50 protein-coding genes (2 of these 50 cut by a window edge) are annotated in these 57,174 nt (G+C 61.3%); 11 read left to right on the top strand and 39 right to left on the bottom strand.

Annotated elements, in window-relative coordinates; translation table 11 throughout:
* The 4 genes from scpA to tauA form a co-directional block, all read right to left on the bottom strand.
* Window positions 1-1,676, bottom strand: partial view of a methylmalonyl-CoA mutase gene (gene scpA, locus ACR9ZQ_RS32260; RefSeq protein WP_481429687.1) — the 5' portion only. The gene continues 460 nt to the left of window position 1, outside the view; 1,676 of the gene's 2,136 nt are visible here — the first part of the coding sequence; the start codon lies at window positions 1,674-1,676; its stop codon lies beyond the left edge, outside the window.
* A gap of 99 nt (window positions 1,677-1,775) precedes the next feature.
* Window positions 1,776-2,606: an ABC transporter permease subunit gene (locus tag ACR9ZQ_RS32255; RefSeq protein WP_481429686.1), complete on the bottom strand. Its 831-nt coding sequence runs from the start codon at window positions 2,604-2,606 to the stop codon at window positions 1,776-1,778.
* Complete coding sequence (locus ACR9ZQ_RS32250; protein ID WP_481429685.1) at window positions 2,603-3,397, bottom strand: taurine ABC transporter ATP-binding protein; 795 nt, start codon at window positions 3,395-3,397, stop codon at window positions 2,603-2,605. Before ACR9ZQ_RS32250 ends, ACR9ZQ_RS32255 begins: the two co-directional genes overlap by 4 nt.
* A gap of 63 nt (window positions 3,398-3,460) precedes the next feature.
* Window positions 3,461-4,465, bottom strand: a complete 1,005-nt coding sequence (tauA, locus tag ACR9ZQ_RS32245) for a taurine ABC transporter substrate-binding protein (protein WP_481429684.1) — start codon at window positions 4,463-4,465, stop codon at window positions 3,461-3,463.
* Window positions 4,466-4,669: 204 nt separating this feature from the next.
* Here tauA and ACR9ZQ_RS32240 point away from each other — a divergent pair, with 204 nt between their 5' ends.
* Window positions 4,670-6,025: an LLM class flavin-dependent oxidoreductase gene (locus ACR9ZQ_RS32240; protein WP_481429683.1), complete on the top strand. Its 1,356-nt coding sequence runs from the start codon at window positions 4,670-4,672 to the stop codon at window positions 6,023-6,025.
* A 3-nt stretch (window positions 6,026-6,028) separates the two neighbouring features.
* Here ACR9ZQ_RS32240 and ACR9ZQ_RS32235 read toward each other — a convergent pair whose 3' ends face one another.
* The 18 genes from ACR9ZQ_RS32235 to ACR9ZQ_RS32150 form a co-directional block, all read right to left on the bottom strand.
* Entirely contained in the window at window positions 6,029-6,682 is a 654-nt protein-coding gene (locus ACR9ZQ_RS32235; RefSeq protein ID WP_037098446.1) for a methionine ABC transporter permease, read from the bottom strand.
* Window positions 6,663-7,745 (bottom strand): methionine ABC transporter ATP-binding protein, encoded by a 1,083-nt coding sequence (locus ACR9ZQ_RS32230; RefSeq protein WP_481429682.1) that lies wholly within the window; start codon window positions 7,743-7,745, stop codon window positions 6,663-6,665. The genes ACR9ZQ_RS32235 and ACR9ZQ_RS32230 overlap by 20 nt, the downstream gene beginning before the upstream one ends.
* A gap of 86 nt (window positions 7,746-7,831) precedes the next feature.
* Window positions 7,832-8,668, bottom strand: coding sequence for a MetQ/NlpA family lipoprotein (locus ACR9ZQ_RS32225; RefSeq protein WP_481429681.1), 837 nt, complete (start codon window positions 8,666-8,668; stop codon window positions 7,832-7,834).
* 240 nt (window positions 8,669-8,908) lie between these two features.
* Window positions 8,909-9,469 (bottom strand): FMN reductase, encoded by a 561-nt coding sequence (gene msuE / locus ACR9ZQ_RS32220; protein WP_481429680.1) that lies wholly within the window; start codon window positions 9,467-9,469, stop codon window positions 8,909-8,911.
* A gap of 207 nt (window positions 9,470-9,676) precedes the next feature.
* Window positions 9,677-10,879 carry an MFS transporter gene (locus tag ACR9ZQ_RS32215; RefSeq protein ID WP_481429679.1) on the bottom strand — a complete coding sequence of 401 codons (1,203 nt, stop codon included), beginning with the start codon at window positions 10,877-10,879 and terminating at the stop codon, window positions 9,677-9,679.
* Between the two features lie 299 nt (window positions 10,880-11,178).
* Entirely contained in the window at window positions 11,179-12,000 is an 822-nt protein-coding gene (gene panB, locus ACR9ZQ_RS32210) for a 3-methyl-2-oxobutanoate hydroxymethyltransferase (protein ID WP_310381877.1), read from the bottom strand.
* Window positions 11,997-12,872, bottom strand: a complete 876-nt coding sequence (panC, locus tag ACR9ZQ_RS32205) for a pantoate--beta-alanine ligase (protein WP_481429678.1) — start codon at window positions 12,870-12,872, stop codon at window positions 11,997-11,999. Before panC ends, panB begins: the two co-directional genes overlap by 4 nt.
* Window positions 12,873-13,164: 292 nt before the next feature.
* Entirely contained in the window at window positions 13,165-13,758 is a 594-nt protein-coding gene (locus ACR9ZQ_RS32200) for a transglutaminase-like cysteine peptidase (protein ID WP_310381873.1), read from the bottom strand.
* A gap of 674 nt (window positions 13,759-14,432) precedes the next feature.
* On the bottom strand, window positions 14,433-15,029 hold the full coding sequence (locus ACR9ZQ_RS32195) for a 2-hydroxychromene-2-carboxylate isomerase (RefSeq protein ID WP_113319621.1): 597 nt from the start codon (window positions 15,027-15,029) through the stop codon (window positions 14,433-14,435).
* A 38-nt stretch (window positions 15,030-15,067) separates the two neighbouring features.
* Window positions 15,068-16,105 (bottom strand): LLM class flavin-dependent oxidoreductase, encoded by a 1,038-nt coding sequence (locus ACR9ZQ_RS32190; protein ID WP_481429677.1) that lies wholly within the window; start codon window positions 16,103-16,105, stop codon window positions 15,068-15,070.
* Between the two features lie 11 nt (window positions 16,106-16,116).
* Complete coding sequence (locus ACR9ZQ_RS32185) at window positions 16,117-17,070, bottom strand: ABC transporter substrate-binding protein (RefSeq protein WP_405049696.1); 954 nt, start codon at window positions 17,068-17,070, stop codon at window positions 16,117-16,119.
* 63 nt (window positions 17,071-17,133) lie between these two features.
* Window positions 17,134-18,078: an ABC transporter substrate-binding protein gene (locus ACR9ZQ_RS32180; protein ID WP_113319623.1), complete on the bottom strand. Its 945-nt coding sequence runs from the start codon at window positions 18,076-18,078 to the stop codon at window positions 17,134-17,136.
* Between the two features lie 92 nt (window positions 18,079-18,170).
* Window positions 18,171-19,949: an amino acid ABC transporter permease/ATP-binding protein gene (locus tag ACR9ZQ_RS32175; RefSeq protein WP_481429676.1), complete on the bottom strand. Its 1,779-nt coding sequence runs from the start codon at window positions 19,947-19,949 to the stop codon at window positions 18,171-18,173.
* A gap of 38 nt (window positions 19,950-19,987) precedes the next feature.
* Window positions 19,988-20,545, bottom strand: a complete 558-nt coding sequence (locus ACR9ZQ_RS32170) for a GNAT family N-acetyltransferase (protein WP_481429675.1) — start codon at window positions 20,543-20,545, stop codon at window positions 19,988-19,990.
* Complete coding sequence (locus ACR9ZQ_RS32165) at window positions 20,542-21,741, bottom strand: M20 aminoacylase family protein (protein ID WP_481429674.1); 1,200 nt, start codon at window positions 21,739-21,741, stop codon at window positions 20,542-20,544. Before ACR9ZQ_RS32165 ends, ACR9ZQ_RS32170 begins: the two co-directional genes overlap by 4 nt.
* A gap of 18 nt (window positions 21,742-21,759) precedes the next feature.
* Window positions 21,760-23,109 (bottom strand): LLM class flavin-dependent oxidoreductase, encoded by a 1,350-nt coding sequence (locus ACR9ZQ_RS32160; protein WP_113319627.1) that lies wholly within the window; start codon window positions 23,107-23,109, stop codon window positions 21,760-21,762.
* Window positions 23,110-23,132: 23 nt separating this feature from the next.
* The gene (locus tag ACR9ZQ_RS32155; protein WP_310381860.1) at window positions 23,133-24,125 is read right to left on the bottom strand and encodes an LLM class flavin-dependent oxidoreductase; all 993 of its coding nucleotides are present in this window, start codon (window positions 24,123-24,125) and stop codon (window positions 23,133-23,135) included.
* A 443-nt stretch (window positions 24,126-24,568) separates the two neighbouring features.
* Complete coding sequence (locus tag ACR9ZQ_RS32150; RefSeq protein ID WP_481429673.1) at window positions 24,569-26,353, bottom strand: trimethylamine N-oxide permease; 1,785 nt, start codon at window positions 26,351-26,353, stop codon at window positions 24,569-24,571.
* Window positions 26,354-26,600: 247 nt separating this feature from the next.
* On the opposite strand from ACR9ZQ_RS32150, the gene ACR9ZQ_RS32145 reads away from it, so the two are divergent.
* Entirely contained in the window at window positions 26,601-28,970 is a 2,370-nt protein-coding gene (locus tag ACR9ZQ_RS32145; protein WP_481429672.1) for a trimethylamine N-oxide demethylase, read from the top strand.
* Between the two features lie 6 nt (window positions 28,971-28,976).
* Here ACR9ZQ_RS32145 and ACR9ZQ_RS32140 read toward each other — a convergent pair whose 3' ends face one another.
* The 14 genes from ACR9ZQ_RS32140 to ACR9ZQ_RS32075 form a co-directional block, all read right to left on the bottom strand.
* On the bottom strand, window positions 28,977-29,576 hold the full coding sequence (locus ACR9ZQ_RS32140; RefSeq protein ID WP_310381855.1) for a methyl-accepting chemotaxis protein: 600 nt from the start codon (window positions 29,574-29,576) through the stop codon (window positions 28,977-28,979).
* A gap of 118 nt (window positions 29,577-29,694) precedes the next feature.
* On the bottom strand, window positions 29,695-31,032 hold the full coding sequence (locus ACR9ZQ_RS32135) for an NAD(P)-binding domain-containing protein (protein WP_481429671.1): 1,338 nt from the start codon (window positions 31,030-31,032) through the stop codon (window positions 29,695-29,697).
* 84 nt (window positions 31,033-31,116) lie between these two features.
* On the bottom strand, window positions 31,117-32,157 hold the full coding sequence (locus tag ACR9ZQ_RS32130) for a heme-dependent oxidative N-demethylase family protein (protein WP_310381850.1): 1,041 nt from the start codon (window positions 32,155-32,157) through the stop codon (window positions 31,117-31,119).
* 20 nt (window positions 32,158-32,177) lie between these two features.
* Window positions 32,178-33,143: a PDR/VanB family oxidoreductase gene (locus tag ACR9ZQ_RS32125; RefSeq protein ID WP_126824410.1), complete on the bottom strand. Its 966-nt coding sequence runs from the start codon at window positions 33,141-33,143 to the stop codon at window positions 32,178-32,180.
* Complete coding sequence (locus tag ACR9ZQ_RS32120) at window positions 33,140-33,745, bottom strand: dimethylamine monooxygenase subunit DmmA family protein (RefSeq protein ID WP_481429670.1); 606 nt, start codon at window positions 33,743-33,745, stop codon at window positions 33,140-33,142. The genes ACR9ZQ_RS32125 and ACR9ZQ_RS32120 overlap by 4 nt, the downstream gene beginning before the upstream one ends.
* An 11-nt stretch (window positions 33,746-33,756) precedes the next feature.
* The gene (locus ACR9ZQ_RS32115; RefSeq protein ID WP_481429669.1) at window positions 33,757-34,890 is read right to left on the bottom strand and encodes an aminomethyl transferase family protein; all 1,134 of its coding nucleotides are present in this window, start codon (window positions 34,888-34,890) and stop codon (window positions 33,757-33,759) included.
* A gap of 114 nt (window positions 34,891-35,004) precedes the next feature.
* A complete protein-coding gene (gene folD / locus ACR9ZQ_RS32110; RefSeq protein ID WP_310381841.1) occupies window positions 35,005-35,904 on the bottom strand; it encodes a bifunctional methylenetetrahydrofolate dehydrogenase/methenyltetrahydrofolate cyclohydrolase FolD in 900 nt (299 codons plus the stop codon).
* 3 nt (window positions 35,905-35,907) lie between these two features.
* Window positions 35,908-36,792 carry a formyltetrahydrofolate deformylase gene (purU, locus tag ACR9ZQ_RS32105; RefSeq protein WP_481429668.1) on the bottom strand — a complete coding sequence of 295 codons (885 nt, stop codon included), beginning with the start codon at window positions 36,790-36,792 and terminating at the stop codon, window positions 35,908-35,910.
* A 102-nt stretch (window positions 36,793-36,894) separates the two neighbouring features.
* Window positions 36,895-38,202 (bottom strand): type III glutamate--ammonia ligase, encoded by a 1,308-nt coding sequence (gene glnT, locus ACR9ZQ_RS32100; RefSeq protein WP_481429667.1) that lies wholly within the window; start codon window positions 38,200-38,202, stop codon window positions 36,895-36,897.
* 80 nt (window positions 38,203-38,282) lie between these two features.
* A complete protein-coding gene (locus ACR9ZQ_RS32095) occupies window positions 38,283-39,611 on the bottom strand; it encodes an FMN-binding glutamate synthase family protein (RefSeq protein WP_025668620.1) in 1,329 nt (442 codons plus the stop codon).
* 18 nt (window positions 39,612-39,629) lie between these two features.
* Window positions 39,630-40,316, bottom strand: coding sequence for a protein GlxC (locus ACR9ZQ_RS32090; protein ID WP_481429666.1), 687 nt, complete (start codon window positions 40,314-40,316; stop codon window positions 39,630-39,632).
* A gap of 54 nt (window positions 40,317-40,370) precedes the next feature.
* A complete protein-coding gene (locus tag ACR9ZQ_RS32085; protein WP_481429665.1) occupies window positions 40,371-41,267 on the bottom strand; it encodes a class II glutamine amidotransferase in 897 nt (298 codons plus the stop codon).
* A gap of 90 nt (window positions 41,268-41,357) precedes the next feature.
* Complete coding sequence (locus ACR9ZQ_RS32080; RefSeq protein ID WP_481429664.1) at window positions 41,358-42,041, bottom strand: helix-turn-helix domain-containing protein; 684 nt, start codon at window positions 42,039-42,041, stop codon at window positions 41,358-41,360.
* Between the two features lie 74 nt (window positions 42,042-42,115).
* Window positions 42,116-43,075, bottom strand: a complete 960-nt coding sequence (locus ACR9ZQ_RS32075; protein ID WP_481429663.1) for a GlxA family transcriptional regulator — start codon at window positions 43,073-43,075, stop codon at window positions 42,116-42,118.
* An 88-nt stretch (window positions 43,076-43,163) separates the two neighbouring features.
* Between ACR9ZQ_RS32075 and ACR9ZQ_RS32070 the strand changes: the two genes are divergently transcribed.
* From ACR9ZQ_RS32070 to ACR9ZQ_RS32055, 4 genes are read left to right on the top strand one after another with little or no spacing between them, the layout of a single operon-like run.
* Entirely contained in the window at window positions 43,164-44,414 is a 1,251-nt protein-coding gene (locus ACR9ZQ_RS32070) for a sarcosine oxidase subunit beta family protein (protein WP_481429662.1), read from the top strand.
* 12 nt (window positions 44,415-44,426) lie between these two features.
* Window positions 44,427-44,705, top strand: coding sequence for a sarcosine oxidase subunit delta (locus tag ACR9ZQ_RS32065; RefSeq protein WP_481429661.1), 279 nt, complete (start codon window positions 44,427-44,429; stop codon window positions 44,703-44,705).
* On the top strand, window positions 44,702-47,635 hold the full coding sequence (locus ACR9ZQ_RS32060; protein WP_481429660.1) for a sarcosine oxidase subunit alpha family protein: 2,934 nt from the start codon (window positions 44,702-44,704) through the stop codon (window positions 47,633-47,635). Before ACR9ZQ_RS32065 ends, ACR9ZQ_RS32060 begins: the two co-directional genes overlap by 4 nt.
* On the top strand, window positions 47,628-48,149 hold the full coding sequence (locus ACR9ZQ_RS32055) for a sarcosine oxidase subunit gamma (RefSeq protein WP_481429659.1): 522 nt from the start codon (window positions 47,628-47,630) through the stop codon (window positions 48,147-48,149). The genes ACR9ZQ_RS32060 and ACR9ZQ_RS32055 overlap by 8 nt, the downstream gene beginning before the upstream one ends.
* A 54-nt stretch (window positions 48,150-48,203) precedes the next feature.
* Here ACR9ZQ_RS32055 and ACR9ZQ_RS32050 read toward each other — a convergent pair whose 3' ends face one another.
* Together ACR9ZQ_RS32050 and ACR9ZQ_RS32045 are read right to left on the bottom strand one after the other, a co-directional pair.
* Complete coding sequence (locus ACR9ZQ_RS32050) at window positions 48,204-50,246, bottom strand: oxidoreductase (protein WP_481429658.1); 2,043 nt, start codon at window positions 50,244-50,246, stop codon at window positions 48,204-48,206.
* An 89-nt stretch (window positions 50,247-50,335) separates the two neighbouring features.
* Window positions 50,336-51,241, bottom strand: a complete 906-nt coding sequence (locus tag ACR9ZQ_RS32045; protein ID WP_481429657.1) for a DMT family transporter — start codon at window positions 51,239-51,241, stop codon at window positions 50,336-50,338.
* Between the two features lie 113 nt (window positions 51,242-51,354).
* Here ACR9ZQ_RS32045 and ACR9ZQ_RS32040 point away from each other — a divergent pair, with 113 nt between their 5' ends.
* The gene (locus ACR9ZQ_RS32040) at window positions 51,355-52,230 is read left to right on the top strand and encodes a LysR family transcriptional regulator (RefSeq protein WP_310381809.1); all 876 of its coding nucleotides are present in this window, start codon (window positions 51,355-51,357) and stop codon (window positions 52,228-52,230) included.
* On the opposite strand, the gene ACR9ZQ_RS32035 is transcribed toward ACR9ZQ_RS32040, so the two are convergent.
* Window positions 52,205-53,254 carry a GlxA family transcriptional regulator gene (locus ACR9ZQ_RS32035; RefSeq protein WP_481430958.1) on the bottom strand — a complete coding sequence of 350 codons (1,050 nt, stop codon included), beginning with the start codon at window positions 53,252-53,254 and terminating at the stop codon, window positions 52,205-52,207. The genes ACR9ZQ_RS32040 and ACR9ZQ_RS32035 overlap by 26 nt on opposite strands.
* A 41-nt stretch (window positions 53,255-53,295) precedes the next feature.
* Between ACR9ZQ_RS32035 and bcoG the strand changes: the two genes are divergently transcribed.
* The 4 genes in view from bcoG to ACR9ZQ_RS32015 are tightly spaced (at most 10 nt apart) and all read left to right on the top strand, a layout consistent with a single transcriptional unit that may run on beyond the window.
* Window positions 53,296-54,198, top strand: a complete 903-nt coding sequence (gene bcoG / locus ACR9ZQ_RS32030) for a 3-dehydrocarnitine:acetyl-CoA trimethylamine transferase BcoG (RefSeq protein WP_481429656.1) — start codon at window positions 53,296-53,298, stop codon at window positions 54,196-54,198.
* A 7-nt stretch (window positions 54,199-54,205) separates the two neighbouring features.
* Window positions 54,206-55,696 carry a carnitine 3-dehydrogenase gene (locus ACR9ZQ_RS32025; protein WP_481429655.1) on the top strand — a complete coding sequence of 497 codons (1,491 nt, stop codon included), beginning with the start codon at window positions 54,206-54,208 and terminating at the stop codon, window positions 55,694-55,696.
* Between the two features lie 10 nt (window positions 55,697-55,706).
* A complete protein-coding gene (locus ACR9ZQ_RS32020) occupies window positions 55,707-56,867 on the top strand; it encodes an acyl-CoA dehydrogenase family protein (protein WP_481430957.1) in 1,161 nt (386 codons plus the stop codon).
* A gap of 3 nt (window positions 56,868-56,870) precedes the next feature.
* Window positions 56,871-57,174: the beginning of an acetate--CoA ligase family protein gene (locus tag ACR9ZQ_RS32015; protein ID WP_481429654.1), read on the top strand. Its footprint extends 1,751 nt past the window's final position; the window shows 304 of its 2,055 coding nt (coding positions 1-304); its start codon is at window positions 56,871-56,873; its stop codon lies off the right edge, out of view.

Below are 57,174 nucleotides of genomic sequence, written 5' to 3'. Positions count from 1 at the left end.
TCGTCCCGGTAGGCCGCACCATAGATGCCGCGGATGACCTTGGGCGTCGCAAAATGATCGCCGAAGACCTCGCGCATCGCATCGGAGATTTCGCCGACCGTGGCGCGCGCCCGCGCCGCTTCAACGGCGGCCGCAAGCAGATTGCCATTGCCGCTGCGGGCAATCTCCAGAAGCGCTTCCAGTGTTTCCTTGACCTTCACGCCGTCGCGCCGCCGCTTGGTTTCCTCGATGCGGCGGATCTGAGCGGTGCGTACCGCGCTGTTGTCGATTTCAAGAATGTCGATCGTCTGTTCGGTCTCCAGCCGGTATTTGTTGACGCCGACAATGACCTCGTCGCCCTTGTCGACCGCGGCCTGGCGACGGGCGGCGGCTTCCTCGATCAGCCGCTTCGGCAAGCCTTCATTGACGGCCTTCGTCATGCCACCGAGCGCCTCGACCTCTTCGATCAACGCCCAGGCCTTGTCAGCCAGTTCCTTCGTCAAGCTCTCCACGTAGTACGAGCCGGCGAGCGGGTCGACGACGTTGGTAACGCCGGTCTCGTGCTGCAGAATGAGCTGCGTATTGCGGGCAATACGCGCGGAAAACTCCGTCGGGAGCGCGATCGCCTCATCGAAGGAATTCGTGTGCAGCGACTGCGTGCCGCCGAGCACGGCGGACATGGCTTCAAAAGCAGTGCGGATGATGTTGTTGTAGGGATCCTGCTCCTGCAGCGACACACCCGATGTCTGGCAGTGGGTGCGCAGCATCAGCGAAGACGCTTTCTTCGGCTGGAACTCCTCCATGACGCGGGTCCAGAGCAGGCGGGCAGCGCGAAGCTTGGCCGCCTCCATGAAAAAATTCATGCCGATCGCGAAGAAGAAGGAGAGCCGGCCGGCGAAATCATCAACATTCAGCCCCTTGGCGATCGCCGCACGCACATATTCGCGCCCGTCGGCGAGGGTGAAGGCAAGCTCCTGCACCAACGTCGCGCCAGCCTCCTGCATGTGATAGCCGGAGATCGAAATGGAATTGAATTTCGGCATCTCCTTCGCCGTATATTCGATGATATCGGCGACGATGCGCATCGAGGGTTCCGGTGGGTAAATATAGGTGTTGCGGACCATGAACTCCTTGAGGATATCGTTCTGGATGGTCCCGGAAAGCTCCGCCTTCGAAACGCCCTGCTCCTCGCCGGCAACGATGAAATTCGCAAGAATCGGGATGACCGCGCCATTCATGGTCATGGACACGGACATATCCTGCAGCGGAATGCCGTCGAAGAGGATCTTCATGTCCTCGACGCTGTCGATCGCAACACCCGCCTTGCCGACATCGCCGACGACGCGGGGATGATCGCTGTCATAGCCGCGATGGGTGGCAAGATCGAAGGCGACGGAGAGACCCTTCTGGCCCGCAGCAAGGTTACGACGATAGAAGGCGTTGGATGCCTCGGCGGTCGAAAAGCCGGCATATTGCCGGATCGTCCAGGGCCGGCCGGCATACATGGTGGCGCGCGGACCGCGCGTGAAAGGCGCAAAGCCCGGTAGGCTGTCCGCATCCGTGCCGTTCAGATCGGCGGCCGTGTAGAGCGGTTTGACGTCGATGCCTTCGGGCGTGTGCCAGGTCAGCGTATCCGGTGCTGCGCGCAACTCCTTTTCCGCCAGCGCCTCCCAGTCCGACAGCGTCTTCTTCGTCATATCATCCTCCGCATCGTCTGCGCACCACGCTACCACCATGCGGTGACGCGGCGCGATACAGCCTTAGGATAATTTCATCGGCAAGGCGATGATAGACGTTCAGCGATGCGCGGCCCAGGGCACGAACAACCGCTCGATCAGCCGTGCCAGGATCTCGAGCAGGAAGGCAATCGCGGCAATGACGATGATCCCGCCGATGACGATATCGGTCACCAGGAACTGCGCCGCAGACTGGATCATAAAGCCGAGGCCTTGGCTTGCCGCAACGAGTTCGGCTGCGACCAGCGTCGACCAGCCGGCACCGAGCGCAATGCGCGTCCCCGTCAGGATCGACGGAATGGCGCCCGGAAGAATGACGTGCAACAGCGCCTGCAGCCGGTTCGCCCCGAAGGAGCGGGCGGCGTTGACGAAATCGCCTGGCGCGGATTTGACGCCTGATGCCGTCGACAGGATGATCGGCGGCAGCATTGCGAGGGAGATGACGGTGACCTTCGACGCCTCGCCGATGCCGACCCAGATGATGATCAGCGGTAGATAGGCAAGCGGCGGCAGGGGCCGCAGGAATTCGACAATCGGATCAAGGATGCCCTTGCCGATGCGGCTGGTTGCGATGGCAAGACCTGCCGGCACACCGATGATGAGCGAGACGGCAAGCGCTGAAAAGATGCGCAGCAGGCTTGCGAGCGTATGTTCGGCAAGCGTGGAATCGACGAAGCCGTTGACCGCGACATTGGCAAGCGATTTCGCCACGACAAGCGGCGACGGCAGGAAGACCGGAGAAACCGCGCCATAGGCTGAAGCAAGGCTCCAGCCGGCGATGATAACGGCAATCGTCGCGAGCGAGATCGGCAGCGTGCCGCGGCGTTTCGGCCGCGCCTCTACCGGTCGATCCGACACCGCGGTTGTGAGTGCTTCCGCCTCGACGCTCATGCGGCAATCTCCTCTTCATCCGCGTGGATGAGTGCGGTCAGTTCGTCATGCAGATGTTTGAACGCAGTAAGCGCCTTGATCTCCTTGACGCTTCTGCCTTCGAGCAACGCCTTGCCAAACTCGGTCTTGATGTCGGCGACGATACGGCCGGGATTGGGCGCCAGCACGATGATGCGTGTTGCAAGCAACAGAGCCTCGTCAATGCTGTGGGTGATCAGCAGGGCACCCGTTTTGCTTTCTGCCCAGACATCCAGCAGGAATTTCTGCATGCGGCTGCGTGTCAGCGCGTCGAGCGCACCGAGCGGCTCATCAAGCAACAGGAAGCGAGGGCCGGAGGCGAGCGCGCGGGCGATGCCGACGCGCTGGCGCATGCCGCCTGAGAGTTCCCAGATATTCTTGTGACCCGCGCCATCGAGCCCGACTTTCACCAGCAGTTCTTCCGCGCGGCGCTGTCTCTCCCCTTTCGAGATGCCTTGAAGCCTCAGTGGAAAGGCCACGTTGCCGCCGGCGGTCAGCCAGGGATAGAGCGCGTCATCCTGAAACACGACAGCCCGGTCTACGCCCGGCCCGTCTATCTCTTTGCCGTCGACCAGCACGCGTCCCTCGCTCGGCTCAATGAAACCTGCAGCAATATTGAGAAGACTAGTCTTGCCGGAACCGGAACGGCCAATGACAACCACGAATTCGTCCGAAGTGATATGTAGGTTGACGCCATCGAGCACACGTCTCTTCCGACGACTACCTGCCTCGGCATAATCGAGCGACAGGGACTGTAGTGAAAGTATGCTCATATGGGCATCACCTGTTTGAGAAAAACCGGCGCAGCCGAAGCCACGCCGGGACCCTTGGGAGGATCAAAGACCTGCCTTGGCTGCTTGCTTGACCCAGCGGTCGGAAACATAGGGGCTGTAGTCCTTCAAAACGCCGGGGATCTTGCCCTGATCGAGGAGGAAGGCCGAGGTTTCAGCAACGGCCTTCGTCGTACCGCCACCGAGGAGATCGGCGCTGGCCTGCTCCTTCAGGCTCGGGAAAGTGTAGCCCTTGAGAAGAGCCGGCACTTCATCGGTCTTGGCGCCGGTGAGCTTGGCAATCTTTTCGGCTTCCGGTGATTTCGCATTCCAGCTATCTGGATTGGCGAGGTAGGAAGCATAAGCCGCACCCGTGACCTTCACGAAGCCGGTGACGACTTCAGGATGGGCCTCGGCAAATTTCTTGCTGACGATCCAGGCATCGAAGGTCGGGCCGCCCCACTTGGCGACATCGGCGGACGTGGCGAGCACGCTGCCGCTCTTCTTAAGCTGCGCCAGGACCGGATCCCAGACATAGGCGCCATCGATGTCACCGCGTTCCCAGGCGGCGGCGATTTCCGGCGGACGCAGGTTGAGGATCTGCACCGACTTCGGATCGACCTTCCAATGCTTCAGCGCCGTCAGCAGGCTATAATGCGCGGTCGAAACGAAGGGCGTGGCGATCTTCTTGCCCTTCAAATCTTCGGGCTTGGTGATACCCTTGACGGCGAGCGCTTCGGCGTCGCTTATGAGACCGACGACATAGATCGTCTCGATCGGCAGTTCGCGGCTGGCGGCAGCGGCAAGCGGCGATGAGCCGACATAACCGATATCGATGGAACCGGAAGCGATGGCGGTGATGACATCGGCGCCGCTATCGAATTTCTGCCAGTTGATCTTGGCCTTGGTCTCCTTTTCATAGGTACCGTCGGCCTGCGGTACGCGGGACGGCTCGACGATCGGCTGGTAGCCGATATTCAGCGTGACGTCGGCAGCGTGGGCCGCATAGGTGGTCAAGGTGAGGACAGCGGCAGCGGCCGTACCCAGAAGGTTGCGTCGGTTGATTTTCATATCCCTCTCCCGCAATGTTCAAAATCATTCCACCCCGGAATGTGGTTAGATCATTGTAAAATTCATAGATTTTATAGAGATAGAAAATTCCCGGAATCGGGCATGCGAGATAATTTGCTTCTAAATAGTGAGAGAGAACCGGTGGTTTCCCGATCTGCCCGATAATTCCACCAAATGACCGACTGACATCTCAGGACAGTATTGATGAAGAAAATGCAGATCTACGCCTTCGATATGAACTGCGCCGGGCACATAAATCACGGCATGTGGACGCATCCGCGGGATCGTTCGGTCAACTATACCGATCTCGATTATTGGGCAGATTTTGCGCGCACGGCCGAACGCGGCAAGCTGGACGGCATATTTCTCGCCGATATTGTTGGCGTCTACGATATCTATAAGAACAGCCCGGGCCCGGTCATCGAGACGGGCGCGCATATCCCGGTCAACGATCCGCTAATGCCGATTTCGGCAATGGCTTACGTGACGAAGCATCTCGGCTTCGGCGTCACCGTCAATACGACCTATGAGCCGCCCTTCCTGCTGGCGCGGCGCATGTCGACCCTCGATCACCTGACCAAGGGACGCATCGGCTGGAACATCGTCACCGGCTATCTCGATAGCGCTGCCCGCAGCATGGGTTTCGACAAGCTGCCGGAGCATGATGCGCGTTACGACGCCGCCGAGGAATATCTCGAAATCCTTTACAAGCTCTGGGAGGGAAGCTGGGACGATGGTGCGGTGCTGCGCGACAGGGAAAGCGGCGTCTTTGCGGATGCCGCTAAAGTGCGGGCGGTCAGCCATCAGGGCCAGTATTACAAGATGGAGGGCATCCATCTCTCGGAGCCCTCGCCGCAGCGCACTCCGCTGCTCTTCCAGGCCGGCGCATCCGCACGCGGACAGGATTTTGCCGCCCGCCATGCCGAATGTGTCTTTATCGCCGGGCCGAGCCCGCAGGCGGCGCGCCCGACCGTCGATGCGCTTCGCGCCAAGACGCTTGCCAATGGCCGCGGCGCGGATGCGATCAAGATCCTGAGCCTGATTACCGTCGTTGTCGGCAAGACCGAAGCCCAAGCGCAGGAGAAGCTCGAGGACTATCGCCGGCACGCAAGCATCGAAGCGTCGCTTGCGCATTATTCGGCCTCCGTCGGCATCGATTTTTCGAAATACGGGCTCGATGACGTGATCGACCAGAACTCGACCAACGCCAATCAGTCGGCACTAGCGGCAATCACCAAGCAGGCGGCAAAGCCGGTGACGAAGCGGCAGATCATAGACCAGATGGTGCTCGGCAGCCGCATGAAGCCGATTGTCGGATCGCCGGAACAGATTGCCGATACCCTGCAGCGCTGGATCGAGGAAGGCGGCATCGACGGCTTCAATCTCGCACGCACTGTGGCACCTGAGAGCCTTCATGATTTCGTCGATTTCGTCGTGCCTGTGCTGCAGGAGCGCGGCCTGTTCAAGGCCGACTATGTGGAAGGGCCGCTGCGCCAGAAGCTGTTCGGCGGCAATGGCCGGCTGCCGGCCAGCCACCCCGCCGCACAGTTCAGGCGATAATTTCTAGCGATGATCCATGCGGGCGACCAGCCGGTCGCCCAGCCACTGGATGCCGCAGACGAGAACGATGAGCACGACCACGACCGCAATCATCACATTGGTCTCGAAGCGCTGGTAGCCATAACGAATGGCGAGGTCACCGAGACCGCCGGCACCGATGGCGCCGGCCATCGCCGAAGCACCGATCAGCGTCACCAGCGTGACGGTAAAGCCGGCGACGATTCCGGGCAGGGCTTCGGGCACCAGAACCTCGCGGATGATCGTCCAGCGATTGCCGCCCATGGCACGCACCGCATCGATCAGGCCACGATCGACCTCGCGCAACGAGACTTCTGCGATACGGGCATAGTATGGCGTCGCGGCAATGGCGAGTGGAACGATGGCCGCCCAGGTGCCAATCGCCGTGCCGACGATAAGGCGCGTCAGCGGGATCAGTGCCACCAACAGGATGATGAAAGGCACGGAACGGAAGCCGTTGATGACGGCGCCGAGGATGCGGTTGATCCAGAGATTTTCGGCAATGCCGCCGCGGTTCGTCAGCACCAGCGCCAGGCCGAGCGGCAAGCCTGCTACCAGCGAAATCAAGCCGGATGCTGCCGTCATCAGCACCGTCTCCCAGAGGGAGCGCAGCAGCAGATTAATCATGATCGGTGACATAACCAAGCACCTCCACCCGGGCCGACCGGGCCTTCAGAAACTGTTCGACCGTCCCGGCAAGCGCGGGATCGCGCGCAGGAACGGCAATGAAGAACCGCGCCACGGGCTGGTTCTGGATGTGATCGATACCACCGTGCACGAGGCGGAAGGAATGCGGCAGCGCTGCCGAGAGATCGGCAAAAAGCGCGCCTTGCGCTTCCGGTCCAGCAAGATCGACACTGAGGATAGCTTCCGTGCCGCCGGTCTGCGACAGGCGTGCAGCAATGTGTTCCGGAAGCTGCGGGCGGATGCCGCCGAGCAGGCTTTTTGTGATCGCCGCCTGCGGATCGCCGAAGATCGACCAGACTTGGCCTTCTTCCACGATGCGCCCCGCATCGATGACGGCGACGCGATGGGCAATGCCGCGCACCACCTCCATCTCATGGGTAATCAGAAGAATGGTAAGACCAAGCTTACGGTTGATGTCCTTCAACAGCGCAAGGATCGAACGCGTCGTTTCCGGATCGAGGGCCGAGGTCGCTTCGTCGGACAGCAACAGGGCCGGCCGGGCGGCCAGTGCGCGGGCGATGCCGACACGCTGCTTCTGGCCACCTGAGAGCGACGACGGATAAGCCCTAGCCTTATCGGAAAGACCGACGAGGTCCAGAAGCTCCTGCGCCCGCTTCAGCCGTTCGGCCTTGGCGACACCCTCGATCTTCAGCGGCAGGGCGACATTCTCCTCGACCGTCTTGGCCGACAGCAGATTGAAATGCTGAAAGATCATGCCAATGCGGCGGCGCAAGGGCTGCAGCTCCTGCTCGGCAAGGCCTGCAATATTGCGGCCCTCGATGACGATCTCGCCACTATCGGCCCTTTCGAGACCGTTGAGGCAGCGGATCAGCGTCGATTTGCCGGCGCCGCTGCGGCCGATGATGCCGAGGATTTCGCCCTTCTTCACGCTGAGTGAAACGCCGTCGAGCGCTGCCGTCACACCGAACTTGCGCCTGACATCCATCAGGCGCACGACCTCTTCGGCATCGACTGGCCGCGTCTCGATCCCTAAGGCGGAGACAATTGAATTCATGCTCGTTCCTTCACAAACGCTGAAGGCGGCCCTGGCAAAAGGCCAGGGCCGCCTCAGTTGCTGACGCCCTTTTAAGGGCGTCGAAATCAATAGGCGCTGAGGCCCGTACCCTTATAGACCTTATCGAATTCGGCCTTCACCGTCTCGTTCTGATAGGAGGAGACGAGCGTCTTTACCCAATCGGCATCCTTGTTCTCTTCCTTGACGGCAATGAAGTTGCGATAGGGATTGTCGGCGATCGGCTCCTGCGCGATGCGCTCCTTCGGGGACAGACGGCTCTTCAGCGCCCAGTCGGTATTGACGATACCGGCATCAAGGTCATCAATGGAACGCCCGACGATACCGGCGTCGAGTTCGCGGATCTCGATGTTCTTCGGGTTTTCCGACACGTCGACGATCGTCGCCAGAATGCCGGTGCCGTCCTTGAGCTTGATCAGACCCTCATTCTGCAAAACGCGAAGCGCACGGCCTTCATTGGACGGATCGTTCGGGACACCGATTACGGCGCCCGCTGGCAGTTCGGCAACGGACTTGTGCTTCTTGCTATAGAGACCGATCGGCCAGACGCCCGTGTAGCCGACGGATACGATATGGTAGCCGTGCTGCTTGACCTGATTGTCCAGATAGGGCTGGTGCTGGAAGGCGTTCGCGTCGATTTCGCCGCGTTCCAGAGCCTCGTTCGGCTGGGTATAGTCGTTGAAGGTGATCGTCTCGATCTTGAGGCCCTTCTTGGCGGCTTCGCTGGTGACGACGCGCCAGACATCCTCGTCCTCGCCGCTCATGATACCGACCTTGATCGACTTGTCTTCGGCGAAGGAAGGAGCCGGCGCAGCAAAGGCGATGAGTGCGGCCGCAGAGGCGGCAACAGTAAGAGCCGCGCGGCGCGAAAGCGAAATGGCGCCGAAATTCTTGTTCTTGGTCATTTTTTTATCCCGTCTGACTGAATGAGGCCGAGCCCCGAGCAGGCGGATAATTGCAAATACGGGCATGGCGAGCGAAGCACGAACGTCTGATGTCTTCTCACCACCGGAAAAACTCTTGCCGCGTCTTCGAGAGCGGCAGGATAAAATTCCATCAAATTTATGGATTAAATGCCAGCTGCTGGCACGCTCCAAACAAAACGGCGCCCGAAGGCGCCGCTGAAATCCGTCTTTGGATATTGTTTATTCCGCTGCGATCAGCCTTGAGCTTCTGCCCGGAAAGAAGGCTGCGAGTTCGACGATCACCTCCCCGATGCGCTTGGAAAGCTGTTCGGAGGAAACGCGATAGTCGGTGAAATCGCGGTCCGAGGCGTAGACGGCAGTCGGCAGCGTGTGGGCCATGAAGAAGCCGAAGAGCGGGCGCAGCTGATGCTCGACCATCAGCGCATGACGATCGCCGCCGCCAGTCGCAGTGATGACGATCGGCTTGGCACGCAGCTCATGCGGGTCGATGAGATCGATCAGATGTTTGAAGAGACCCGGATAGCTGCCCTTGAAGGTCGGCGCACCGATGACAAGGACGTCGGCATTGGCGATGTCGGCGATGATTTCCCTGGCGCGATTGTCGAGATCGTCGCGGCGCAACGCCTGGCCGAGCGAAGGGCCGACGTCCGTCAGGTCGTAAATCGTATTGTCGAAGCCATATTTTTCGGCGGCGAGGCCGGCGATATTCTCGACCAGCGCAAAGGTCTTCGAGGGACGATTGAAGCTGCCGGCAAGACCGACCAGTTTGGGTGCAGACATATCATTTCCTTCCACTATCGCGCCGTCGATGGCTGCATCATATGACGGATATTATCCATCAAAATAGTAGATTAAAGAAATGACGATCCGTCTTCTCCGAGGGCCGGGGAAAAAATGTTCGTTCGAACGCAACACCGCGCCGCGCGCTTGCCCTGACGCAAAAGCGGCACCGAAACACGTTTCGGTGCCTCTTTCTGAGTGCGAAACTTAAACTGCTCGATGCTTCGGGATGCACGGCAGGAAGATGGTGAACAGGCCGAGCAGCGGCAGGTAGGAGCAGATACGATATACGAAGGCGATACCGTGCGAGTCGGCAAAACCGCCGAGCAAGGCCGCACCGAGACCGCCCGCACCGAAGGCGAAGCCGAAGAAGACGCCGGCTATCAGGCCGACGCGACCCGGCACCAGTTCCTGCGCGAAGACGACGATGGCCGAAAAGGCCGACGCAAAGATCAGGCCGATGACGACGCTGAGCACGCCCGTCCAGAAAAGGTTCGCATAGGGCAGCAGCAGCGCGAAGGGGATCACGCCGAGGATCGAGAACCAGATCACGAAACGGGCGCCGAAACGATCGCCGATCGGGCCGCCGAGGAAGGTGCCGGTGGCAACGGAACCCAAGAACAGGAAAAGCATGAGCTGCGCCTGCTGCACGTCGAGCTGGAAACGGTCGATGACGTAGAAGGTGAAGTAGCTCGAGACGCTTGCCATGTAGACATTCTTCGTCGCCGTCAGCAACACGAGGATGAGTAGCGCCCAGACGACCTTGCTCTGAGGCAGCGGCAGCGTGCGGCTCGCGGCCGCCTTGCTGGCGTTTTGGCGACGGTGACTCATGTACCAGTTGCCGACCCAGCTCAGGACCACTATGCCGACCATGGCGATGCCGGAAAGCCAGGACACGCTGTGCTGACCGTTCGGCAACACGATGAAGGCGGCCAGCAGCGGACCGATCGCCTGACCGGCATTGCCGCCCACCTGGAAAAAGGACTGGGCGAAGCCGTGGCGACCGCCGGAAGCAAGACGCGCGACGCGCGAGGATTCCGGATGGAAGACCGCCGAACCGAAGCCGATGAGGCTTGCCGCAACCAGCAGCAGCTCGAAGCTGCCGGCATTGCCGAGCAGGATCAGGCCGCAGAAGGTGCTCGCCATACCAACCGGCAGCGAATAGGGCATCGGCCAGCGGTCGGTGACGATGCCGACGAGCGGCTGGAGCAGCGAGGCCGTGACCTGGAAGGTCATGGTCAGAAGGCCGATCTGCACGAAATCGAGGTTGTAATTGGCCTTGAAGAGCGGATAGAGCGAGGCAAGCAGCGACTGCATGATGTCATTGAGCATGTGGCAGAAGCTGACTGCCACCAGGATGGACATTGCGGTCTTTTCAAAGCGGGGGGCGCTCTCGGCAACGGATGCCATGGGTCTTCCTCCTGCGCGGCCGGAATCATGCCGGTCCGTCGTCGGTTTTCGTGCGTGCTGTTCTTAAGGCGATCGGCGCTTGGGAAGTGAATTTCAGCGGCGGTCGCTGAAAAAGCATTTATCGTATGAAGTGGAACGATTACAGCCCAGTTTTACGCGGATCGGTACGCAGTTTTTAAGATATTTGCTCTCGATCCTGCATTCGGCACCTCACGCGCCAATCCCGCCCTGGCGACTGCTCCAGGGGTTGGAGCCGATATGGCTTATCGCCGGACTCTCCAACGCAATAGGTCGCGCGATCAAGACCTGCGCTTGAATGTATGTTTCTCCGTGGGGAATGCGCGGGAGCGCACCTCCTCTGCATAGGCGGCAGCCGCCACCCCGACCCTCTTTCCAAGTTCGTCGTATCGTTTGACGAAGCGCGGCGTGAAGTCATTGAACAGTCCGAGTATGTCGTCCGAAACCAGGATCTGACCGTCACAGGCAGCCGAGGCACCGATCCCGATTGTCGGAACAGGAATTGCCCTCGTCACCTCGCGGGCAAATGTCTCGACGGTGCCCTCGATGACCACCGCAAAGGCTCCCGAGTTGCCGACCGCGTCGGCATCACGCCGGATCTTGGCAACCTCCTCCTCGGAATGTCCAACAGATCGGTAGCCGCCTGCGGTATGAACCTGCTGAGGCATGAGCCCGATATGCCCGAGGACCGGAATGCCGCGCGCGGTGAGAAAGGAAATTGTCTCGGCCATCTCCTCGCCACCTTCGAGCTTGACCGCGTCGCACCCTGTTTCCTGCAGAATGCGCACAGCATTGCGATAGGCCAGCTCCTTCGACTCCTGGTAGCTGCCGAAGGGCATGTCGACGACCACGCAGGATTTAGCGACGCCACGCATCACCGCCTTGCCATGGGCGATCATCATGTCGAGCGTCACCGACACGGTGCTCTCCATGCCGTAAAGAACCATGCCGAGCGAATCCCCAACGAGCAGGAGATCGCAGTGTTCGTCCAGGAGCCGCGCCATCGGTGTAGTGTAGGCCGTCAAACACACAATCGGCGTTCCGCCCTTCATCGCCCGGATTCGCGTTGGCGTCAGGCGTTTTGCGGAGCTGACAGCGCTCATTGTGCTTCTCCTGTTCCAGACGAACCTTTTCTCGCGATCACCCGATTGTCGAGGAGCTTGGTCGTGCCAATCCGCACGAACAGTGCGACAACCACCGGGTCCTCGATTTTCGCCACATGCTTCAAGGTCGAGGCGTCCCTCACAGCGACGACTTCCGGCTTTGCCAGGCGCTCACGGCCGATGAAGCCGACTAGCTTCGCTTCAAGGACCTGCGGGTCGGAGAGGCCTTGAGCGACAAGGCGCTCCGCCTCGTCCAATGCGCGCGGGATGATGACCGCTGCGCGTCGTTCCTCCTCGCTGAGATAGACGTTACGAGAAGATAGAGCGAGACCATCCGCATCCCGGACCGTCGGCACCGAAACGATACGCACTGGCAGAGCCAGATCGTCGGCCATCCGTTTGATGATGACGACCTGCTGGTAATCCTTCTCGCCGAAATAGGCGTTGTTTGGCTGGACGATATTGAAGAGCTTGCTGACGACGGTGGCGACACCCGCGAAATGCCCCGGTCGAACGGCGCCTTCGAGCTCGCAGCCAAGCTCCGGCACATCAACCACAGTTTTCATCGGGTGCGGGTACATATCTCCGACACCGGGCGCAAAGAGAATATCGACGCCAGCCTTTTCCAGCATCGTTCTGTCGCGTTCCAGATCGCGCGGGTATCGGGTCAGGTCCTCCGTCGGCCCGAACTGGAGCGGATTGACGAAGATCGAAGCAACGACGATTTCGTTCTCAGCGCGGGCTCGCGCAACAAGTTCCATGTGCCCCGCGTGAAGATAACCCATCGTCGGCACGAAACCGATGCCTCCGCCATTTGTTCTCACCGCTGCAAGCGCTGCGCGCACCGCCTCAATGCTCGATAGGACCTGCATGTGCCCTCCCTGGCCGCCTTCCTGACGTTGGGGGCGGATAGAAGATGTAAGCAGGGTCGCAGGTCAATGGATTCTTTTCGATAAGACCGATTAGATGAAGAAGCTTCCATCAGGGCGTGTTCAAATATTGCGGACCGCAACCGAGGCGGCGGATTTCTCACTGGGCAACAAGGGGCGGCGGCTGAGTTGATGGTGTTTCCACGCGCGTGACTTCCGCGCATCTGCTTACAGATAGCGGCACAAAAGATCTCCACGCCCCACATCCGCCCGAACTCGTATCATGCCCGTGCATCTAAAGTTCGTACCATATTCGCGGATTGTCGCCCGACTGGATCATCAGCCAGCGAAGATCCGTATCCTTCCAGCCCTTGATCGCATTCGTGCGGTTGTCGAGCACCAGATCGCCCTGATCGGTTCTGACGACCAGAACCGCGTGGCCCTTGCCGGAGGGCGTCTTGGTCACGGCGATCCGCAATGCCTTCGTCGACCAGCCCATGGCAATGAGGTGGTCGCGCTTCGTCAACGCAAAATCCTCGCAATCGCCCGCCGTGACGTTCACCTGCCAGACATCACCTTGATCGGGCCGGTCGTCGAGCGAGCGGATCGAGCGGTTGACCGAGGTGTTGACAGTGCGAAGCTGCTCGTCCGCTAAGGGGCCCAAGGAGACTTCCGAAGCATCGCCGCGAGCAGTGCACTCATCGGGATTTCGAGCGCAGAACATCACATGCGCGAAAGGTGCTGTAGTCCGGCGCTTTTCAGAAATATAGCTGAATACAGGCGCCGCCTTCAGGCCACGGGCTGCACCGGCAGGCCCGTCCGCGTGAGCAGTCTGAACCGAGAAAAGAGATGCAAGCGTCATCACGATAACCAGTTCATGCTTGCGCATCTTATACCTCCGTGTGGTGGTTGATCGAACGATGATGAGGTTCGCCCAGCGGTGATGAAGCTCTTTCAGGCGCGTCATTCGGACGGCTGGGCGCTTGGTCGCGATCCTTTATTTCCGGGATGTTTCCGGAGACGATCACCTTTCAAATGCAAACGCTGTACGTGTGTCTCACTTTGCGAACCAGACACATCCAAGTTGTGGGCATGTCCGATCCTTTCAGTCACAGCGCAACTGGCGGTATGCGCATCGCAACCAGACGCATGCAGCCAATGACTTGACAATTTAAACTAGTGCGGCGGACGGCCGTGTCAATTGCCGTGATAGGTGCTGATTTGGAAAGACAAGCACTGGGCAACAGGAGATATCGCACTATGTGCGGGCGACGGCGGGCCGGGATCCAATGCCCGTCGCGGACCGGATTCTGGTCGCCCTTCAAGTCGTCGCGGCATCGACGACCGAGTGTTACTATCAAGGACGCCAAGCCTCGGTTCCGTCAGGCAGGGCGGTGTCGCCCTGACGAAGAAGCCGCCGGTATTGTCGTCGCTGTCAGTATGCCCCTTTCGCCGTTGCAGCTCTACCGGAGAGCAAGCCCGCCAGCTTCGGCATTTGCGACGCACCGGAGGATGCTTTTCAGCCCGCCACCGGCTTTTGGCAGAACGCGCTGCGTCAGCCCTTTACGGCTTGTCGCCATAAAGATGGCGTTCGAGGAAGGGGAGATTGTCTTGCCCCCAGTAGAGCTCATCCTCATAGGCAAAAGTTGGGAAACCGAAGACGCCTCTTTCGCGTGCATGAACGCGATCGGCTGCCCATTTCTGCTGGACATCGTCATCGGCCTGCCGTCGCAGCAAGGCCGCGCCATCGAGACCAGCAGCGTTGACGATCGCTTCGCGGATATCAGGCCTGCCGATATCTTTCGCCTCACTCCAGAAGGCATGCTGCAGGGCACGCGTCACGCCGATCCAATCCTGGCCATCGAGATAGGCAGCAATGACGAAGAAGGAGGCCGGTGTCGGATCACTGAGCTCGGGACGATTTTCGAGGATGAGGGTCTTGCCGCGCACCCTCGCCCAGCGCTTGAGATCGCGGATCCAGTAGGCGCGGCGAATTTCCGGGCGATTGCGCGAGAAAATCCCGCCATTCTCTTCGACGACCGTCGTCAGATACGGCTTGATGATGATGTCGTTGTTTACGGCAAGCTCGGCGAAAGCATCCAGACCGATATAGGACCAGGGCGAACTGATGGAGAAAAAGTATTCAACTGATTTCGTCACGGAGAGATTTCCTACAATTCCGGCGTTTGTCGCGCCGCTCACGACGCCGCCCGGAGGGCAATCTTCGTGTTCCAGCCGAGCTCGGGAGCAATGTGGGTGACGAAGTCGTGTAGAATCTGGCGATATTCATCATGCTCGAACTCGTAGGGCAACTCCAGCCTGAGCTCGCTCACATGCGGCAAAATGGGATCGGCAAGAAGGCGCTCGAGGATCTGCTCTGACGGACCAACGAGATCACGGGCAAACAGCGTGCGTCGTTCACCCTGCGGAGATAGCGTGCGCTCATATCGTCCGGCGGCATAGTCTGAGTATCGCTGGCGGGTGGCCGCATCCGCACTGTCAAAGGGCACGATGACCCGACCGAGCGCCACGCGCCGTTCCGCTCCGCCGGAAGCCCGATAGGCTTCGAGCTGACGGGACTGGGCGACGAAAAAGTCATCGGTCTCTTCGCTGGACGTGACATTGCCGATCAGCAGGTTGAAGCCGTTCCGGCCGGCCCATGAGGCCGACCGCAATGAGCCACCGCCATACCAGATGCGATCGATCAGGCCTTTAGCGTAGGGCTGCAGTCTCGGGCGCTGGGGTCCAAAGGGCGTCTTGATGAAGGTGTTCTCGTCACCGAGATAGGTCCCCTTCAGATTGTCGGCAAAGCGCAGCACGCGCGCATGCGAGAAATCATGGTTCTGCCAGTCGCCGTCGAAGGCAAGCGGACCGATGAGATCGGCATGCAGCGGCCGGCCGGCGCTCAGGCCCACATTCAGCCTTCCCTTCGATAGAACATCCACGGTAGAGAGATCTTCGGCGAGCCGATAGGGACTTTCGTAACCGATCGGAATGACCGCGGTGCCGAGTTCGATACGGCTGGTGCGTTGAGTAGCGGCCGCCAGGAAGGCGGTCGCCGAGGAAATCCCAGGCTCCAGATGCCGCTGGCGGGCCCAGGCACTGTTAAAGCCCTGCTCTTCACCGAAGTCCAGAAGCTGCAATGTCTTTTCGAGGCCGGAGAGCGGGTCGTCATCCGGGTAGTTGCCGGGTGTCAGGAAGCCGATGTGGCCGATCGAAAGCGCGTTGCCGCTCATCTTGTCCTCACTCAGAATTTCGGCAGGCCGGGCGGGTTCGTCTCGGAGGCAGGCAGTGCCTCCTCCGAAAGCTGCCAGTGCGCAAGGATTTTTGCGTAGGTCCCGTCCTTGATCAGGTCGTTTGTGGCGAGCGTCAGCGTATCGGCAATGCCGCTTCCCGTGCGGGTCGTGATCGCCACGTCCGACCGGTCGGGCCAACCAGCGCTCAGCGTTCCGACCCGTTTGAGGTTCTTGTCGCGGGCGGCGATATAGACGAGTTGGGCATGCGGCTGGACGATGACATCGGCACGGCCTGAGCGTAGCGCCAGAAGGCTCGCTGCCTCGTCGTCATAATATTGCAGCTCGAGCGGCTTGAGACCGGCAGCGACATCCTCATCGCTCCATTTCAGCAGGATGCGTTCCTGATTGGTGCCGGCGCCGACGATGAAGCGCAGTCCTGCCGCATCCTTCGGCTCCTTGATCGAGGTGATCGCACTATCAGCCTTGACGAAGAAGCCATGCAGACCTTTGCGGTAGGTCGAGAAATCGAACTTTTCCTTGCGCTGTTCGGTAACACCGACGTTGGAAATAACAGCATCATATTTGCCTGACGTCAGGCCAAGTGGCCAATCGATCCAGGCAACCGGGACGAGTTCAAGCTGTAGCCCGAGGCTTTCGGCAATGGCGTTCGCGTACTCGGGATCGGCTCCGACGACGGTCTTGGCGTCCGTCGCATAAGTGGCAAGCGGCGGTCCCCCCGGGCTTACGGCAACCGTGAATTTGCCTGATGTGACGAACTTGAAACCCTTCGGAATGGACGCGATCGCCGCCTCGTTGCGCTGAGCGTGCACGCGGTTGGGCTGCTCGGGGCTCAGGTCGAATTCATCAGCCGCGGCCATGCCTGAATAGCAGGTTGTCAGAGATGCGATGGCGGCAATCGATGCGATGCGCAGCCTGGAAAATATCGTCACGAGAGGACTCTCCATAAGAATATATGAACACGGGGACGGACCGGCGCGACCTCCAACGCCGGTCCGTCAGACCATCCTTTACGAACCGCTCTTCGGCAGCCCCGGCGGGTTGGTCTTGGCTTCGTCGATGGCTTCAGCGTTCAGGCTCCAGTGCTTCAGCACTTCGCCGTATCTGCCGTTCTTGATAAGGTCGTTGAGCGCCACGGTGACACCATCGGCAAGGCCGGCGCCCTTCTTCGTCGTAACAGCGATTTCAGCCGTCAGCGGCCAGCCGCCGGAGACGATACCGACGAGCTTGGTGTGCCCCTTGATTGAGGAGCTGTAGGCCTGCGTCGCATTCGGATTGAACTCGACATCCGCACGGCCGGACTGCAGCGCCAGATCAGCTGCGGCACGGTCGTCATAATATTGAACTTCAATCGGCTTCAGGCCGGCGGCGACATTCTGGCGATCCCATTCCAGGATGATCTTCTCCTGATTGGTGCCGGCACCGGTAATCACCTTGAGCCCGGCGACATCCTTCGGTTCTTTGATCTCGCTGATTTTGCTGTCGGACTTGACGTAGAAGCCGAGCACATCCTTGCGATAGGTGGAGAAATCGAACTTCTCCTTGCGCTCCTCCGTCACCGTGACGTTGGAGATGACGGCGTCATACTTGCCGGAGGAGACGCCGAGCGGCCAGTCCGCCCAGGCGACAGAAACGAGGTTCAGCTCAAGGCCGAAGGAATCGGCGAGCAGTTGCGCGAGATCCGGGTCTGCCCCGACCACGGTCGCAGCGTCGGAGGCATAGGTGGCGATCGGCGGATCCCAGGCGTTGACGGCAACGGTAAGCTTGCCCGGCTCAACGAACTTGAAGTTGGGTGCGATGGCCTTGATCGCGGCCTCATCTTTTTCGGCCCGCACGCGGTTCGACGTGTCGGGGCTGAGATTGAATTTCTCGGCTGCCTGCGCCGTGCCGAGGCCGATTGCCGCCAGGGCGACGACTCCGGCAAACAGGTAGTTGGCGCTATTTCTGAATGCCATTTCCCTTCTCCATTTCACCTTAGGGTTGTTGTTCTTTTCATGCCCTCCGGACGCCCGTCGCGGCCGGGATCTGCTGCTGCCTCGCTGCTTTTTCAGAGAACCTTGGCGAGGAATTCGCGTGTGCGGGGGTGTTCCGCGCCATTGAAGATGCGGGCTGGCGAGCCGGCCTCGAGGATATGGCCGCCATCCATGAAGACGACAGTATCGGCAACTTCGCGGGCAAAGCCGATTTCGTGGGTGACGATGATAAGCGTCGTACCCGTGCGCGCCAGTTCCTTGATCACATCAAGGACTTCGCCGACCAGTTCAGGGTCGAGCGCTGATGTCGGCTCATCGAACAAAAGCACCTTCGGACGCAACGCCAGGGCACGGGCAATGGCGACGCGCTGCTGCTGGCCGCCGGAGAGCTGGCGCGGATAGGTATTGATCTTGTCGCCGAGGCCGACGCGGGCAAGCAGCTCCTGCGCAAGTTGCACGGCCTCTTCACGGCTCACGCCACGCACCTGGATCGGCGCTTCGATCAGGTTTTCAAGCACTGTCAGGTGCGGAAAGAGATTGAAGCTTTGGAAGACCATACCGATATCGGCACGCCGCTTGAGGATTTCCTTTTCCTTGAGCTGGTAGAGCACATCACCTTTCTGCTCATATCCGACGAGATCCCCGTCGACCGAGATGAAGCCGGCATCGACGCGCTCCAAGTGGTTGATGGCGCGCAGCAGGGTGGACTTTCCGGAGCCCGAGGGACCGAGAATGGCGGTGACGCTGCCGGCAGGCAGATTGAGGTCGATACCATCGAGCACTTTCAGAGAGCCGAAGCTCTTGGAAATGCCGTGGATGCGCACCGTCCCGCCGGTGCGAAGAACCGCTGCGTCACGGAAGCCGGAGGTACGGGTAAAGTCGCCAGAGATCGCTGCCGTAGGCAAAGGGCGGGCAAAACGCTTGAGGAAAGACTGGAAGGGCAAGGGCTTCGGGTTGCGCAATGCGCCCTTGGCAAAATAGCGCTCGATATAATGCTGGGCGATCGACAGCACCGTCATGATGACGAGGTACCAGACGGTCGCTACCATCAGCAGCGGAATGACTTCGAGGTTACGGCGATAGATGACCTGGACCGTGTAGAACAGTTCCGGCAAGGCAAGCACGTAGACCATGGAGGTCGCCTTGGCGAGACCGATGATCTCATTGAACCCGGTCGGCAGGATCGAACGCATCGCCTGCGGCAGCACGATACGGAATGCCTGACGACGGCGCGAGAGACCGAGCGCCGAAGCGGCTTCAAGTTGCCCCTGATCGACGGACAGAATGCCGCCGCGGACGATCTCGGCGAAGAAGGCCGACTGATTGAGCGTGAGACCGAGGAACGCGGCAGCAAAGGGCGTCAGCAATTGTGTCGTCGGATATTCGAAGAGGACAGTGCCAGTGAACGGCACCCCGAGCTTCACCGTCTCATAGAGATAGCCGAGATTGTTCAGCACCAGCAGCAGAACGATCACGGGGATCGATCGCAGCAGCCAGATGTAGCCCCAGGATAGGCCCGAAAGCAGCGGCGATCTCGAGACACGGGCAAGCGCCAGTGCCGTGCCGAGGAGCGAACCGGAGATCGTTGCCAACAGTGTCAGGAGCAGCGTGCGCCCGAGGCCGGCAAGAACGGGCGCCGCAAAGAACCATTCGGCAAAAACATCCCAGCCCCAGCGCGGATTGGTGAAGGTCGAATAGAGGACGGCGGCAATGACCAGAGCAGCGAACATGGTGCCGGCAACCCGGCCGGGATGCCGCGCCGGGACGATCCTCAGTCGGGAATAATCCTGAAGCGTTCGGTCCCCTGCCCTGCTGCCGGTATCGATGCCGGCATAGTCACTCGTCAGTGCCATCGTATATCCCCTTTTTATGGAGCGTTCTTTGCCTGGATTCAGCGACCTGCTGCTGCCTGTAGTGGCGGGCGATCGGCGTTGGCCGACAGCTGCGGTGCGAGGTGGCGGATATCCTTCTCGAAGGGCAGCGTCTTATAGATTTCCGGGTCGACCTTGGGGTCGAAGAGCGCCGTATAGCCGTAGTTGAGATAGAGGCCGACCGCCTCCGGCTGGCGAAAGCCGGTCGTCAGGTAGACCCGCGAATAGCCTTGGCGGGCGGCCTGCGCTTCCAGTTCCACGAGAACCTTGCGGGCAAGGCCCTGCCGACGTAGGTCAGAGCGTGTCCAGATGCGTTTGAACTCGGCGGTCTGCTCATCATAATATTTGAAAGCGCCGCCGCCGATCGTCTCGCCGCCGCGTACCAGCAGCACGAAACTGCCGACGGGCGGCGCGAAAGCCTCGGGCGGATAGCGGTTGAGCTCTGCCACGGCACCCTCATCGCTGAAATAGTTCCCGTAGCGGCTGTCATATTCGTGGATAAGTTCGTCGATCAGCGGCTTGGCGCGGGGGTCGAGGGGGGAAGTGTAGAGAAACGTGTCGCTCATGTCGTTCGTCACCCGTTGTCGTCAGTGAGGAAGGTCTCGGCAAGCCGCACCCAGTAGCGGGCGGCGGGCGCAATGATCGCGTCGTTGAAATCATAGTGAGCGCTGTGAAGAGGCGCGCTGTCGCCATTGCCGACGAAGAGATAGCTGCCCGGCTTCTCCTGCAGCATGAAGGCGAAATCCTCGCTTGCCGTGCGCGGGCGGAACCCAGCCTCGATCCTTTCCGGCTCGAAAGAGGAGAGCGCGACATCGCGGGCAAAGGCCGTCTCGGTCCGATGGTTGATGAGCGCCGGAAAGCCAAGCCGGTAATCGACCTCGGCCGTTGCCCCGAAGCTCTCAGCTTGGGCTAGGGCAAGCGCCGGCACGCGTTCCTGGAGTTTGTCGCGCACCGCCTGGTTGAAGGCACGCATGGTGAGCTTTAGCTCGACGCTCTCCGGAATGACATTCGACGCTGACCCGGCATGGATGGAGCCGACGGTGACGACGGCCATATCCTGCGGATCGACATTGCGTGAGACGATGCTTTGCAACGCCGTGATGAAGGAAGCCGATGCCAGCACCGGATCGACGGCGCGATGCGGCTCGGCGCCATGTCCACCCTTACCGACGATGCGGATGACCGCCTGGTCGACGGACGCCATGGCGGCATCGGCAACGAAACCGAACTTACCGGCCGGCACGGCCGGCCAATTGTGCAGCCCAAAGACCGCATCGACCGGAAACCGTTCGAACAGGCCTTCCGAGATCATCTTGCGGGCACCGGCGCCGATTTCCTCGGCCGGCTGGAAGATCAGCCGCAACGTACCGCTGAAATTGCCGGCCTCGGCCAGATAGCGCGCAGCGGCAAGCAGGATCGTCGTATGGCCATCGTGGCCGCAGGCATGCATGACACCGGGATTGCTGCTTGCATAGGAAAGGCTTGTCGCCTCCTCGATCGGCAGGGCATCCATATCGGCTCGGATGGCAATGGAGCGCTTGCCGTTTCCGCGGGCCAGGGTGGCGACGATGCCGGTGCCGGCAATGCCCGTCGCCACCTCATAGCCCCAGGAGGAAAGGTGTGATGCCACGAGCTTGCTCGTGCGGCGCTCCTGAAAAGCAAGCTCCGGATATTGGTGAAGGTCGTGGCGCAGCGCGATGAATTCATCGAGATAGGCGGCAATTCCCGTCTCGACCGGATCGTGGCTGCGCGAAGGTTTTGCAATGACGTTCATGGAATTGTCCGCCGCGCCTCAGGCGCTGGCAGCCTTTCCCTGTTCGACCTCACCGGCATCTGTCGCATAGCGGCTCTCGCGGAAAGGCAGCCCCAGATGATCGCGGAGCGTCTCACCCTTCAGTACGGGATCGAAATAGCCGCGCCTTTCGAGGATCGGCAGCACATGGCGGGAAAAATCATCGAAGCCTTCGGCGATGACGGGGAACCCAAGGATGAAACCATCGGCAGCCTCGCCGTCGATCCAGCGGATGATCTCGTTGGCGATATGATCTGCAGTACCGATGAACGCCGTGCGCGGCGTTGCCGCGTCGAGCGCGACATCCCGGAGGGTGAGTCCCTTTTCGCGCGCCGTCTTCTTGATCCGATCCGTCGTGGCACGGAAATTGTTGCGGCCGATGTCGCCGATATCAGGGAAAGGTTCGTCGAGCGGATAGGCGCTGAAATCGTGATGGTCGAAGAAGCGGCCGAGATAGAGCAGCGCCTCTTCAATGGTGACGAGATTGCGGATCGCCTGATACTTGGCCTCCGCTTCCTCTGCCGTCGCGCCGACGATCGGGCCGATACCGGGATAGACGCCGATCTCTGCGGTCCGTCGCCCTTGCGCGATCGCGCTCTGCTTGAGTTGCTTGTAGAAAGCCTGCGCTTCCTCGATCGGTCCGCCGTTGGTGAAGACCGCGTCGGCATGTTTGCCGGCGAGCCGGATACCGGAATCGGAGGCGCCCGCCTGGAAAACCACCGGCTGGCCCTGTTTCGAGCGGCCGATATTGAGCGGCCCTTCGATGCGGAAGAAGCGCCCCTTGTGGTTCAGCCGGTGCAGTTTGGTCTTGTCGGCGTAGACGCCGCTCTGACGGTCGCGCACGAAGGCATCGTCATCCCAAGAGTCCCAGAGACCCCTGATGGCGTCGATATATTCCTCAGCGATCTCGTAACGCAGCTCGTGCTCGGGATGCTCGCGCCCATAGTTGCGGCCCGAGCCTTCGAGTGGCGAGGTCACGGCATTCCAGCCGGCACGGCCGCCGCTGACGAGGTCGATGGAGGCGAACTGCCGGGCAATCGTGAAGGGATCGCTGTAGGAAGTGGAGACGGTGCCGACTAAGCCGATCTTCGAGGTCGAGGCCGCAAGCGCAGCAAGGATCGTCAGCGGCTCGAACCGGTTGAGGAAGTGCGGGATCGATTGTTCGTTGATATAGAGGCCGTCGGCAACGAAGGCGAAGGCGATGCCTGCTTCTTCGGCCTTGCGCGCCGTCTTGACGAAAAAGTCGAAATTGGTGCTGGCATCGGCCGGGCCGCTTGGATGTTTCCAGGCGTTCATATGGCCGCCCGGGCCCTGCAGCATGATACCGAAAGTGATTTTCTTCTTGGCCATGGGTTCAATCCTCCTGGGGATGGTCAGGCTGCGAGGGAAAGCCGTTCCTTGGCGAGCAACTCGATTGAGGAAAGCCGCTCGGAAGCGGCGAGTGCCGGTGTATCGAGAATGAATTCCTTGACCCCGTAGCGGCGATGCAGCTCGTCCAGTTCCTTGCGGATCTGGGCTGCGGTACCGTGCAGCACGCTCGGCACTTTTTCCTCGATGCGATACTCGGTGACACCGGCCTGCCTTGCGAATTCGGCCGCCTGTTCTTCGCCGCCGACATTCACGGTCTGGCCGTTCGGTAGGAAGACCTTCACAATGCGCAGATTGCCGACGCGCTCGCGCGCCTGTTCCTCGCTGTCGGCTGCGAAGGCAGCCAGCGCCAGAATCGGCCTCTTGCCATCGGAGGCGCGTTCATAAGCTTCGAAGGTCTTGCGCAGGTTCTCTGGATCGCCGTTGAGATGCCCGGCAAAAACCAGCTCCCAGCCTTTCTCGGCGGCAAGCACTGCGCTCTCGACGCTTGCGCCGAGAAGGAAGCGCTCCGGCGCATGAGGCGGAAAGGGCATCGCCTGCGCACCTTCATAGTTGGGATCAGCCGCAAGATAGGTGTTGATGTCGGAAAGCTGGACGGCGAAATCCGGCTTTCTTTCAGGATCGAAAGCCGCCTGAAGAGCCCGTGTCGACAGCGGAAAGCCGCCTGGCGCCTTGCCGACGCCGAGGTCGACGCGGCCGGGCGCAAGCGAGGCGAGAAGATTGAAGGTCTCGGCCACTTTGTAGGCGCTGTAGTGTTGGAGCATTACGCCGCCCGACCCGATGCGAATTTTCGAAGTTCGCGCCAGGAGATAGGCAATCAGTGTTTCCGGCGCAGAACTCGCCAGATTGGACATATTGTGATGCTCGGCGACCCAGAACCGGTGATAGCCGAGTTCCTCGGCCCGAACCGCCAGCCGCACGCTTGCCTGCAAGGCTTCGCTAGCGCTTTTTCCCTGTTCGATCGGGCTCTTGTCGAGAAGGCTGAGAAAATAGGTCATGCGAAAACGCCTCATCCGGATCCATATTGTCTATAAAAACAGTAGATAATATGGATTATAAGAAATCGCTTTCTCATTTCAGGGCAGCAGCGGGAAAAAGCGTTTGGGAGACGGAATGGAAAAGCGAAGTTCAAAACGCATCTCACCGATAGGCGGATCACGCGCGCCGAGAGCCACGACCGCGACAAGCCGAAAGGGCGAGCAGAGGCCGACCGCCCGGCGATGCAGCACAGGAAGTTATGAACGCTATTTAGGGATTACACAGTGAAAAATGTTTCTCGATCGCTGATCGGGCCGCAGAGCCCCGGCAGGTCCTGACACCACATATATGCATGCAGACCGGCGTCAGCCGTTTCCAACTGACGCCGGTCTGCATGCCTATGGTTTCTCTGCCGGAGCCCAAGCATCAGACAAATCTGTCAGAATACCCCGGCCGACAATCCTTAAGCGGGCAATTGGAAGATCCAGTTGGCGATCAATACGATGGCGAGACCGCCGGCAAGCGCGAGGTATGGCAATATCCCGGCCTTTTTGACACCGAGGTCCTGGCCCACGAGCCCGAGGTCGTCCATGGCGCCGGCCGGGAATTTGCCGCCGTCGCGGACGTAGTGGCGATAGGCGAAAACCGGCAGGATAAGCGCGGCGAAGATGAAGCCGACCCAGAGCGCGTTGGCGTAACCCCAGACCTTGGCGCCGGCGCCGAGGAAGAGCGCGTTGACGAAGGCAAGCACGGTATTGACGCCGATCAGCCAGCTGGGGGCCTTCCAGGGACGCTCGACATGACCGGAATCCATGCGATGGATCCAGCCGGAATTAAGGTTCAGGAAGTTGAAGATGATGTAACCGACATTGGAGACGGCGAGCACGAAGAAATAGCCGCCAGCATCGGACGCGATCGCCAACAGGAAAAGATTGAAGGCAAAGTCCGTCCACATCGCCCGGGTCGGGGCGCCGTGTTCGTTGACATGGTCGAGATATTTCGGCAGCCAGCCATCCTTCGAGCCCTGGTAGAGCGTGCGCGAGGAGCCTGCCATCGCCGTCATGATGGCGAGGAAAAGCGCCATGATCATCAGCACGACGAGAAGCTGGGTGACGACACGGCCGGCGCCGATCAGTCCGCCGAGTGCTTCGGCGACACCCGTCCCGTCAATGATGCCCGGCGCCAGCATGCCCGCATGACCGAGCACGCCCTGGAAGGCGAAAGGTACGAGGAAGAAGAACAAGCAGCAGGCAAGGCCGGAATAGAAGATCGCCTTGAAGGTATCCGTCTTGGGGTTCTTCAGTTCGCGCGTATAGCAGACCGCAGTCTCGAAACCGTAGGTCGACCAGGCGGCGATATAGAGACCGCCGAGGAACAGCGTCCAGCCGCCATTGCTCCAGGTACCGTCGGTGCCGGCATAGGCCGCCGTTGGCGGAACCAGCCCGGTGACGTTGGCGCTAACGATCTGGCCGCTGATGATCGGATAAAGACCGATGATGAGCAGCGGTACGAGCACGATGATCGCCAGCCATTTCTGGACGCTCGCCGTCTCGGAGATGCCGCGATGCTGGATCGCAAAGATGATCAGCATCAGGATGCCGCCGATGAAGAAGGTGGCGTTGATATTGGCGGTGGCCAGGAAGGGAATGCTGAAGCTGACGAGCGACCAGCTGCGGATCGCCGGCGTCAGCGCGGATACGCCGTCCGCGCTCAGCAGCGCCTTGACCGCATCCTCAGGCGAAGTGCCGGCATGGGCAGCAATATATTCGGCGACGCGGGGGCTATCGGCCGTGATCGAAGCGGCATGCGCGCTGATCCAGGCGAGGACCGCCTGCGAATCCGCTGCCGGGATCGGGAAGAAGGCATTGAGAATATATCCGGCCGCAATGGCGCAGCCGAGCGAAAGCACCGGAGACCAGGCAAACCAGTTACACCAGACGGACAGCGGCGCGATGAATTTCGAATAGCGCAGCCAGGCCGTGGCGCCATAGACCGATGCACCGCCCGACTTGTTGCCGAACATGCCGGCGATTTCGGCATAGGTGAAGGATTGCAGGAAGCCCATGATCATCGAGATGATCCAGACCACAAAGGCGAGCTTGCCGGTCGTACCTGCAATACCGCCGATGGAGAAGAGAACAAGCGGTGGCACGCCGGCTGCCACCCAAAACGCACCCTTCCAGTCAAGCGCGCGTATAAGTTTACCTTCGGTGCCGGCGGCAACGCCGGCGTCCACGATATCCGTCATCGGTGAAATTCCCCATTCTATTTGTTCGGGACGTAGCTTTGCGTACGTCTCCCTGAACGCGCCTCCCGTGGCATTGCATGGGCTGCCCGGCATTTTCTCGATCCGCGTTCCCGAGCGGATTTCCGAGTCTCGACCCTTTATGCATAGTGAAGATATTTTCTTTTTAGTCAACATCCCTTTACTTTCGGGCGGCATTTTGTCAGCATGATTTGCGTGCCGGAGAGCACATCAATCCCATGAGGACCACATGCGAGATCTCCATCCCGGGATGTCAGGGGTGCGACCGGTATCGGCAAGCATCATCCGCTATCCCGGTATCCCCGCGCTGCCCGAGGGTGTCGAGCGTTACCGCTGCAAGGGCGGTGGATCCCTTGTTGTTCGCGTCGAGGCAGGCGACCACGTCACCCTGATCGACAGCGAAGGTGGACAAGCCTGCGAGCTTTCCTTCCTCGACGAAAATGGCCGGTTTCAATCGACCGGCCTCGGCGCAGCCTTCACCGGCTCGGCCGAAGGACTAAAGGCCATTCTCGCTTCAGGTGATGAGGGCGCCGCCCGGACCCGCACGGCGCTTGAGCGACGCGGTGCCGATCTCGCCACGGCAGGTGCGATCCGCATGTTCAGCGAAGCCTCCACTCCCGGCAGCAGGGCGGAGTTTGCGATCACGATGAAGGGTCTGCTGATTGCCGCCGCACCTGCAACGACGATGTCGCCTGACGCGCAGGATACGGCAACGCCGATCGAGATCCGCATCAGGCGCAGCAGGCTGATCCGCGACTATGCCGCCGCCCTCCCTGAGCCGATGGCCGATCCGATCGAGGACATCCGCATCAAGGCAGCGACCGCCTCGGCCTATTTCGTCCGTGCCGGAGAGTTCATCCAGATCATCGATGTCTACGGGAGGCAATGCACCGATTTCCAGGCCTTTGCCGCCCGCAAGGTCGACAAGGGCCTTGATCTTGCGCTCGATTCCACCGTGACCCGCACCTTGCTCGGCCGCAGCTATCCTGCCCCCGGCCTGCCGTCCAAGGCTTTCGACCGCGATTTCGAGCCGTTGGTGGAAGTCGTCCAGGACACGGTCGGCCGCCATGACGCATTCGCGACCGCCTGCAATTCGCGCTACTACGACGACATGGGCTATCCCGGCCATGTCAATTGCACCGATAATTTCAATGCGGCGCTGGCGCCCTACGGCATAGCTGGCCGGAAGGGCTGGGAGGCGCTCAATTATTTCTACAATACGAATATCGACCACAACAACCAGCTCTATCTCGACGAGCCATGGTCGCGGCCGGGCGATTATGTGCTGATGCGGGCGCTGACCGACCTCGTCTGCGTCTCCTCCTCCTGCCCCGACGATATCGATGCGGCCAACGGCTGGGATCCGACCGATATCCACGTGCGCACCTTCTCCGGAAAAGAAAAATTCTCAAGAGCGGTAGCCTATCGCATGACCCCTGACGCCGATGCAGAACTGACGCGGGAAACCGCCTTCCACCCCCGCCTCTCGGCACTGACGCGGGATTACACCGAATATCGCGGCTACTGGCTGCCAAACCGGTTTTCCTCCGCAGGTCCGGTCGAGGAATATTGGGCCTGCCGCGAGAAGGCCGCCGTCATCGACCTGTCGCCGTTGCGCAAATTCGAAGTCACGGGTCCGGATGCCGAGGGACTACTGCAATATTGCCTGACGCGCGATGTGCGCAAGCTGTCGACCGGGCAGGTTGTCTATTCCGCCATGTGTTACGAGCACGGCGGCATGATCGACGACGGCACGCTCTTCCGCCTCGGCGACAAGAATTTCCGCTGGATCGGCGGCGACGACTACAGCGGCATATGGCTGCGCGAACAGGCTGAGAAGAAGGGCTTCAAGGCCTGGGTACGCTCTTCGACAGACCAGATGCACAATATCGCCCTGCAGGGCCCAAAGAGCAGGGACATCCTCAAGGAGATCATCTGGACGGCGCCACGCCAGCCTGAGATCGGCGAGCTCGAATGGTTCCGTTTCACAGTCGGCCGCATCGGTGGCTTTGAAGGCGTCCCTGTCGTCGTCTCGCGTACCGGCTATACCGGCGAACTCGGCTATGAGATCTTCTGTCATCCCAAGGATGCGCTGACCGTCTTCGATGCGGTCTGGAAGGCCGGCGAACCCTATGGGCTGAAGCCGATGGGACTGGAAGCGCTCGACATGGTCCGCATCGAGGCAGGCCTCGTCTTCGCCCATCACGAATTCGACGACCAGACCGATCCCTTCGAGGCCGGCATCGGCTTCACCGTGCCGCTAAAATCCAAGCAGGACGATTTTATCGGCCGCGAGGCGCTCCTGCGCCGCAAGGAGCATCCGCGCCACCTGATGGTCGGTCTCGACATACAGGCGAACGACGCGGTCGGCCACGGCGATTGCGTCCATGTTGGCCGCGCCCAGGTCGGCGTTATCACCAGCGCCACGCGCTCTCCGATCCTCGGCAAGACGATTGCGCTCGCTCGCGTCAACGTCACCCATGCCGCCGTCGGCACGGAGGTTGAGATCGGCAAGCTCGACGGCCAGCAGAAGCGCCTGCCGGCGATCGTGGTGCCGCTGTCGCACTACGATCCGCAGAAGACCCGGCCGCGTTCGTAAAAACCTTTATTCCGCCTTGCGCTGGGCACTGGTGATTGCCCTTGCGGCCTCTTCGGAGGAATTGGCGAGCTGACGCATCTCAGCGGCGAGCACGGCGAAGCCGGAACCCGCCGTCCCCGCCCTTGCCGCCTCGATGCCGGCATTGACGGCGAGCAGCTTCAGGTAGCGCAACGATTGCAGGATCTCGTTGGTCTTCGAGGCGGTGATGCGCATGCCGGCGGTCTGCTCGTCGATGCGCCGGTAGAGTGACTCGATGTTGATAATGCTGCCCTCGAGATAGAGCAGCTCGCCGTTTTCGTCCCAGACGCCTCCGCCCGTCTCCGTCACCCAGACATAATATCCGTCACGGTGGCGGATACGATATTCCATCGTCCAGTCGGTGCGGCTTTCCAGCGCGATGCCGACGACCTCATCCATCAGCGGCACGTCCTCCTCGCACATGATCGAGGTGAAGGTGCGTGTGCTGTTGCCGATGATTTCTTCCGCCGGATAGCCGAAGATGCGTTCGATGCCATCGGTCATCTCCAGCATCGTGTAGTTTTCATCCGCACGGCAGCGATAGAGAAAACCGCTCATGCGGCCGAGAACACTGCTCTGAAAATCCATGAAGACCACGCCTTGAGAAAATGAGTTGCAGATCGGGTTTGCTTCGTCTCATTTCAAACACGCCGGAAAGGGCCGCGACGGACGACCCTTTCTCGGTTACGCGGGAGCCTGGGAAAGATCAGTTGCGCAGATATTCCTCCATGGAATCGTCGAGCGCCTTGACCCAGGGCGTGTGGTGCGTCGGCGACATGTTACCGGTCATCAGCGAACGATAGGCGTGATCGCGGAAGCCCATGATATTTTCCGCCTTGTGGTGCTCCCACTCCATGAAGGTCTTGTTGGTCCCCTCGATGTCGAAGCTCGGATAGTCGGTTTCGGCGAGCAGTTCCTTCACGTAGTCGCCCTGGTACCAGATCATCTGCTCGGCATCTTCGAGCGTCTCCTCGCGGGCTCGCCAGATGTCGAAATTCGCCTTCAGTTCCTCTTCCGACGGCAATTTGATGCGGCCCATCATGACGTCGCGTGCCCACCAGGCCTGCACGTCGAACATGTTGAACGTGTAGAACTGATCCTGCATGCCGATGTAGAAAAGCTGCGGGTTCCTGTCGAAGATCACACCCTTGTAGAGATGGTCCGCCCAGAGGCGGTTGGCGGTCTTGAGCCTCAACTCATCGGGCAGGAAGGGGAAGTGATGCTGGTATCCCGTGCACAGGATCAACGCATCGACTTCCTTCGTTGAACCGTCGAGAAAATGGGCGGTGCGGTTTTCGAGCCTGGTGAGCAGCGGCCGTTCTTCGAAATTATCCGGCCAATTGAACCCCATCGGCTTCGACCGATAGCTGGTGGTGACCGACTTGGCGCCGTATTTCCAGCATTGCGAGCCGATATCCTCGGCCGAGTAGCTGCGGCCGACGATGAGTATATCCTTGCCCTTGAACTCAAGCGCATCGCGGAAGTCGTGGGCATGCAGGACGCGACCATTGAAGGTTTTCACTCCCTCGAAATAAGGCACGTTCGGTGTCGAGAAGTGGCCGCTCGCCACCACGACATAGTCGAATTCCTCGTCGTACATGTGATCTTCGAGGCGGTTATGCGCGGTGACCGTGAATTTCTTCGTGTCCTCATCGAAACGCACCATGCGCACCGGTGTATTGAAGCGCACCCAATGGCGGACATTCGCCTTTTCGACGCGGCCCTTGATATAGTCCCAGAGCACGGCGCGCGGCGGATAGGAGGCGATCGGCTTTCCGAAATGCTCCTCGAAGGAATAGTCGGCGAATTCCAGGCATTCCTTCGGTCCGTTCGACCAGAGATAACGATACATGCTGCCGTGAACCGGCTCGCCATATTCGTCAAGCCCGGTGCGCCAGGTATAGTTCCAAAGCCCGCCCCAGTCGGACTGCTTTTCGAAGCAGACGATCTCCGGGATTTCGGCGCCCTTCTGGGCGGCCGATTGAAAGGCGCGCAACTGCGCCAACCCGGAAGGACCGGCACCGATGACGGCTACTCTTGTCATGAAAGCATTCCCCTCTTGATTATATGTCATTGCTTAGTTTGCGCGTCTGAGAAGACGCACGGCGCTGGTGCGCATCGCTGCGCCTCAGTCCGGATAAATGCCGGGGCTGGTCGGCGCCCCATCGTCGTATTTGGAAAGCCAGTCGATCGTGGTCTCGCGGAAGCGGGTGAGGCCCTTGTAGTCGATGAGCTCTGGCGGCAGCGTCTTCAGCACGCGCGGGAAGCGCCGCGCCCATTTCGGCACGGTGACGAGTTCTTCCATGTTCATCAGGTAGCAGCGGATGACGAAGAGGATGGCGTTCGAGCGCGGCAGGCGCCAGAGGCTTTGCAGCTCGACGCGCAGATGCACCTTCTTGCCAACATTGTCAGGCGTCACCGTCGTGCGGTCGGGACCCCATTTGTGATAATTCTCAGGACTGGTGTCGAGCCGCGGATTGATCGTCATCGTCCAGTTGAAGCGCCGGGTCGGCTTGCCCTGCTGCAGGTTCAGCAGGAATTTCAGCGCGCGATCGAAGACGCCGATCTGGTGGGCGAGCGGCACCGGTCCATGCCATTCCATGAAGTTCATGCCGAGGTCGAAATCGAGCGACCAGTCGGCCTGCGTCGTCACCATGCCGGCATCCATCCAGAGATTGCCGTCGCGCTGATCGACGATGCAGAAATCGCCCTGGGCCTGGCGGGTGATATATTCGAAGGGCTCGCAGGGCAGCGTCGAGGCATCGCCGAAGGTGAAGCTGTCGTCGATGCCGAGCGGGCGGTTGACCCAGCGCCAATGGTCGCCGTTGCGGATCAGCGTGAAGTGGTCAGGATAACCCGCCGCCTGCTCTTCCATCAGCAGTTCGAGCGTGTCCCACTGCGCGCTCATCATGTGCGGCAGAGCCTGATAGCGCAGCGGGTCTTCCTTCAACACCAGCGCGCGATCGCGCATCTCGGCGACATAGTGCTCGTCGACGTCGATCAGGTTTTCGTAAACGGTGTCTGCCCGGCCGCGCACATGCGGCTCCATATTGACGGAATACATGTATTCGTCGCGGTCGAAGGGAAACGGGAAGCGACGGATGTTCCCGGGGCTGTTCCGATAGCTGAAATCGTCCCGGAACGTTTCCTGCTTGAAGGCGATTGCCATGTCCGGTCTCCTTTTTACCGTCAAAGATCGAGATGCAGCGTGTTTCCCTCAAAGCGGGAGACACAAATCATCACCTTGCGGCCGGATGCTTTTTCTTCGCTCGTCAGATAGACGTCATTGTGCAGCAGCTTGCCATCGCAGGTGACGACCCCGGTCTCGCATTGACCGCAGGCCCCGCCGCGACAGAGGAAGGGCGCGTCGACGCCCGCCGCCTCGATCGCCTCCAGCATGCTTTCGTGATGGCCGACCTTCACGGTCTTGCCGGATCGCAGCAGCTCGATCGCGAAGGGCTTACCGGGCAGCGACGACAGGAACCGTTCCGAATGCAGGTTCTGTTCCGGCCAGCCGGCATTCAGCCCCGTCTTCAGCACGCCGTCGATCATGCCTGTAGGGCCGCAGACATAAAGATGCGTGCCGAGCGGCTGGCTGTCGAGCAGCCGTGTAAGAGGAATGGCGCCGCCTTCGGAGTCGCAATAGATCTTGATGCGATGCGGACCGTAGCGCTCCAGCAGTTCCCGCCAGTAGGCGCCGCGGTCCCGCGTGCGGATGGCGTAATGCAGTTCGAAATTTGCGCCTTCGCGGGAAAACTGCTCCATCATCGCAATGAAGGGCGTAATGCCGATGCCGCCGGCAATCAGAAGATGCTTGCGCCCGCGCCAATCCGGTTGGAACAGGTTGACGGGGTAGCTGACCTTCAGCTCGTCGCCTTCGCTGACCTTCTCATGCATGAAGGTGGAGCCGCCGCGCGAATCCTCGACGTGCAGCACGCTGATCTCATAGGCGGCGCAATCATGCGGCGGCGACATCAGCGAATAGGCGTTGCGGCGCATATGGCCGCCATCGTTCATCGAGACGATGACATGGGCGCCGCCGGAGAAATAAGGCATCGGCTTGCCGTCCAGCCGCTCGAAGCGGAAGCGCTTGACGCGCTCGGCGATCGGGGTGATCCGCGCCACGCGGACGGGAATTTCTGTACCACCGCTCAAAGGAACAACTCCTCCGGATTGGGCGCGCTGCCTGGCTCTTCCGCATCGATGTTGACGCCCTGGAAGGCGGCGAGCCGGCGCGAATAATGGTCACGCACGAGAAGCGTCAGCCCGCAATGGCTGCAGGCAAAAGGGCTGGCGGTGACGTCGTCGGTGATGCCCTTGCAATGGACGCATTGTACGCGCCTAGCCAGCGAGCCGCGGTGCTCGGTGATGATGGAGGCATGGTCCATGCCGTATTCGAGCGCCACGAGCATCGCCTGGCCGATGAAGCCTTCCGTGCCCGATATATAAAGCCGCGTGCCCATATGGGCGGCGGCGAGCGAACCCTTCAATCGAAAAAGCAGCGTTGCGATCGTCGGGGCCGTGAAGAACATGTCAGCGCCGAGATGGCGCAGCGCCTCGTCCAGGCCGGACTCTTGAGAGCCGCGGGCGACATAGAGGATCTCGCTGCGGAACAGGGCTGCCTCGTCAAGCGTCGGCTGCTGGTCGAGGAGAGCCTTGGCGCCCTCCCCTTCGAGCGCGAAAATGTGCCGCCGGGCGTGCGGCTGGATGGTCAGGCCCTCGTAGACTGGTCGGCTCTTGATGCCTGCAACGAGCATTCGCGTGCTCCTTAACCTATGGCAGTCCTCTTCTTCTTCTCTGGATCGTCGAAGGGCAGCGTATGGGCGATCGCGCTGGTCTTCAGGGTCTTGCCGCGCACTTCGAGCTTCGTGCCGTGCACTGCCTTGTCGACGTCGAGACGGGCGATTGCCATCGACTTCTTCGTCAACGCAGAATAGGTCGGGCAGGTGATCACGCCGACCTTCTTTCCGTCGGCAAAGACCTCGTCGCCGAGATCGGCCGGACCGTCCGCGTCGATCAGCATGCCGAAGATCTTGAACCGTTCCTTGCCCTTCAGCCGCGCATGTTCTTCGGCGCCACGGAAGCCGGCCTTGCCGGGGCTGACTGTGAAATCGAGGCCGAGTTCCCACAGGCTATCGCCGGGCGGCTGGTCGGCAAAGGGATACATCTGCGAATTGTCGTAGGGATAGAAGAGCAGGTAGCTCTCGACGCGCAGCATGTCGAGCACGGAGAAGCAGCAGGGAATGATGCCCATCTCCTTGCCTTCCTCGACGATCCGGTCCCAGACCATGACGGCGTCCTGGCCGCGGACGAAGATCTCGTAGCCGCGCTCGCCGGTATAGCCGGTGCGCGAGATCATGACCGGGGCGCCGAACAGGGTCGTCTGCATGTGATGGAAATACTTGAGGTCGCGGATGCCGGGCACATATTTGGCAAGGTAATCGACCGCCAACGGCCCCTGCAGCGAGAGATCATGCAGGTCGTCGTCGAAGAGCACGGCGCAATTGCGGCCTGCCGCCTGCTTGACGAGTTCCTCGTGGCCGGAGCCTGAGCCATGTACCAGCATCCAGGAATTTGGGCCGGTGCGGTAGACGATGCAATCGTCGGTGAAGTGGCCGCGGTCGTTCAGCATGGTCGCGTAGACCGAGCGGCCGGGATAGATCTTCGTCATGTCGCGGGTGGTGATATAGTCGAGCACGGCGATCGCATGCGGGCCGACCAGATGCACCTTCTTCAGGCCCGAGACATCCATGATGCCGGCCTTGGTGCGGACCGCGACATGCTCGTCTGACATGTTCTTGTCGTAAGTCCAGGCGGTTCCCATGCCGCTCCAGTCCTCGAGCTTCGATCCCAGAGCGCGATGCCGATCCGCCAAGGCGGAGAAACGCCAAGATAATGCCATTTCCGTTCCCTCTTGTTTCCTCTACGGAATATTTATTTCCTGACTATATTCGTCTTTCACGCTGTGGCAAGCCGATCCCGGTGATTTTTGTCGGCTGTCCCAACGGCACTTTCGTTAGAATATCGGCGGCGTCAGCCCTGCCGAGCGATGGGCAGCAATCACGGTATTGGCCATCAGCATGGCGATCGTCATCGGGCCGACGCCACCCGGCACCGGGGTGATGACGGCGGCGACCGGAGAAACCTCCGCAAAGGCGACATCACCGACGAGACGGGTCTTGCCCTCGCCGCGCTCGGGTGCCGCGATGCGGTTGATGCCGACGTCGATGACGGTGGCACCGGGCTTGACCCAATCGGCCCTGACCATTTCCGGACGACCGACGGCGGCCACCAGAATATCGGCGTTGCGGCAGACTTCGGCGAGGTTCTTCGTGCGCGAATGGGCAATCGTGACGGTCGCATTGGCATTCAGCAGAAGCTGCGCCATCGGCTTGCCGAACAGGTTGGAGCGGCCGATGACGACGGCATTGAGGCCGGAAAGATCCTCACCATGGGTGCGGCGCACGAAAACCATGGCGCCGGCCGGCGTGCAGGAAACGAGGCCGGTCTTCAGATCGCCGGTCGCAAGTTTACCGGCATTGACGACGCTCAAGCCATCGACATCCTTTTGCGGCAGGATCGACTGGATGATCGGCTCGCTGTCGAGATGTTTCGGCAGCGGCAACTGTACGAGAATGCCATGGATCGACGGATCGGCATTCAGCGAAGCGACGAGTGCCGCAAGCTCCTCCTGCCTGGTCTCGGCTGGCAGCGTGTGCTGGACGGATTTGAAGCCGCATTCCTTGGCCATGCGGCTCTTGGAGCTGACATAGGTGTGGCTCGCCGGATCGTCGCCGACGATGACGACGGCTAGGCCCGTCTGGACGCCTTTGGCGGCTTCTAGCGCAGCATTTGCCGATTTCACGGTTTCGATTACGGAAGCGGCAACCTGCTTGCCGTCGATTACCTTGACCATGGCTCAGCCCATGCGCTCGGAGGCGTAGCTGCCGGGGCTGGCGGGGAAGACGATCGTGCGGTTGCCGTTGAGGAAGGTACGGTGGTGGATATGGGCGTGGATGGCGCGCGCCAGCACCTGGCTTTCGACATCGCGGCCGATCGAAACGTAGTCTTCGGCGCTCTGCGCATGGGTGATGCGGGCCGTGTCCTGCTCGATGATCGGGCCTTCGTCAAGGTCGGCTGTCACATAATGCGCCGTGGCACCGATCAGCTTCACGCCGCGCTCATAGGCCTGCTTGTAGGGGTTAGCACCCTTGAAGCTCGGCAGGAAGGAATGGTGGATGTTGATGATCCGGCCCGACATTTTCTGGCACATCTCGTCCGACAGGATCTGCATGTAGCGGGCGAGCACGATCAATTCCGTGCCGGTCTGCTCGGCCACGTCCATGATATGGGCTTCCGCCTGCACCTTGTTAGCCTTGGTGACGGGAATATGGTGAAAGGGAATGTCGTGGTTGACGACGACCTTCTGGTAATCGAAATGGTTGGAGACGACGCCGACGATATCGATCGGCAGCGCGCCGATCTTCCAGCGATAGAGCAAGTCGTTGAGACAATGGCCGAAGCGGGACACCATGAGCAGCACCTTCATGCGTTTCTCGCTGTCATGGAAATCATAAGTCATGCCGAAGCGCGTGGCGATGCTGGTGAAGCCGGCGCGGATATCGGCCTCGGAGATGCCTTCTTCGGAAATGAAGGAGACGCGCATGAAGAACTGGCCGGTGTCCAGATCGTCGAATTGCGAGCTGTCGACGATGTTGCAGCCCTGTTCGGCGAGATACCCCGAAATCGCCGCAACGATGCCGCGCGTCGACTTGCAGGATACTGTCAGTACGTAGCTCTTCATGCCATCTCTTCCTTCGTCACTTGACGCATAGGCCACCGCCCGGGCCGGTGCGTTGATGCTCCAGCCCGTAGGCGCATGGCGTCGAAACCTCACCCGGTCGGCTCAGATATCGAGCGTGCTGTCGCGTTCCCACTGGGTGAAATGCGAGCAGAAGGCATTCCATTCCTGGTGCTTGAGCTTGAGATAGGCGGCGGAGAACTCGGTTCCGATCGCAGCCTTCAGATCCTCGTCGGCGTCATAGGCACGCAGCGCATCGAGCAGGTTCAGCGGCAGACGCGGCGCGTCCTTCACCAGATGGCCTTCCGCATACATGTCGATATTGTGATGCGGACCGGGATCTGCCTTGCTGTTCAGTCCGTCAAGACCGGCCGCAATGATGATTGCCTGCAGCAGGTAGGGGTTGACCGCGCCATCAGGCAGGCGCAGCTCGAAGCGGCCGGGACCTGGCACGCGCACCATGTGGGTGCGGTTGTTGCCGGTCCAGGTTACCGTATTCGGCGACCATGTAGCGCCCGAGGTCGTGCGCGGCGCGTTGATGCGCTTATAGGAATTGACGGTCGGGTTGGTGATCGCGGCAAGCGCCGAAGCGTGTTTCATGATGCCGCCGAGGAAATGCCTGCCTTCCGCCGACAGGCCGAATTCGGCTGCCCTGTCGGCGAAGACGTTGACCTTGCCATCATTGTCCCAGACCGAGATATGGCAATGGCAGCCATTGCCGGTCAGGCCCTTGAAGGGCTTCGGCATGAAGGTGGCGCGAAGCCCGTGCTTTTCGGCGATCGACTTGACCATGAACTTGAAGAAGGAATGCTTGTCGGCCGTCTTCAGCGCATCGTCGAATTCCCAGTTCATCTCGAACTGGCCGTTGGCATCCTCGTGGTCGTTCTGATAGGGGCCCCAGCCGAGCTCCAGCATATAGTCGCAGATCTCGGCGATGACGTCGTAGCGGCGCATGACGGCCTGCTGGTCGTAGCAGGGCTTTTCAGCCGTGTCGCGGCCATCGGAAATCTGTTCGCCGTCGGCGGTGATCAGGAAGAATTCGGCCTCGACGCCGGTCTTGACCCGCTTGCCCGCCGCTTCGGCTTTATTGACGAGCTTCTTCAGCACGTTGCGCGGCGCCTGCGCCACGACGTTGCCCTCCATCATGCAATCCGCGGCTACCCAGGCGACATCCTTCTTCCAGGGAAGCTGGATGACGGAGGTGGCATCAGGAACGGCAAAGAGGTCGGGATGGGCGGGCGTCATGTCGAGCCAGGTGGCGAACCCGGCAAAACCCGCACCCTCTTCCTGCATGCCGGCAATCGCCTGCGCCGGCACCAGCTTGGCACGCTGGCCGGAGAAGAGGTCAGTATAGCTGATCATGAAATATTTGATGCCTTTGTCTTTCGCAAAAGCAGCAAGGTCCAGTGTCATTCTCGTTCCCCTTTGGATTTCTCAGAGACACTTTGGTTATGGATGCGAAGCGGCCGGACTTTTTGCCCGGCCGGTAGAAATCAGTAACCTCCCTTGCCCGGTATCCAGCTCGTTCCCGCGAGCGGTACCTGCGCCATCGCAGAAGCCTCGATCGTCAATGCGCAGAGGTCTTCCGGTTCCAGATTGTGGACATGATTCTTGCCGCAGGCGCGCGCAATCGTCTGCGCCTCCAGTGCCATGACCTTGAGGTAATTGGCGAGGCGGCGACCGGCGGTGATCGGATCGACGCGCTTCATCAGTTCCGGATCCTGCGTGGTGATGCCGGCCGGATCCTTGCCTTCGTGCCAGTCGTCATAGGCGGCCGCCGTCGTATGCAGCGCCTCGTATTCCGCCGCCCAGCGCGGATCATTCTCACCGATGGCGATGAGGGCGGCCGTGCCGATGGACACGGCATCAGCGCCGAGCGCCAGGGCCTTCGCCACGTCGGCGCCGTTCCTGATGCCGCCCGAAACGATGAGTTGCACCTTGCGGTGCATGCCGAGATCCTGCAGCGCCTGCACGGCCGGGCGAATGCAGGCGAGCGTCGGCATGCCGACATGCTCGATGAAGACTTCCTGCGTCGCCGCAGTACCGCCCTGCATGCCATCGAGCACGACGACATCGGCGCCGGCCTTCACTGCAAGGGCCGTGTCGTAATAGGGGCGCGCACCGCCCACCTTCACATAGATCGGTTTTTCCCAGTTAGTGATCTCGCGCAGTTCAAGGATCTTGATCTCAAGGTCATCGGGGCCGGTCCAGTCGGGATGACGGCTTGCCGAACGCTGATCGATACCCTTCGGCAGCGTTCGCATCTCGGCGACGCGGTCGGAAATCTTCTGACCGAGCAGCATGCCGCCGCCACCTGGCTTGGCACCCTGGCCAACGACGATCTCGATTGCGTCGCAGCGGCGCAGATCCCGCGGGTTCATGCCGTAGCGCGACGGTAGGTACTGGTAGACGAGCGTCTGCGAATGGCCGCGCTCTTCCTCCGTCATGCCGCCATCGCCTGTTGTCGTCGAGGTGCCGGCGATCGTAGCACCACGGCCGAGCGCTTCCTTGGCCGGACCGGAGAGCGAGCCGAAGCTCATGCCGGCAATCGTGATCGGGATCTTGAGTTCGATCGGCTTCTTGGCGTAACGCGAGCCGAGCACGACATTGGTGCCGCACTTCTCGCGGTAGCCTTCGAGCGGATAGCGGGAGATCGAGGCGCCTAGAAACAAAAGGTCGTCGAAATGCGGCAGCTTGCGTTTGGCGCCGCCACCGCGGATATCATAGATGCCGGTCGCCGCAGCGCGGCGGATTTCCGACATCGTGTATTCGTCGAAGGTTGCCGAAAGGCGAGGCTTTGTGGGCGGATTGTGATAGCTCATGGAAAACCTCGATAGGACTCAATAGGCGTCGGCATTGTCGACGTTGAAATTGTAGAGCTTGCGGGAAGAACCGTAGCGGCTGAACTCTTCCGGCCGCACATCGGTAATGCCGGCCTTTTCGAGCAGAGCGGAGAGAAGCTCGATATGTTCTGCCCGCATTTCCTTCTCGATACAGTCCGCGCCGAGGCTCTCGACCTTGCCACGCACGAAGATTCGGGCCTCGTAGAGGGAATCTCCGAGCGCATCGCCGGCGTCGCCGAGCACAACGAGGTTGCCGGCCTGTGCCATGAAAGCGGACATGTGGCCGATATTGCCACGCACGACGATATCGATGCCCTTCATCGAGATGCCGCACCGCGAAGAGGCATTGCCCTCGATGACGAGCAGGCCGCCGCAGCCGGTAGCGCCCGCATACTGGCTGGCGTCACCCTTGATGGTGATGCGGCCGGACATCATGTTTTCGGCGACACCAGGGCCGGCCGAGCCGTGCACGGTGATGACCGCCTCCTCATTCATGCCACCGCAGTAATAGCCGACGCTGCCGTGGATATCGATGCTGACGGGCGCATGCACGCCGACGGCGACGGCATGGTGGCCGCGCGGATTGACGACGTCGAACTGCAGGTCGTTGTCGCCTGACGCCACGTCATGCAGGGCCTGATTGAGGTCACGAAGCGGGGTCACCGCAAGATCGAATGTGGGCATGAAATCGTCCTGAAATGAAATCGAGCCGATGGGATGAAGGCAGAAAAGCTGCCCTCAGCGTTCCCAGAAATAGACGGTCGCAGGCTCCGGCTCCCAGACGCGCGCGGCATCGATGCCGGGCAGGTTGACGAGCGCGCGGTATTCCGAGCCGAAGGCGACGTAACGGTCGGTCTCGGCCATGACGGCAGGCTTGCAGGCGATGGCATCGCGCACGACGCCGAAGCCGGACTTGGTGCCGACGACGAAGGTGAAGAAGCCGTCGAGATCGTCGACGGCACCTTCCAGCGCCTCACCGAGATTCTTGCCCTTGGCCATTTCGGCGGTCAGGTAGGCGGCGGCAACCTCGGTGTCGTTCTCCGTCTCAAAGGTCATGCCTTCGCGTTTGAGTTCGCGGCGCAGGTTGTTGTGATTGGAGAGCGAGCCGTTGTGGACGAGGCACTGGTCAGAGCCGGTGGAAAAGGGATGGGCACCGAGCGTGGTGACTGCCGATTCGGTCGCCATGCGGGTATGGCCGATGCCATGCGTTCCAGCCATGGAATTGACGGCGAAACGGGAAACGACGTCCTTCGGTAGGCCGGTTTCCTTGTATATCTCGATCGCGTCGCCGCTGCTCATAATACGGATGTCGGGGCGCAGCTCGGCGATGGCGGCACGGCCCTCTTCGAGCATGCCCTTCGGCAGGGTCACGACGGCATGGGTGCTCTTGATGTCGATTGAGACCTCCGTGCCGAGTTCCTTCTCAAGCTCGGCCTCAAGACCCGAGAAATCCTTCTTCGGCTTGGCCGACTGGACGGTGATCTTGGCGCTGTCGCCGCTGCTTGCGCCATAGATGGCAATGCCGGCGCTATCAGGCCCGCGGTCCGTCATCGTCACCAGCATGGACGACAGCATCGCGCCGAGCTCCGGCTCGAGGCTTTTATCCTTCAGGAAGAGACCCACAATTCCGCACATGACAGACCCTCCATTTCGCGTCTGCAAAATGACTATCAGGTCTGTTTTGGCTTTTCAACCTGCAGGAATATTTTTTTCTTTTAAGGCAAGTCAGTCATTCTTGCCGCGCTGCGGATAGCTGATGATGGAAAGGTAGCGGCTCGGCAGTTTGACGAGCTCTTCCGGTCCGTGCGGCGCATCGGCATCGAAAAACAGGCTGTCGCCCGGCTGCATCGGGAAGAGCTGGTCGCCATGGCGATAGACGACCTCACCCTCCAGCATGTAGATCAGTTCCATGCCCTCGTGCTGGAAGGTCGGAAAGACATCCGAATCCGTCGTCAGCGTGATGAGATAGGGCTCTACGATCACGCCGCTGCTGTTGTTGTCGATATGGCCGAGCAGATTATACTGATGGCCGGCGCGTGTGCCGCGGCGCTCAAGCTCGATGCCCTGCCCCGCCTTGACGAAGACGGCGTTGCGTGGCTCCTCGTAACGGCGGAAGAAGGCCGTCAACGGCACGCCAAGGGCGCGCGAGAGCGATTGCAATGTCGTCAGCGATGGCGAGATATTGCCGTTCTCGATCTTCGACAGCATGCCGAGCGAAATGCCGGTCGCGGCGGCAAGATCGGTTACGGTGATGCCGAGCTTCTTGCGATAGGCGCGAACCTCATGGCCGATCGCCATTTCGAGATTGTTTTCCTTCGGCTCGCGCACCGCATGCGGATTCTGGGACAGGGCCTGACGAACCGCATGGGCATGCTCCTGGCTCGACGTTTCATCCAGCTTGGTCTTCATTCACGGTCCTTCGCGCACTCGCTCTTTGTAATCATCCTATCGCCAGAGTGAAATCTTCTCAACCCTGAAGAAAGTCAGAGCTTGCGGACTGAACTCGGACTGGTGCCGTAGACGCCGCGAAAGAGGCGCGAAAAATGCGCGCCGCCGGAAAAACCTGTCGCAATGGCGATCTCGGAGATTGACAGCGGGCTCTGTTCAAGGAGCCTTCGAGCGTGCTGCAGCCTGATGCGTCTGTATTGCTCGAGGAAGGTCGTATCGAGGTGAGCGGCGAACAGGCGGTCGAGATGGCGCGGCGTCACGCCGGCAATGCGGGCCATGGCTGCACGGTCAAGCGGCATCTCGATGGTTTCCTCCATCTTCTCCAGGACGCTCAGCAGACCCGGATGATGCACGCCGTAGCGCTCGGCGAGTGAGGCCCGTTGCGGCGCCGCCGACTGGCCGACCTCGGTGTGCAGGAACCAGTCGCTGACACGGCGGGCGAAATCCGGCCCCATGCGCTCGGCGATCAGCGCATGCATCATGTCGAGCGGCGCAATGCCGCCGCCGCAGGTAATGCGGTTACCGTCGACGACGAAACGCGCTTGGCGCGGCGACAGGTCGGGAAAGGCTTCGAGAAGCGCCGGCGCATGCTCCCAATGGATTGTAAAGTCACGACCGGTCAGCAGCCCGGCCTCGGCCAGCAGATAGGGACCGCCCGAAATGCCGCCGATGCGCACGCCTTCGCGCGCGAGCTGCCGTATGCAGGAAAGCACGGCCGGATAGTGCCAGTCGCGTGGCGAACCGCCGGCGCAGACGAAGACAGTGCCGAGCCCAAAACCGCGACCGGGAAGCGGCGCGGCCGGAACCGCTACGCCACCGGAAGACGACACTGCCCCGCCTTCCGGCGAAAAGCATGCGATGCGGTAGATTTCCCGCCCGGCGAGCAGGTTGGCTGCGCGCAGCGGCTCGCTCGCCGAGGCATAGGACATCAGGGCAAATCCCGGCAGAAGAATGAAGCCGATGGAATGCAGTTTTTTTGCTTCGATAGACGTCATGTCCTTTTCTTATCGATAAATGTCCTAAACAGGCAAGTCACTCCTCGCCTTTCTGGCATCATGGCACCAGCTCCCACCGGATCTATCCATGCGCTATTCCGCTCTCTCCATCTTCTTAAACGGGCTTCGCGGTAACAATGGCTGGGCGCCTGCCTGGCGCCAGCCTTCGCCGAAGCCGCATTATGATGTGATCATCGTGGGTGGCGGCGGCCATGGCCTTTCGACAGCCTATTATCTCGCCAAGACGTTCGGCATCACCAATGTCGCCGTGCTGGAGAAGGGTTATCTCGGCTCCGGCAATATCGGCCGCAACACGACGATCATCCGCTCCAACTACCTGCTGCCCGGCAACAACCCCTTCTACGAGTTGTCGATGAAGCTTTGGGAAGGGCTGGAACAGGATTTCAACTTCAACGCCATGGTTTCGCAGCGCGGCGTGCTGAACCTCTTCCATTCCGATGCGCAGCGTGATGCCTATACAAGGCGCGGCAATGCCATGCGCCTGCACGGCGTTGACGCAGAGCTCCTCGATCGGGCTGCTGTCCGCAAGATGCTGCCCTTTCTCGATTTCGACAATGCCCGCTTCCCCGTCATAGGCGGCCTCCGCCAGCCGCGCGGCGGCACGGTGCGCCACGATGCGGTCGCCTGGGGCTATGCCCGCGGCGCCGACAGCCGCGGCGTCGACATCATCACCAATTGCGAGGTCACCGGCATTCGCAGCGAGAATGGCAGGGTGACAGGCGTCGAGACCACCAGGGGCTTCATGGGCTGCGGCAAGCTGGCGCTCGCTGCCGCCGGCAATTCCACCGTGGTCGCCGACATGGCGGGCTTGCGCCTGCCCATCGAGAGCCATGTGCTGCAGGCCTTCGTCACCGAGGGGTTGAAACCGTTCATCGATACCGTCGTCACCTTTGGCGCCGGCCATTTCTACGTTTCGCAGTCGGACAAGGGTGGCCTCGTCTTCGGTGGCGATATTGACGGCTATAATTCCTATGCCCAGCGCGGCAATCTCGCCACTGTCGAGCACGTCGCCGAAGCCGGCGTGGCAATGATCCCGTCGCTGACGCGGGTCAGATATCTGCGCAGCTGGGGCGGCGTCATGGACATGAGCATGGACGGTTCGCCGATCATCGACCGCACCCATATCGATAATCTCTACCTGAATGCCGGCTGGTGCTATGGCGGCTTCAAGGCGACGCCCGCCTCCGGCTATTGTTACGCCCACCTGATCGCCCGCAACGAGCCGCACGAGACGGCGCGCGAGCTGCGCCTCGACCGTTTCCGGCGCGGCTATCAGATCGATGAAAAGGGCGTCGGCGCCCAGCCCAACCTGCATTGAGGACCTGACGCCATGGCAAGCCTGATTTCCTGCCCCCATTGCGGTGTCCGTCCCAAGGAAGAATTCACCATCCGGGGCGATGCGAGCCTGATACGGCCGGCGGCCGATGCCGGCGCTGACACCTGGTACGACTACGTCTATCTGCGGGACAATCCGAGGGGATGGCACAAGGAGTACTGGCACCATTCCTCCGGCTGCCGGCGCTGGCTGGTTGTTGAGCGCGACACCGTCACCCATGCCGTTCACACCGTCAGCGATGCCGCGCTTGCCAAGCTCGGAGGTGCGGCATGACGAGTTCGCGGCTTCCCAGCGGTGGCCGGATCGACCGATCGAGCACGCTGAACTTTACCTTCGATGGCAGACAACTGGCCGGCCATCCCGGAGACACGCTCGCCTCCGCCCTGCTTGGCAACGGCATCCAGCTTGTCGGCCGCAGCTTCAAGTATCACCGGCCGCGCGGCATCCTGACGGCGGGTGCAGCCGAGCCCAACGCGCTGGTCACGACGGGCACCGGCGGGCGCGCAGAGCCCAATACGCGCGCCACGATGATCGAACTCCATGACGGGCTCATCGCCCGCAGCCAGAACCGCTGGCCCTCGCTCGGCTTCGACATTGGCGCCATCAACGGCCTGCTGTCGCCCTTCCTGAGCGCCGGCTTCTACTACAAGACCTTCATGTGGCCGGCCGCCCTTTGGGAAAAGCTCTACGAGCCGCTGATCCGCAAGGCCGCCGGCCTCGGCAAGGCGTCCTACGAGCCCGATCCTGACTCCTACGAGAAATGCTGGGCTCACTGTGATCTGCTCGTCATCGGCGCAGGACCTGCCGGGCTCGCAGCGGCGCTGACGGCAGGACGCGCCGGCGCCCGCGTCATCCTCGCCGACGAAGATTTCGCGCTCGGCGGCAGTCTGCTCCTCGAAAACGGCACCCGGCTGCAGGACATGCTCGACGAACTCGAGGGCCTGCCGAACGTCCGTCTCCTGCCACGCACGACGGTCGTCGGCTGGTACGACGACAATGTCTTCGGCGCAGTCGAGCGTGTGCAAAAACATGTGGCGCTACCCGATCCGCATCGGCCCGTCGAGCGCCTCTGGCGTATCATCGCCAAACAGGCAATCCTCGCCTCGGGCGCCGAAGAGCGGCCGCTCGTCTTCGGCGGCAACGATATTCCAGGCGTCATGATGGCCGGCGCGATGCACAGCTATCTCAGCCGCCAGGCGGTGACGCCCGGCGGCCGCATTGTGATCTTCACCAGCAATGCGTCCGGCTATCGCACAGCGGCCGCGCTCGAAGCCGCCGGTGTCGATGTCGCCGCCATCGTCGACAGCCGCGATGCGGCCAACAATGCCTGGTCCGGACGTGCCCGCGTGCTGAACGGCAGCCGCGTGCGCGACGCGCATGGCGGCCAACGCCTGCGCCATGTCACGATCGAGACCGCTTCGGCAGTGCAGCGCATCGAGGCGGATGCGCTTGCCATGTCCGGCGGCTGGAGCCCGATCATCCACCTTGCCTGCCATCGGGGCGCCAAGCCGGTCTGGTCCGAGGAAAGGGCAGCCTTCCTGGCGCCGGAACGCCAGCAGGGACTGTCGATTACCGGCTCTGCGGCCGGGCTCGGCGCGACGGGCGCCTGCCTCGGCGATGGCGCGGCGAAGGCCGTTGAGGCACTGAGGGCGATCGGCTTCGTCAAGGTTGAGCCCGCCTTCGCGCCCGTCGAGGAAACCGAGGCGGCCTCGAAGCCGCTTTGGTCCGTCAAGGGCGGAAAGGGCAAGGCCTTCGTTGATTATCAGAACGACGTCCACCTCAAGGACCTCGGCCTTGCCGTTCGCGAGGGATATGGGCATGTCGAGCTTGCCAAACGCTATACGACAAGCGGCATGGCGACCGACCAGGGCAAGCTTTCCAATATCAATGCGATCGGCATCCTGGCCGAGGCCCGCGGCATGTCGCCTGCCGACGTCGGCACGACCACATTCCGTCCCTTCTATACGCCTGTCGCCTTCGGCGCCCTGACGGGCGGCTCGCGCGGCCGTCATTTCCAGCCGGTACGCAGGTCACCGCTACATGGCTGGGCAAAGAAGAATGGCGCCGTCTTCGTCGAGACCGGGCTCTGGTACCGCTCCTCGTGGTTTCCACGTGCGGGAGAGACGACCTGGCGTGAGAGCGTCGACCGCGAGGTGCTGAACATCCGGCAGAATGCCGGCATTTGCGACGTCTCCACCCTCGGCAAGATCGAGGTCTTCGGCAGGGATGCCGCTGCCTTCCTCGACCGCGTCTATTGCAACGGCTTTGCCAAGCTACCGGTCGGCCGGGCGCGCTATGGCATCATGCTGCGCGAGGACGGCATGATCTACGACGACGGCACGACGAGCCGCTTTGCCGAGGACCATTTCTTCATGACGACGACGACGGCGCTCGCCGCCGGCGTGCTGACCCATCTCGAATTCTGCGCCCAAACGCTCTGGCCGGAACTTGACGTCCGTTTTGCCTCCTCGACCGACCAATGGGCGCAGATGGCGGTCGCCGGCCCGAAATCGCGCGCGATCCTTTCCGAGATCGTCGACGCGGATATTTCCGATGCCGCCTTCCCCTTCATGAGCGCGCGCGTGGTCTCCCTCTTCGGCGGCTCGCTTGAGGGCCGGCTCTTCCGGATCTCCTTCTCCGGCGAACTCGCCTATGAACTCGCCGTGCCGGCCGGCTACGGCGAATGGGTCGCCGACCGGATCATGCAGGCGGGTGAAAAGCACGGCATCTGCCCCTACGGTGCCGAGGCACTCGGGGTCATGCGCATAGAGAAGGGCCATGTCACCCATGCCGAGATCAACGGAACGGTTACGCCAGGCGATCTCGGCTTCGCCCGCATGGTTTCGGCCACCAAGCCCGACTTCATCGGCAAGGCGATGCTCGCCCGCGAAGGTTTGCAGGCCGAGGACCGCCCTCGCCTCGTCGGCGTCAAGCCGCTCGATCCGGCGACGAGCTTCCGCACCGGTTCCCATATCCTTGCCAAGCATGCCGCAGCGACCCTTGAAAACGACCAGGGCTATGTGACCTCGAGCGCCTTCTCACCGAGTCTTGGCCATACGATCGGCCTTGCGCTCGTCAAGCGTGGGCCTGAGCGCATGGGCGAAAAGGTCGTGGTCTGGAATGGCCTGAGAAACGAATTCACCGAGGCGGTGCTCTGCAGTCCCGTCTTCATCGATCCCGACAACGAGAAGCTCCATGCCTGAACGTCCCGAACACAAGCCAGCTCTCACAGGCAAGGCGACAGTTGAAGGCTCCGGCATCCGGCTGGAGCCGCTGCCGGAAGGCCATCTCCTGCATGTCATGGGCGCAATCGACGGTGATAGCCTCGCCAACGCGCTCTCTGCCGCTGGACTGGCAACGAGCGCTGCGCGAGTGGCCGGTTATCAGCAATGGTATATAACAGGCGAGGAAAGCCTGTCGCCCTCGCGTATCGCGCTCCTTGCCGATCATCTGAGAGGCAGAAGCTTCGTCTGCGATCAGAGCCATGGCCGCATCCGCATCGCTCTTTCCGGTCCCCGCGCTGCGGACCTGCTCACTCGGGGAACGGCGGTCGACCTCGATCCCGCCGCTTTCCCCGTCGGCCAATCGGCCGTTACACTTTTCGGACATGTCTCCGTCCAGCTGACGCGCACGCAGGCGACAAGCTTCGAGCTCACGGTGCTGCGCAGCTTTGCCGAAGATCTCTACGAGATGCTCGAACACGCCGCGGCGGCCTGAGCGCGGGCCCTGAGGTCACATAGACACACAAAAGCCAGGCCCACGGTCAAGAGCTCAAAACAACGAACAGAACCTCAGCGCATCATAGACGGCGGCATGAATGTTGCGGCTCGAAACCGCGTCGCCGATCCGCACGAGGTCGAAACGCCCCTCGCTATTGCGCAGCGGCAGCGGTGGCTGACGATTGATCAGGGCAGAATAGTCCACCGCACCAAGATTTCGCGAAAGCGGCTTCAGCTCAAGATAGGGCCCGTCATTGGCAAGCGTGCCATGTTCGACGACGACCTGGGAGACGCGCCGCTCCCACTGTGCGCCGTCTGCAAAATCCGACCCGAGTACGGCGACAAGGGCATTGCCGTCGCGCCGGACGGATTTGAGCCGCGTGTTGATGGTCACCTTGACGTTCCGTTCTGCGAAGGTACGGGCATAGGGCACGTGGTTCATGCCCCCCAGATCGGGCGCGAAAAAGCGTTCGGGCGACACAAGCTCGAGCTCCGCGCCGCTTCTGGCAATCACCTCAGCCGCCGACATGCCCGGATGTGCGCCATTGTCATCGAAGAGCAGTACTGTGTCGGCGATCCTGACACCGCCGGCGAGGATTTCCCAGGAAGATGTCACAAGCTCATCGCCTGCATCCAGTTCTGGCTGCTGTGCGATGCCACCGGTCGCAATGACAACGAGATCGGGTTCAAGAGCAATGACGTCGCTTGCCTCTGCGTAGACATCATAGTGCATGCGAACACCCAGCCGCTCCAGTTCCGCCAGCCGCCAGTCGATGATACCAATCATCTCCTTGCGCCGGGGATTGCGGATGAGCAGGTTGACCTGTCCGCCGGCCTTTCCGGTCGCTTCCAGAACAGCCACCTCGTGACCACGCTCGGCAAGCACGCGAGCGGCCTCGAGACCGGCCGGTCCGGCACCGACCACGACCGCCTTACGACGGATCTCCGCCTTGGGGATCTCGTGCGGGATTTCCCCTTCGCGACCGGTCGCGGCATTGTGGACACAGAGTGCCTCGCCGCCTTCATAGATACGGTCGAGACAATAAGTGGCGCCGACGCAGGGCCGGATGCGCGCCTCCTCGCCGCTCTCGATCTTGCGCACGATATGTGGATCGGCAATATGGGCGCGCGTCATGCCGACCATGTCGAGCTTTCCCTCGGCGATCGCATGACGGGCTGTCGCCACGTCACCGATGCGTGCGGCATGAAAGACGGGGAACTTGGTTATCGCCCTCACTTCACCGGCAAAATCGAGATGCGGTGCAGACGCCATGCCCTGGATCGGAATGACCTCGTTGAGCGCCACATCGCTGTCGATATGACCGCGAATGATGTTGAGAAAATCGATATCGCCGGATCGCGCGAATTGTGAAGCGATCTCTATGCCTTCCTCGCGTGACAGTCCTTTCTCCCAGTCCTCGTCGGCGACAAGGCGCATGCCGACGATGAAATCCGGCCCAACCGCCTCGCGAACCGCCCGCGTGACCATGACAGAAAAACGCATGCGATTGTCGAGCGAGCCGCCGAATTCATCCTCGCGCCGATTGGTCGCCGGCGACCAGAAGCCATCCAGCAGATGGCCATAGGCCTCGATCTCGATACCGTCGAGGCCGGCTTCCTGCATGCGCTGCGCCGCCGTGGCATAGTCTGCCACAATGCGTTCGATGTCCCAGTCTTCGACCTCTTTCGGGAAGGCCCGGTGTGCCGGCTCACGGATCGGCGAGGCTGACAGCACAGGCAACCAGTCGCCCCTGTTCCAGCCCGTGCGGCGGCCAAGATGCGTGAGCTGGATCATGACCGCTGCACCGAACTCATGACAGTCGTCGGCAAGCATCTTCAGCCAGGGCACGATCTCGTCGCGATAGGCATGGAGATTGCCGAAGGATGGCGGAGAGTCAGGTGAGACGACCGCCGATCCCGCCGTCATGGTGAGCGCAATACCGCCTCTCGCCTTTTCCCTGTGATAGAGCCGGTAGCGATCCGTCGGCATGCCGTTTTCCGAATAGGCCGGCTCGTGAGCGGTCGACATGACGCGGTTTTTCAGCGTCAGGTGCTTGAGTTGGAAAGGCTGCAGCAGGGGATCTCTAGAGGTCATATCCGCTCTCGTCGCTTGGGTGGGAGTGGCAATCGAACCGCTATTCTGGCCGATGCCGCAACGAATGACGATCCGGCCGACGCCGCATTCTAGCCGGCATGCGCCCGCCGGCTGCGGCTGAGGTCGATTGCGGTGTGCCAGAGCACGGCTCCAAGGATGACGGCCCCCCCAAAGAAGGTGGCAACCGGCGGCTGTTCGGAAAACATGAGCCAGACCCAGAACGGCGTCAATACAATCTCCATTGTTCCGATCAGCGCGGCTTCGGCCGGCGGCATTCGCCTCGCCCCAGCCAGGAAAAGCACGAGCGCCAGCGAAAAATTGGTCGCTCCGAAGGCTGCCAGCACGATCCAGTTGTGAAGATCGAGCGAGCCGACCGAGCCGAAAGGGGCGAAAATGATAAGCGTCAGGAAGGCGCTGACAACGGTCGGCGGCAGGCTCGGCACCTCGGGATTGATGCGCGGAATGATGATGACGAGTGCGAAGGAAACCGTCATGCCGAGCGCCAGCAGGTCGCCGAGCCCGGTCCCGCCGCCGATCGACGAGGCAACGATGACCACAACACCCAGAAGAGAAATGCCCCCGGCAATCAGCGTGCGCCTGGCGACCCCCTCTTTCAGGATGATCCATCCGAACAGGGCGGCGATGAAGGGTGCGGTCGAATAGATCATCGTCACATTCGCGACGCTGGTCATATAGAGCGCCCCGATGAAGCAGCCCTGACTGACGGTCTGGCAGACAATCATCGCCAGGCCGGACGGATGCAGGACCGAACGCCATTGCTTTCGTGATACCCCGCCTTCGAGGAACAGGCAGGGGATCAGCAGGAACAGCCCACCGAACAGCGAACGCCAGGCGATCGCCGTCCAGACGTCTGTCGTCAGGAGCCGCGAGTAGACCCCGCTGGCGCTCCAGGCAAGCGTCGCCCCGATGACGAGAAGGATGCCCTTCTCGCGCTCGCCGGCACCGAGGTGCCTGGCCGGATGTTCAATCGTCACGCAGGTTATTCTCGAAGGAGGAAAGTCGAACGCACCTCCTTTTTGCACCCGCAATTGACATCAGACAAACGAATAGTAGAGATGGATGTCATCGATTTTTTCTATGGCTGTCCATGCGCGAGCCCATCGAGAGTGATCTTCTCCGAACCTTCCTCGTCGTCGTCGAGACCACCAATTTTTCGGCGGCGGCACAGCGCGTCGGCAGAACACAGTCTGCGATCAGCGCGGCCATCAAGAAGCTGGAAGACACGATCGGCGAAGCACTGTTCGAGCGCGGCGCCCGAGGGGTGGTGCTGACACGTCAGGGCGTCCAGCTTGTCCCCTATGCCCGCCGTGTCATCGATCTCCTGAGCGAGGCGGCGGCGACGATCCGCAGCAAACCGCTCGGCGGACCGGTTCGCATCGGCATTCCCGAGGAATATAGCCAGACGGTGCTGCCTGCCGCGCTTGCGGCCTTCGCCGTGCGTCATCCGGCTGTCGAGGTCACGATCTCCTGCGATTATACTGTCCGCAACATCGCCGCCCTGGAACGCGACGAGCTCGATCTCGCCGTCGTCTTCGACTGGAGCGATCAAATGAGTGGCGAGGTGCTCTGCATCGACCCGACCGTCTGGGTGACCTCGATCGTCCACCGGCTGCACGACATCGACCCGCTGCCGATCGCAACCTATAGAGACTCGAGCTGGTGTCGCGATTTTGCATTGAAGTCGCTGCACCAGCTTGGACGCAACTACCGGGTCGCTTTCATTGCCGATACCAGCTCCGGACTGAAGAACGCCGTGACGGCCGGTCTTGCCGTGACGACGCTGTCGCGCAGCAATATCCCGCCCGGCTGCCGGGAACTGACGACCGAGGACGGCTTCCCGCCGGTCGATTCCTCCAGGGTCGTTCTTCGTCGCAACACATTCCGGTCGAGCGAAGCGGTTCGCGAACTGGCCGAGATGGTCCGCGATGCCTTCCAGCCTATGGCCGCGTCTGCGACGGCATGATCGGGCGTCGCAGCCGTCGCCTCGTTTCCGAAGGGCTTTCGGAATAGCTTGCCCGATAGCTTCGCGCGAAGGCGGAGGCCGAGTTGAAGCCGGTTGCGGCTGCTATATCGGCGAAGGACGCCGTCGTCTCGATCACTCTGCGCCGCGCCGCGTTCAGTCTCAGAGCAAGATAGTGGATATGTGGCGGCGCACCGATCGACGCCTGGAAGAGATCCTGCAGGTGCCGCGCGCTGATGCCGACCCTGCGTGCAAGCCGTGCCAGCACGATCGGCTGCTCGATATTTTCCTCCATCAGCCGCACGGCGTGGGCCACTCGCGGATCATCCATGCGCAAGCCCGCCGATAGCGCCTCGTCGGCGTGAAAGGATGGCTGCTCGTAGCGGAACAGCCGGCTGACCTCGAGCGCCAGCGAATAGCTCTGACGCCGTCGGATAACCTCCAGCATCAGGTCCACGGTCGGCAGCGAGCCCGATGTCGTCAGCCGCTTGCCGTCGATGACGAACCGGTCCTTGACGGCCGACACTTGCGGATAGGCGAGCGCGAAATCCTCGTAGTCCTCCCAATGGACGGTCGCAGACAAGCCGTCGAGCAGGCAGGCTTCGGCAAGCAGCCAGGTGCCGGATTCGATGCCGGCGATCATGGTCCGGTGGCGTGCCGCCTGCGATAGCTGCATCTTCAGGCCAGCAGTCGCGCTTTGCCGCCAGTTGTAGCTCGCCAGCACGAAGAGCGGCGTGTCCGATGCCGTGGTCTGGAACGTTCCCTGTGTCGGTATGGCAATGTGGCTGGTTGTCGGCACCGCTTCTCCATCAGGCGTGAAGATGCGCCAGCGGTAGAGCTCGCTGCCGGAAATGCGGTTTGCCCCGCGCAGCGGTTCGATGACAGAGGCAATGAGGATGAGGTTGGTGTCCGGCAGGACGAGAAGATCGATGTCGAGCCGTTCCGTCGATCGCTCCAGCACAGTCCCCTCCCTAGTGTTCCGATAATGTATCGATCGATTCCGAAAATGCAAAGCATCCTCTCCCATCCTGGCGCGTAATACCCTCAAGACGAGGGAGAACAACAAACATGCCTCTTGCGATGAACCGCGATGTTTTCATCACCTGCGCCGTCACCGGTGCCGGTGATACGGTTTCGAAATCCAGCCACGTTCCCATTACTCCCAAGCAGATCGCGGATTCCGCGATCGACGCCGCCAAGGCTGGGGCGGCAGTCGTTCACTGCCATGTCCGCGATCCGGAAACCGGTGCCGCGAGCCGCCGCAACGACCTCTACAGGGAGGTCACCGACCGCATCCGTTCGGCAGACGTCGATGTGGTGCTGAACCTGACGGCCGGCATGGGTGGAGACCTGATTTTCGGCGACGTCGAAAGCCCCCTGCCCTTAAAGGCGAAGGGGACGGACATGGCAGGCGCAACCGAGCGCGTCAGCCATATTGCCGAATGCCTTCCCGAAATCTGCACGCTCGACTGCGGCACGATGAACTTCAATCTCGGCGACTACGTCATGACCAACACGCCCGCCATGCTGCGGGCAATGGCCAAGAAAATGACCGATCTCGGCGTGCGCCCCGAGATCGAAGCCTTCGACACCGGCCATCTGTGGTTTGCAAAGCAGCTCGCCGAAGAGGGCCTGATCGAGGATCCGGTGCTGATCCAGCTCTGCATGGGCATTCCGTGGGGTGCCCCTGACGATCTCAACACCTTCATGGCAATGGTCAACAACGTGCCCGATAGCTGGACCTTCTCGGTCTTTTCGATCGGTCGCAACGCCATGGCCTATCCGGCTGCCGCGGTTCTGGCGGGCGGCAATGTTCGCGTTGGCCTGGAGGATAATCTCTATATCGGCAAGGGCGCTCTCGCCACCAATGCGCAACTTGTCGAAAAGGCGGTGCAGGTGGTCGAAGGCATGGGCGCGCGGATCATCGGTCCTGAGGACGTCCGCAAGAAACTGAAACTGACGAAGCGCTGAGGACGAAATGACAGGGATTACCAAAGCGGCTTGTATCGGCGGCGGCGTCATCGGCGGCGGATGGATTGCACGTTTTCTGCTTGCCGGCATTGATGTCAGCGTCTTCGATCCGCATCCGGAAGCAAGCCGCATCGTCGGCGAGGTCATTGCCAATGCGGAAAAGGCCTATGGGATGCTGACTGGTGCCCCGCTGCCGCCACGCGGCCGGCTCACCTTCGAAAAGTCCCTGCAAGAGGCCGTCTCCGGTGCCGACTGGATCCAGGAAAGCGTGCCGGAACGGCTCGACCTGAAGCGCCGCGTCTTGAGTGAGATCGACGCTGCCGCAGGCCCGGATGCCCTGATCGGCTCATCCACTTCCGGCCTGCTGCCGAGCGACCTGCAGCGTGACATGAAGCATCCCGAGCGTCTCTTCGTCGCCCATCCCTATAATCCCGTCTACCTGCTGCCCCTGGTGGAGATTGTCGGTGGCAAGAAGACCTCGAAAGCCAACATCGAGGCAGCGATGGAACGTCTGATCCCGATCGGCATGAAGGGCGTCCATATCGCCAAGGAGATCGAGGCCTTCGTCGGTGATCGGCTGCTCGAAGCGCTCTGGCGCGAGGCGCTCTGGCTTATCCATGACGATATCTGCACCGTCGAAACGCTCGACGACGTCATCCGCTATTCCTTCGGACTGCGCTGGGCGCAGATGGGCTTGTTCCAGACCTATCGCATCGCCGGCGGCGAGGCCGGCATGCGCCATTTCCTCGCCCAGTTCGGGCCATGCCTTGCCTGGCCCTGGACGAAGCTAACCGACGTCGTCGATCTCGACGACGCGCTGATCGAGAAGATCGGAAAACAATCCGACGAACAGGCTGCCGGCCTTTCAATCCGCGCATTGGAGCGCATCCGCGACGAAAACCTCGTCGGCATCCTGCAGGCGCTGAAGGCCGGCAACGACGGCAAGGGCTGGGGTGCCGGCGAATTGCTGAAGGATTTCGAACGTGCCCTCTGGGCAGCAGGCGGCGGGAAAACCGCTGCTGCCGATCCCACAGAACCCCTGAAGCTCGTCGAGACGAAGGTGAGCCCCGCCTGGGTCGACTATAATGGCCATATGACGGAGCATCGCTACCTGCAGGTCTTTGGCGACACCTCCGACGCGCTCTTGCGCCTGATCGGGGTCGATCTTGCCTATGTCGAGGCCGGGCAGAGCTACTATACGGTCGAGACCCATATCCGCCATCTCGGCGAGGCAAAGCTCGGGCAGACCATCCATTCGACATGCCAGATCCTCGCAGTCGATGAGAAGCGGCTGCACCTCTTCCACACGATCTGCGACACCGAGAGCGGCGCCGTGCTCGCCACTGCCGAGCAGATGCTGCTGCATGTCGATTCTGCGGCCGGCAAGGCGACGCCGGCGCCAGCCGCCGTGCTCGACAAGGCGAATGCTATTGCCGCGGCTCACTCAAAGCTGCCTCTCCCGGAAGGGGCCGGCCGCCATGTCGGCCAGAAACGATAAGGAGATCGTCATGGATTTCGGCCTCAGCGAAGAGCAGGAAATGATCGTCGAGACGGTCCGCGGCTTCGTCGAAACCGAAATCTATCCGCATGAGAACGAAGTCGAGCGCACCGGCATCGTCCCGCCGGATCTCGCCGTTGAGATCCGACGCAAATGCATCGATCTCGGCTTCTACGCCTGCAATTTCCCCGAAGAGGCCGGCGGCGCCGGCCTCGACCATGTCACCTTCACACTGGTCGAGCGCGAACTTGGCCGCGGCTCCATGGCGCTAACAGTCTTTTTCGGCCGTCCCTCAGGCATCCTGATGGCCTGCGAGGGCGAGCAGCGCGAACGTTATTTGCTTCCTGCCGTCCGCGCAGAAAAGATCGACGCGCTGGCGATCACCGAACCGGACGCCGGTTCTGACATGCGCGGCATGAAATGCACCGCTCGCAGCAACGGTGGCGATTTCGTGCTCAATGGGACCAAGCATTTCATTTCGCATGCCGATGCCGCCGATTTCATCATCGTCTTTGCCGCAACCGGCGAGGAGGAAACGCCAAAGGGCCTCAAGAAGAAGATCACCGCATTTCTGGTCGACCGCGGCACGCCGGGCTTCGAAATTCTCAAAGGCTATGATTCTGTCTCCCACCGCGGCTATCACAATTGCACCCTGAGCTTTGCTGACTGCCGTGTTCCGCGCTCCCAGGTGCTCGGCGAACTGCATCGCGGTTTCGAGCTTGCCAATCAATGGCTTTACGGCACGCGGCTGACGGTCGCTGCCACCTGCGTCGGCAGGGCGCGGCGCGTCTTCGACATGGCTTTGTCCTATGCCGCCGAGCGCAAGCAGTTCGGCAGGCCGATCGGCGCCAACCAGGGCGTCTCCTTCAAGCTTGCCGACATGATCACGGAGATCGACGCAGCCGACTGGCTAACGCTTTCGGCGGCATGGCGCCTGGATGCCGGCCTATCCTCCGATCGCGAAATCGCGTCGGCCAAGCTCTACGCCTCTGAAATGCTTGCGCGCGTCACGGATGAGGCGATCCAGATCTATGGCGGCATGGGCCTGATGGATGACCTGCCGCTCGCCCGCTTCTGGCGTGATGCGCGCGTCGAGCGCATCTGGGACGGCACGTCGGAGATCCAGCGCCATATCATCAGCCGCGATCTCCTACGGCCTCTGGGAGCGTAGCCGATGACGTCCCGCCCGCTCGAGCGCCTGTTCAGACCACAAACGATCGCCGTCTTCGGCGGCCGTGAGGCGCGCCGGGTAATTGAACAGTGCGACCGGATGGGGTTTGCGGGCGAGATCTGGCCCGTTCATCCGACGCTCGATGAAGTCCTCGGACGGCGGTGCTTCAGAAACGTTTCCGAACTGCCCTCTCCGCCAGACGCGGCCTTCGTCGGCGTCAACAGGACATTGACCATCGAGATCGTTCGCAGCCTGTCGGCGGCTGGCGCCGGCGGCGCGGTCTGTTATGCTTCGGGCTTCAGCGAGG

The organism is Rhizobium sp. KNZ14-9A, from assembly GCF_056755015.1.
This window is presented reverse-complemented; position numbering and strand designations above follow the sequence as displayed.

Excerpts from the sequence above, each read along its gene's own strand:
- folD (WP_310381841.1), bottom strand. The coding sequence starts at position 35,904 with ATGGTCAAGGTAATCGACGGCAAGCAGGTTGCCGCTTCCGTAATCGAA.
- ACR9ZQ_RS32025 (WP_481429655.1), top strand. The coding sequence starts at position 54,206 with ATGACAGGGATTACCAAAGCGGCTTGTATCGGCGGCGGCGTCATCGGC.
- ACR9ZQ_RS32020 (WP_481430957.1), top strand. The coding sequence starts at position 55,707 with ATGGATTTCGGCCTCAGCGAAGAGCAGGAAATGATCGTCGAGACGGTC.
- ACR9ZQ_RS32255 (WP_481429686.1), bottom strand. The coding sequence starts at position 2,606 with ATGAGCGTCGAGGCGGAAGCACTCACAACCGCGGTGTCGGATCGACCG.
- ACR9ZQ_RS32165 (WP_481429674.1), bottom strand. The coding sequence starts at position 21,741 with ATGAACGTCATTGCAAAACCTTCGCGCAGCCACGATCCGGTCGAGACG.
- ACR9ZQ_RS32060 (WP_481429660.1), top strand. The coding sequence starts at position 44,702 with ATGACGAGTTCGCGGCTTCCCAGCGGTGGCCGGATCGACCGATCGAGC.
- panB (WP_310381877.1), bottom strand. The coding sequence starts at position 12,000 with ATGAGCGCTGTCAGCTCCGCAAAACGCCTGACGCCAACGCGAATCCGG.
- ACR9ZQ_RS32150 (WP_481429673.1), bottom strand. The coding sequence starts at position 26,353 with ATGACGGATATCGTGGACGCCGGCGTTGCCGCCGGCACCGAAGGTAAA.
- ACR9ZQ_RS32175 (WP_481429676.1), bottom strand. The coding sequence starts at position 19,949 with ATGGCACTGACGAGTGACTATGCCGGCATCGATACCGGCAGCAGGGCA.
- ACR9ZQ_RS32160 (WP_113319627.1), bottom strand. The coding sequence starts at position 23,109 with ATGGCCAAGAAGAAAATCACTTTCGGTATCATGCTGCAGGGCCCGGGC.
- ACR9ZQ_RS32250 (WP_481429685.1), bottom strand. The coding sequence starts at position 3,397 with ATGAGCATACTTTCACTACAGTCCCTGTCGCTCGATTATGCCGAGGCA.
- ACR9ZQ_RS32200 (WP_310381873.1), bottom strand. The coding sequence starts at position 13,758 with ATGCGCAAGCATGAACTGGTTATCGTGATGACGCTTGCATCTCTTTTC.
- ACR9ZQ_RS32120 (WP_481429670.1), bottom strand. The coding sequence starts at position 33,745 with ATGCTCGTTGCAGGCATCAAGAGCCGACCAGTCTACGAGGGCCTGACC.
- ACR9ZQ_RS32240 (WP_481429683.1), top strand. The coding sequence starts at position 4,670 with ATGAAGAAAATGCAGATCTACGCCTTCGATATGAACTGCGCCGGGCAC.
- ACR9ZQ_RS32035 (WP_481430958.1), bottom strand. The coding sequence starts at position 53,254 with ATGGGAGAGGATGCTTTGCATTTTCGGAATCGATCGATACATTATCGG.
- ACR9ZQ_RS32135 (WP_481429671.1), bottom strand. The coding sequence starts at position 31,032 with ATGACAAGAGTAGCCGTCATCGGTGCCGGTCCTTCCGGGTTGGCGCAG.
- ACR9ZQ_RS32145 (WP_481429672.1), top strand. The coding sequence starts at position 26,601 with ATGCGAGATCTCCATCCCGGGATGTCAGGGGTGCGACCGGTATCGGCA.
- glnT (WP_481429667.1), bottom strand. The coding sequence starts at position 38,202 with ATGACACTGGACCTTGCTGCTTTTGCGAAAGACAAAGGCATCAAATAT.
- ACR9ZQ_RS32075 (WP_481429663.1), bottom strand. The coding sequence starts at position 43,075 with ATGACGTCTATCGAAGCAAAAAAACTGCATTCCATCGGCTTCATTCTT.
- purU (WP_481429668.1), bottom strand. The coding sequence starts at position 36,792 with ATGAAGAGCTACGTACTGACAGTATCCTGCAAGTCGACGCGCGGCATC.
- ACR9ZQ_RS32140 (WP_310381855.1), bottom strand. The coding sequence starts at position 29,576 with ATGGATTTTCAGAGCAGTGTTCTCGGCCGCATGAGCGGTTTTCTCTAT.
- ACR9ZQ_RS32215 (WP_481429679.1), bottom strand. The coding sequence starts at position 10,879 with ATGGCATCCGTTGCCGAGAGCGCCCCCCGCTTTGAAAAGACCGCAATG.
- ACR9ZQ_RS32065 (WP_481429661.1), top strand. The coding sequence starts at position 44,427 with ATGGCAAGCCTGATTTCCTGCCCCCATTGCGGTGTCCGTCCCAAGGAA.
- ACR9ZQ_RS32155 (WP_310381860.1), bottom strand. The coding sequence starts at position 24,125 with ATGACCTATTTTCTCAGCCTTCTCGACAAGAGCCCGATCGAACAGGGA.
- ACR9ZQ_RS32185 (WP_405049696.1), bottom strand. The coding sequence starts at position 17,070 with ATGGAGAGTCCTCTCGTGACGATATTTTCCAGGCTGCGCATCGCATCG.
- ACR9ZQ_RS32040 (WP_310381809.1), top strand. The coding sequence starts at position 51,355 with ATGCGCGAGCCCATCGAGAGTGATCTTCTCCGAACCTTCCTCGTCGTC.
- tauA (WP_481429684.1), bottom strand. The coding sequence starts at position 4,465 with ATGAAAATCAACCGACGCAACCTTCTGGGTACGGCCGCTGCCGCTGTC.
- ACR9ZQ_RS32085 (WP_481429665.1), bottom strand. The coding sequence starts at position 41,267 with ATGTGCGGAATTGTGGGTCTCTTCCTGAAGGATAAAAGCCTCGAGCCG.
- ACR9ZQ_RS32115 (WP_481429669.1), bottom strand. The coding sequence starts at position 34,890 with ATGGCATTATCTTGGCGTTTCTCCGCCTTGGCGGATCGGCATCGCGCT.
- ACR9ZQ_RS32080 (WP_481429664.1), bottom strand. The coding sequence starts at position 42,041 with ATGAAGACCAAGCTGGATGAAACGTCGAGCCAGGAGCATGCCCATGCG.
- ACR9ZQ_RS32180 (WP_113319623.1), bottom strand. The coding sequence starts at position 18,078 with ATGGCATTCAGAAATAGCGCCAACTACCTGTTTGCCGGAGTCGTCGCC.
- panC (WP_481429678.1), bottom strand. The coding sequence starts at position 12,872 with ATGCAGGTCCTATCGAGCATTGAGGCGGTGCGCGCAGCGCTTGCAGCG.
- ACR9ZQ_RS32050 (WP_481429658.1), bottom strand. The coding sequence starts at position 50,246 with ATGACCTCTAGAGATCCCCTGCTGCAGCCTTTCCAACTCAAGCACCTG.
- ACR9ZQ_RS32190 (WP_481429677.1), bottom strand. The coding sequence starts at position 16,105 with ATGAGCGGCAACGCGCTTTCGATCGGCCACATCGGCTTCCTGACACCC.
- ACR9ZQ_RS32090 (WP_481429666.1), bottom strand. The coding sequence starts at position 40,316 with ATGCCCACATTCGATCTTGCGGTGACCCCGCTTCGTGACCTCAATCAG.
- ACR9ZQ_RS32230 (WP_481429682.1), bottom strand. The coding sequence starts at position 7,745 with ATGAATTCAATTGTCTCCGCCTTAGGGATCGAGACGCGGCCAGTCGAT.
- ACR9ZQ_RS32225 (WP_481429681.1), bottom strand. The coding sequence starts at position 8,668 with ATGACCAAGAACAAGAATTTCGGCGCCATTTCGCTTTCGCGCCGCGCG.
- ACR9ZQ_RS32235 (WP_037098446.1), bottom strand. The coding sequence starts at position 6,682 with ATGTCACCGATCATGATTAATCTGCTGCTGCGCTCCCTCTGGGAGACG.
- msuE (WP_481429680.1), bottom strand. The coding sequence starts at position 9,469 with ATGTCTGCACCCAAACTGGTCGGTCTTGCCGGCAGCTTCAATCGTCCC.
- ACR9ZQ_RS32095 (WP_025668620.1), bottom strand. The coding sequence starts at position 39,611 with ATGAGCTATCACAATCCGCCCACAAAGCCTCGCCTTTCGGCAACCTTC.
- bcoG (WP_481429656.1), top strand. The coding sequence starts at position 53,296 with ATGCCTCTTGCGATGAACCGCGATGTTTTCATCACCTGCGCCGTCACC.
- ACR9ZQ_RS32070 (WP_481429662.1), top strand. The coding sequence starts at position 43,164 with ATGCGCTATTCCGCTCTCTCCATCTTCTTAAACGGGCTTCGCGGTAAC.
- ACR9ZQ_RS32130 (WP_310381850.1), bottom strand. The coding sequence starts at position 32,157 with ATGGCAATCGCCTTCAAGCAGGAAACGTTCCGGGACGATTTCAGCTAT.
- ACR9ZQ_RS32055 (WP_481429659.1), top strand. The coding sequence starts at position 47,628 with ATGCCTGAACGTCCCGAACACAAGCCAGCTCTCACAGGCAAGGCGACA.